Origin of the sequence: Shewanella sp. 6_MG-2023, from assembly GCF_030547195.1 — a bacterium.
In the GTDB taxonomy this organism is placed as follows: Bacteria; Pseudomonadota; Gammaproteobacteria; order Enterobacterales; family Shewanellaceae; genus Shewanella.
In genome coordinates this window covers 1-57,671 of record NZ_JAUOQU010000008.1, presented here as the reverse complement: position 1 = coordinate 57,671, position 57,671 = coordinate 1, and the positions used below count along the sequence as shown (strand labels likewise).

Here is a 57,671-nt window from a genome sequence, read left to right as displayed (position 1 = left end):
GACAAGATCAATTTACCCCGATTAGTCAGTTCAAGTTTATCAAAACGATATTCATTAAAGTCATTTGTAATAGTAGCCGTACAATTATCTAGCTTAATCTCTGTAAATTCATTTTCACCGCCATCACCCAATGTTATTTGAGCATTGTTATTACAAGAATCACTACCAGCCCTGCCATTACTAGTCTCAAATTTGTTAGTGCCGTTCATCGCTAAGCCACGGATATCTCTACCGGTAATAGTACAAGTGCGATCACCGCCAGCAGCAGTATCGCAGCTTCTCCCATTACCATTTACAATGCTAATAGAACAAAACTGTAAATCATCTCCATTAGTACCATTAATTCGACTTTGATTACTTAACGATAACTGTGTGCCTGAAGCACAGTTACCGTTATTATTCCCGCGATGACCTTGGGCAACATCAGCCCAAATAACATTCTGATCAATAACCTCAAATGCATAAGCTGGCATTATCAAAAAACAACACATAACTAACGCTGTGACACTACTTTTTAGAATACTAATCACCACGGGCTTCTACCTCTACTTGTCGATTAACCCGCAGGCAATCTGTTGTAGCCGCATCGCCGCTACAATTACCGGTTTCACAAACTGCATAGCTAAGAATGCTGTATTGGGTCACGCCGTTAGCCACCGTTGGGTTACAGGCCAAAAAGACTCTACAGCCGTGGAAACCAATTGTTGATGGAGCGCTCCATTCATGACGTACTGAATTGCAAACACCAACCCCACCAGCAACCGGAAATAAGCTTGCTAATTCAGCATCTGCGCCGCTATTGGCGGCAAATAAGGCTCTGGCGCCCCACACTTCAAGATTGACGGCATCATCACCATCTTCCAGCATCCGAATTAATGTGCCCGCCAATAAAAACATGACGATTAATACAAAAATAGCAATCACCAAGGCGCTGCCTCGTTGACGTCTTGCTATTAAGCCACTAGCGCTTAGTGCCTTGTTTAAGGGGTTATGGAACATTCGTCACCTTAACTTGATGCTGATATTTGAACGTTTCGCCATTAACACTAAATCTGGGTTCAATATGGACTATGGCATTTCGCATTAGGTTTTGTTCAGTCAGTTTAATAGCAGGCTCTAGTAGCAGATTGTTACTAACATTTTCTGCCATCAATACCGCAGTGCCCATTTGCGATGGTGCGGGCTGACTCGCTATATAGCCATAGTCAGCGTAACGATAAAGTTTTACCTCACTATTGCCTATAGGGCTTTCAAAACAATAACTAATAGGCTGACTGGCAAAGTAGATACGTTTAATTGGCGACTGCTCGGCAAATTGAGCTAGGCCAGTAAATGTTAGCGTAAGCACATTGGCTGAACTTGAACTTGATTGCAGTTCAAAGCGTTTGTTTCTGCTGGCTTGATATACATCGTTAACGCCGCTGCTATTGCTAGCGAGTGGATAAACCAGCGCATATTGCCCTGCGTTAATGCTAATGCCATTATCAATCACTGTGCCGCTGACAAGGGCATCATCAGGGTAAATGGGCAGCTCAAGGTAACTGGTGCTGGAATCAATGGGCAATAATTCAATACATTGATAACTGCCACCTGTTGCAGTGCGTAATCTGACGCTATTTGGCACTGCATTACGAATATCGCGAGTCATACGCTCAACCGCAAAACGGCTTTGGCTAAGCACTTGATCAATTGAGCTTGATTCAACAAAAATACGGGTGCCAAAAATAATAAAACCGCTGACTCCAACCACCAGTATGCCCAAAATCAAAATAACCGTGACCATTTCAATTAAGGTAAAACCGACCTGTTTCGCGCCTATTTTTGATAAAGGTTTTGCCCGTTGCAGTATGCCCATTAGTAATTACTCCTTACCGCTTGGTAAGTGATCACTTCACCAGCAGGTGTAGTGACATCTACAGTAATTAATTTTTCGGCTTGGCCGTTAAGGTATGACACATCAACTTCTAACTCATAGCCCAAATACACCTCGGCGTAGGTCTGGTTTGAGTCAAGCATGAGACTGCTAATATTCAAGCCTTTGTAATCATCCACATCATTGAAATTATTACGGCTTTCACCGTTTGGCCCCAGCGTGGTTGAACAAGCTACCCCAGCAGCAGAATTACACGCTGGTATACCACCATTTGGATCGGTATTTTCATCAAAGCGCTTACCCCAAATCTCATTCATCACCGAATGGGCAAGCTCAGCAGAGCGAACCCGTGAAAGTGTTTCAACGGCGCGATCAGCTTGGGGTAACAGCATTGAGGTCATCAGTACAATGGATATGCTCAACACAAGCATACCCACCACTAGTTCAATCAAAGTAAAACCTGATTTTTTAGTTGTAAAAGCATTAAATGGGGATAATTTATAGGCCATGAATGTAGCCCTCAGATTCCATTGCAATACCTAAGGTTTCATCGGCTACCGCATTAAAACACAGGCCTGAGCAATTAATGTTTGAGCGGCCATAATTATCAAAATCTAAAAAGAAGGTCGTCGCGCTTGTACTGGCCAGCTCGATATAAGCGCCACCCTGAAAAGCTTGTTCCACTTCTGTTCTCAACAGGTTTGCGGTATTACAGCTTGCGGAGGCGGTGTTAATCGTTTGCGAATAGTGGCTAAGCTGATAACCCGTTGGCGACACACTAATACGATAACAACGATCGCTATTATTCATTGCTCTTAACTGCACTTGGCGCAGCTCACTAATAAATTCGTTTCGCAAAGAATACGCGCTATAGCTGGACTGGGGGATGAGCCTTGGGATCACAAACACAGCAATAATCCCTACGATTAGAATCGTAGTCACCAGCTCAACTAAGGTAAAGCCACAATGAACGCGTTTATGTTTAAGCCCCAGTGAAAAGATCATTACCACCTATCAAAAAGTAAATCAGTTATTAGTATGGCAAAATATAGCATAAACGTCTTGATATCCTTTATTAAAATTGCCATTTAGCTGATTGGTAATGTTAGCCAGTAAGCAGCTTACATACTGAAATACTGCCAATAAAAAAGCCTGCAACAGCAGGCTTTAGTTTTGAAGCGATTTCATACTAACAATCACTTGCTGCAGGTATAGCTGAAAATACTGGTAACTGGCCAGCTGAGCTTGGTTGCGTATAAAGTATTAAGCAAGTTACAGGCGCACCGACCTGAGTAATTGAAACCACCGTATCACCATTAAGTGAAACTGCAGCTTGAATATCCCAATCTGAAGATGATATGTCGACAGCTTTTTCAATTTCAGTTTCATCAGCAGCGATGTAACCAAATACTGTCGCGGCAACAATACCATTGCCTAAATCAACACTGCCAACAGCTTCTTTGTCCTGGCCAGCTAATGCCGCCTTTGAATATACAAGGCTATTAGCACCTTGAATCGCCGCTTTAACACCTTGCAGTGTAGAAACACGGGCATCACCTTGCAAATTGATAAATTTAGGCGCAGCGGTAACCGCTAAAATACCTAAAATAATGATGACTACCACTAATTCAATTAGCGTAAAACCTTGTTGTTTTTGCATTTGAAAACCTTCATTAAAATAGAACTACTACAGTCCGTATGAAACAATATTTATTGCTCACGAACTTATTCCTTTATCACAACAATTTTATCACCATTTAATATTAGCTGCGTGTTACGCAAAGCACATAAAGGCTTTTAAAACGGATATTTAGCCACAAAAAAAACCGCACTAAGCGGGCTTTTAGGTTTTCATTGCATTAGCAGTTGTCTGGATCAGTTACAGCTACATAAGTTGGAATCGTCGTTGGAGTTGCTTCTGTATAAGTGAATATACACGTATCGGGCGCACCTCTTTGATAAATAACAGCACTGCCAGCTGCTGGAGCAGTCCCTTCCGTCTCTGTAATAATCCAATCATTAGTTCCAGTATCCACTGCAGCAATATCGTCAAATGACACTTCTAATGCTTTCTCTAGTTCAGCTTTAGTCGCTTTCAGGTATCCATATTGTGTTGCAACAGTTACACCTGTACTGATGATTACGCTACCAGTAGCTTCTTTCTCTTCACCGGCTAACGCAGCTTTTGAATAAACTAAAGTGTTGCCACCTTGAAGTGCCCCCTTCATCCCGGCTAAAGCTGACACACGAGCATCACCTTGCAGGTTGATAAATTTAGGCGCTGCGGTCACCGCTAAAATACCTAAAATAATAATGACTACCACTAACTCAATTAAGGTAAAACCTTGTTGTTTTTGCATAAATACGACCTATAGATACGACAATATAAAATATGGATGCCTACGTTTTTTCCAAACTTACTGCGCTTGAGTCAAGCAAGGTAAGTGGCTAAGCAATGTTCTCGGTTTAATCCTTAATGGCGAGACTTGTTAAATAAACAACCTTTACCTAACAAGGGCGTCAATTATCTCACTTCGTCAAATTTCTGTCCCGCATGTCTCGGTATCAGTTTGTATCAATTATATTTAAAGCAGATAGCCTTGTTGCTTTTGCATAGATAATAACATTGAATAAAACCGAGCAGTTAAACCATAGAATCAACACCTTAGCAATTTATAGCCACAATTTTATCACTCCCCCATGGCCACCATGTGCCACCAAGATTACACAGCTGCAAATTATTTTCTTTTAAACACAAAAAAGCCTGCAGAAGCAGGCTTTTTTGATTTCAGTAACCTTTAGCAATCAGAAGCATCTGGCATTTCTGAAAATTCAGGTATTGCTGTCGCTGTTGCAGCTTTATATGTGAACTTACAATCTGAAGGTGCACCTGCTTGCCAGAAAGTACCAGTAGCTGCATCAAAAATCCAATCAGTTGTGATTGATGGACTCGCAGGATCTGTTCCTGCAGAAACACTTAATTCAACTGCTGTTTGAAAATTTAAAAGAGTGGCCGTTAAGTAACCATAATCTGTCGTGACTACTACATTATCGGCTGGATCTGTCGCAGCAACAAGTACGACGGACTCATCAGTTCCCTTCTCTAAACCTGCAAGTGCAGCTTTTGAGTACACTAGAGTATTTGCTCCTTGAATAGCACCTTTTAAGCCTTGTAGGGCAGAAACACGCGCATCACCCTGCAAATTAATAAATTTAGGCGCTGCGGTTACCGCTAAAATACCAAGAATGATAATAACTACTACTAGCTCAATTAATGTAAAACCTTGTTGCTTACGTTTGATTTGCATAATGTCGACCCTCTTTAAAAAATAAAATTTATGGCATTTACAACATTACTGAATAATCCTTATTCAGTAATTAACTGTTACTTCCTAGTGTGATCAAGGCTTTAGTTACCTTAATCATTAAACTAATCGTTACTAAAACTGAGTACTTGGCCTGTACCTGGATTATAAGTCACACCTTTTGCTCCAGCGGTATTTAAGCTCGGTGTTGGCGCCGGAACACCTGTATTGGTATTCAAGGTTAATGAAGCAATTTGATGATAGACACAAACATCAATACTTTGAACCACTGAGCCATCGATACCGGTAGCCGTTCCGCCAATACCCTTTTCAACTTTTACTGTGTAGCGTAAATCACGCGCGTCTTCAGTATAGATGTCGTTACGAGGGGCACTTTGCAGCACACTATTAAACACTTCCTGACACGTTAGGTCAGTCATTGCTGTAACGTCAGTATTTGTACTACCTGTCGGAAAACCAAAGCGAGTATCTAAAGAAACAACCGTGCCATCTAAAATCACAGATGTATTACGACGACCGTCAACTTCCCACTGGGCGCGAACAAAGCCCACCGCAGTCGCCAAACCACCGGCAACACCTTCGACACTGGCGTTTTGCGCATCTTCAGTGACATTTAAAAAACGTGGAATTGCGGTTGCCGCTAACAAGCCTAGAATGACAATAACAATAACCAGTTCGATTAAAGAAAAGCCTTGTTGCTTCATTTTCATATAAAATACCTCTATTGAGACTGACACCTGTTTTAATTGCAGTCTTATTACCTATTGTTAACCAGCTAAAGTTTATATGTAAACAAATTTTAGCACTTAATGTAGATTAAACACCTATATCGATTAAAATTTAATCTGACCCGGTAAAAATAACCCGCCCCGATGAAACCTGATAACTAATGCTACCACTTTGCGCTGTAGCGAAATGACAAATCTCTAATTCGGTTTGGTAATTTACCTTAACTCCCATATCTAGCAAGTTGCTTGCCATCAATTGTTGCCATAACTCAACACAACCCTGTGCGGAGGCGGATTTTAGCATTGGCCAGCCAAAAGTCGACATCAAAATAATATTATCCTCCCCAGCCAACTTATCATTTTTAAGTTGTTTAGCTGAACCTGACGCTAGGTTTTCCCAACTTAACTTCAAGCGCTGAGGCTTGCCCTGACTAAGCCACTGGCTTTTTACCATCGCCAGCACATACAGCAGCCGATTATGTTCTCGGTGGATACTTTGAGCGCCGATACTCTCGACGCTTGCAAAATGTTTCGCTCCGATAACAACCATAATCACGAGCACTAAGGTGATGCTGATAATACGGATATAGCTCTTAACCAAATTATTTTCTGATTGCTGTTGTTTTTGCATTATGCAATTAACTCAAACATTGTGGCGTTATGCATTGTTAGCCACCTTTGACCACATTGAGCATATCCCACATTGGCAGATAAATACCCAAGGCCAAAATTAATACAATGCCTGCTACAAAGCCAATTAAAATCGGCTCTAATTTGGCGGTTAAATTCTTTAAATCGTAATCCACTTCACCTTCATAAAAATCAGCAGCATCATTAAGTAATTTATCGATTTGACCGGTTTCTTCGCCTACTGCCACCATCTGCAGCACTAATGGTGTAAATAAACCACTGTGGTTTGACACCCTTAGCATTGATTCACCAGATTCAATTCCGCGGCGCATGGCAACAATACGGTCATGCATATAACTATTATCTACGGCATCTGCCACTAAACTGAGCGCTTGAGTCATAGGCACACCCGCTCCCAACATCATCGAGAAACTGCGGCAGTAGCGCGATAAGGTTGAGCGTTCAATGATTGAGCCCACCGCAGGAATATGTAATTTCCATTTGTCCCATTGTCGCTCACCTTTTTCGGTGTGATGCCAATATCGAATGCTGACAATAATGGCCACTAAAACCACTGTCATTACATGCCAATAATTAACAAATAAATTAGAGGTGTTAATTAAAATTTTAGTTGCCCACGGCAGTTCGGCGCCAAAACGGGAAAACATATCTGCAAACTTTGGAATAACCATGATGTTCAACACCACCATAGCGATAGTAATAGCGATCAATACGAATATCGGATAACGCATAGCTGACTTTATTCGGCGGCGAGTCTCTTGCTCTCGTTCGATATAGCCAGATAACTGAATAAAAGCATCTTCCAATTTACCGGTGTTTTCACCCACATGAACCATAGAGATAAAAAGCGAATCAAAAATATCTTGATGCTGATTCATGGCGGCAGATAAAGGGCGACCTGAGGTTAATTGCTCTGAAATATCATTAAGGGCATCTTTCATTCGTTGGGAATGCGTAGTTTCAGCCAAACCTGCAATAGCACGCAAAATTGGAATGCCAGAGCGAGTTAACGAATACATTTGCCGAGTAAAAATTTGTAGCTCTTCTAATGACACTTTTTGAGTAAAAATACCGCCAAGATTAAAAGGCTTGGTCGGTTTTACTTCACGCAGCTCAAGGGGAATAATGCCACGAGACATTAACGCATCTGCGGCGCTATTCTCGTTAGCTGACTCAATTAAGGCAGTAACGGCAGCGCCTTGGGAGTTTCGTCCTCGATACTGGAATGTCGGCATAATTAGACCCCTGAAGCAATATTATGCAGAGCGGGGGGCTCCATTCTCAGCTCACTGACATCTTCAACCAGTTTGGCTACCTCTTCTATGGTTGTCATGCCATTAAATAGATATTCAAATGCTGAGTCTGCCAGCGGCACAAAACTTGGGCTTTGCTTGGCGGCATGGGCAAAGTCTTGCGGGTTACCGGTGCGCATCGCATCCACCATGGCATCATCAAGCTCAAGAATTTCAAAAATACCTATACGACCACGGTAGCCGGAGCCATTACAGCTTTGACAACCTGTACCTACTTTAAAGTTGGCTTGGCTAGGATCTTTTTTGCTTACGGCGTTAATCCAGGCTAATTCGCCTGCTGTAGCTTGGTAATCAGTCGCACAGTTCGCACATACGCGGCGCACTAACCGCTGGGCAATAATCACCCTTAGCGCACTGGCAACTAGGTAACTGGCTGCACCCATATCGAGTAAACGTAGCGCACTGGTAATGGCATCATTGGTATGCAAGGTCGATAACACAAAGTGACCGGTTAATGCGCCTCGAAGGCCAATTTCGACGGTTTCTTGATCACGCATCTCACCCACCATGATGATATCGGGATCTTGACGTAAGGTGGTACGTAGTACATTGGAAAAATCTAAGCCTATCTTATGATTTACCTGTACTTGGTTAATCCGCGGCAATTGGTATTCCACCGGATCTTCAACGGTAATGATCTTAGTATCAGCTTTGTTCAACTCACTTAAAATGCCATACAAGGTGGTGGTTTTACCGCTACCAGTTGGCCCTGTAACTAACAGCATGCCGTGAGGTCGCTTAATCTGTTTACGAATGCGCTGCAAAATATGGTCCGGCATACCGGTTTCATTCAACGTCAGTAAGCCTGCTGATTGATCCAATAAACGCATTACCACCGACTCACCATGATAAATCGGCATGGTAGACATACGTATATCAATTTTGTGGCCTTTTACCTCTATATTAAAACGGCCATCTTGTGGCATACGCTTTTCAGAGATATCAAGTCCAGCCATTAGCTTTAAACGCAGTACTAATGCTGAGGCAATATTGACTTCATCTAAGGTGTTTTCATGTAACTGACCATCGATACGCTGACGAATACGCAGTACTTTTTCACCGGGTTCAATATGAATATCCGAGGCACGCATTTGCACAGCATCTTCAAAAATCGACTGTAATAATTTAACCACTGTGGTTTCATTATCACTGTCACTGTTGGTGATACTGGCCAAGTCGAACATGTCATCTGCGGCATATTCTTCTTCTAATTCACCCGCGATTTTTGCAATTTCATCGGTGCGTCGATAGAGGTTATCGAAGGCATCCAGTAACTGTCGCTCTGGCGTCACCGCAATGGTCAATTTTTTCGGTGCTACAAACACTTCAAGGTGATCGATTGCTTGTAAATCAGCAGGATCGCTCATCGCCAAGGTCACGCTGTCAGCGGTGGCTTCAACGACTAAGGCGCGATACCGGCGCGCCTGTACTTCAGGGATCAAACTGACCACTTCAGCAGGAATAGAAAGACGACTGATATCTAAATAAGGCAGATTAAGCTGCTGGGATAAAAACTTCAGTAATTGATCTTCAGTAATACAGTTAAGATCAATTAAGGTACGACCGAGTTTTTTACCGGAATTACGCTGCTCCGCTAAAGCCTGCATTAACTGATCGTTTGAAATAATGTGTTCTTGAACTAGTAGATCGCCCAAACGCATTTTCAATTTAGGTTTCATTGGCTACCTCCTAGTTGAATTAAACGCTGCTCTATATAAGTCATAGCACCCGTTGATAAACCTCGATATGACATCGCTTTTCGATAAGCATCTGCCGCCTGAGGGTATTGTTGTTGTGAATCTAACGCATAAGCTAAGCCCATCCACCAGCGCGCTTGCGAGGGTTCAATGGAAAGTAATGAGCGATAAGCCGCTTCTGCCAGTGCAAATTGACCTTCTTGTTGTGCAATATCACTTTGTAACATCCACTTGTCTCTGGCCCATTCGCTGTTATCGTCTATCTCACTCAAGGTATTGAGCGCTTTATTGGGACTAAACGCGGCGATTTGCACTTTTGCCTTTAAGATGGCTAATTCAACCTCTTCAGGAAAAAGGCTCACCCCTTGGGCTAAAATTTGCTCGGCTCTGCCTAAGTTATTGACTGAGTAATACAGCGCGGCGAGTTGCTTTCTTGCTTGATGCATAGAAGGCTGCAGTACTAAAGCTTCATAATAATTTTTAATCGCTTGATCAATTTTTTGCTGCTGCTCAGCCACTTCTGCTGCGTCGAATTTTTTCTTCGCTAATTGTTCATTAGTTAAGGTCACTTCTTTAACCGCCATGTGACCTTTTTGATTTACATTGGCCACGGTTGCACTGCTGCTTGAACGGCGATGTTGGGCAAAATGCACTTTTACATCCGCCGTTTTATCAGCCACTTTGACGGCTTCAGGCTCAACCAGCGTTTGGTGTTGTGTTACTGCCTTAGCTTCTGCGCTGAGGCTTGCTGGCTCACTAACGACTATGTCTTGTTGCTCAGCTAACGCTACATTTACTAGCTCTACATTTGCTAGCTTTGATTGCTGGTTAGCATCAGTTTCATTTAGCTTACTTTTATTTAGATCACTTTCTTTTAGCTCAGCGCCTGCAAGCTGATCCGAGGCTTTAATCTCAGCCTCAGTAATATTATTCTCAGTCTCTTGCTGCGCTATGGTTACCTTCGCACTGGCATTGCTAGTATCAGCCTTAGACTGAAGATTATGCTCAGCCAAAGGCTGCAGGTTTTGTAATTGCTTACCTTGTTGATAAAGCATGAAGCCTAATATCAACATGGTAATTATCATCACCAGCGCGATGAATAAGCCTCGGTTCGCCCCCATTGCTGAGCCAGATGTTGATTCTGGTTGCAACTGACTGTGGAATTGCACTTTGGGAGTAACAAAAGCCTCAGTCGTATTGGCAGCGCCATTTTCATCTACTGCGGTTTGCTGGCGCTTATCTAAATCTTTTAAAACTTTATTTATTACGCTCATATTGACTCACTTAAAACAGCTAACCAGTCAACATCGACAATATATAAACATGTCAGTGATGCGCTAATAATTAATATAAAAAATACCCAAGCATTTATGGTATTGCTGGGTGATAGATGTGTGGCATCTTCAGTATCGGCAATGGCTGCGCGGCAATGTGATGTGCTTATTTGCGCTCGCCCTTCTGCATAACACAGCAACATGGCTTTATTAGCAATTACATTAACTAACCGTGGTATGCCTCTTGCCGCTTGGGCGATTAATTTAATGTCTTTATCACTAAACAAACCTTTGCCTTGGTAGCCTGCAACACTTAAGCGATAATTAAGGTACGCTTTAATTTCATCCCATACTAATGGCCTAAGGCTATAACTAAAGGTGATCCGCTGTTTTAGCTGCCGTATTGCTGGGTCTTGTAAGCGCTTATCTAGTTCTGGCTGACCAAACAACACCACTTGAATTAACTTGGCGCTTTCAGTTTCTAAATTGGTAAATAGCCGCAGCGTTTCTAAACTGTTATTAGGTAAGGCTTGAGCTTCATCGAGCACCAGAATCACTTTAAAGCCTTGGCTGTTGAGCTCAAGTAAACGGCTTTGAATTAAGCTGGTAAGTTGCTGCTGATTGAGGTTTTCAGTTAATAAAACCCCGAGCTCCGCCGCTAACGCCCAACGAAGCTCGTCAGGGGTTAAATAAGGGTTCGGTACATATGCGCAGTGATAATTAGTCGGTAAATCGTTCATCAGCTTACGACAAATCAGCGTTTTACCTGTCCCTACCTCACCAGTTACTTTAATAAAGCCTTCACCATTAACGATGGCAGTTTGCAGCACTTGTAACGCCTCCACATGGGGCGTCAAACCAAAGAAAAACTGTGTATTTGGCGTAAGCGTAAACGGTAACTGACTCAGGCCAAAGTGCTGCTGATACATAATGTTTGCTCGTGCTTACATCGCTATTCTTGCTCTGGGTACCAACGATCTAACAGGTCTTTTGAACGTTTTAGCTCATTGGTCCAGGTGTCTGCGCCAACAACCGTAGGCTTAAGCATAATGATAAGCTCGGTTTTTTTGGTTGATTTACTGCGGTTGGTAAATGCTTCCCCTAAGAAAGGAATATCACCCAGTAGCGGCACTCTAGAGACGATTTCAATATTCTCGCTCTTCATTAGGCCACCGATCACCACCACATCACCTGATGACGCTTTTATCACAGTGTCAGATTCACGGATTTCACTTTGTGCTAATGGCAGCTCTAATGATGAGCCACTCACTTTAATTTCTTTGATTTGCTCAGACACATCAATCACTGATGGATGAACATGCAACAAGACATTGCCTTCACCATCAATTTGCGGGGTCACATCTAAGGCTATCCCCGAAAAAAATGGCGTGAGTTCAACTTGCGGCGTGGTCACTGGCGTTGTTCCTGCAACCGTGGTTGATGATACGTCAGTAACAAAGTACTCATCATTACCCACTTTGATCACTGCTTTTTGGTTGTTAGATGCGGTCACCCGAGGGCTTGAAAGTACATCTACATCCCCTTGGGTATCCAGCAGGCTTATCATGGTGCTAAAGTCGGTACCGGTTAAGCTGACAGAGGTCACCCCACCTATCACATTAGTAATTTGATCGCTTAAGCCATTACCCGGTGAAGTGCCAAAACTAATGTCTGTGCTACCTGCATGGCCTAATACGTTATCCCATTGAATACCTTGCTGATAACCATCAGATAAGGTCACTTCTAAAATCTTGGCTTCCAGAATAACCTGACGCTGTAAGTGGGTTTCTGCAATATTTAAAAAGGTGCTGACTTGGCGTAGCTCGTTTGGAAAAGCCCTCACAGTTACTAAGCCAGCTTGAGGGGTAATCACCACTTGGCGTCCACCACCGGTATCGCCAATAATTGATACTAAGGTTTTTTCTAGCTCACCCCAAAAATTTGACTTGGTGGTCGAGCGAATAAAGGTGCCGTTGGTATTATCGTTACCATCGTTATTGCTATTATTACTGCTGTTATTTGAGCTATTGCTATTACTGTTATTTGAACTATTGCTGTTTGAATTAGAGTTTGAGTTGTCATTACTATCTGAGATACGGCCAGAACTGACAGAGGTTAGTGATAAGCCTTCACGTTCCATATAAATATAATTTAACGGATAGGTTTCAGTGCGCATGCCCGCTGGGAAGATCCGTAAAATACGGCCATCTTGGCTAACTTCATAACCATAAATGTCTTCAATCACTTTAATCACTTCAGAAAGCGTCACGCCATTGAGCGATACAGAAATAGAGCCCGTCACATCAGGATGCACCGCCACACTTAAAGGGGTGCCTTGGACTAAACTTGGGAAAAACACTTTTGCATCAACATCGTTAGCAGACACATCAAAGCGGCGCTCAGTCGGTAAAGATGCACTGGTTCTGCCAAGGGAACTTGAACCATTTAATTCACGCTGCACATCTTCAGGCATTTGCGCTGGCGGCGGGACAATATTTTGCGCCGCTTGTGCTTGCTCAAGAGATTGACTCAGCTCACTTTTAGACGTGGTTGGATCGGGTCTGTCTGTGGTTTGACAACCTAGCAAACATAGAGATAGCAGAGGGGTTATATACTTAATTACATTCATTGTTATTGATTTCCTATCGCTCTGTTATCGATTGAAATAGCGTTAATTTTCTGCCATCAGCTAAATTAACGTATTGCTTTCCAATATATTCAATTCGTACCCCTTCGACGCGATCACCAACAAAAAATATTTTGTTGTTAATCACCGCATGGGGTTTATTACTATGCATTATGCTATTAAGTACTAATGAGCCCGGACGATTAACTTGAGTCGATGACACTGCGTAGCCTTTGCCTGGTAGTGTCGGATCTCTCAATGCTTTTGCAAAACTTAAGCTACTGAATAGCAAAAAGCTTAGGCTGATAGCACAGGTGATTATGAGTATCTGCTTATTGTGCAACACTAATAAACTCCTTATTAATACTTAAGGTATAAAGCTCTATTTCTACTGTGGCATTGGGGTGTTGCTCAACATGGTAATCGAGACGCTTCCAATATAATTTGTCTGGCATCGCTTCAATGGACTGAATAAATTTTAAAATAGCAAAATAGCGCCCTTCTAGGGTCAAGCGAATACCATGGCTATATAAGTTCATTTTGTCTTCTTCGCCCACCTCAATAAGTGGCTGCGGGGCGATAGAGGAAAATGACACTAACTTCACATCGTTAATATTACCCAGCAAAGTGGTTAATACTGTCGGCATATAATTGGCTGGCACCATGGAGATCATCTGGCTTTCTAAATTGGCATCCATCTGCTGATTTTGCTGCTCAATCATGGTCAATCTATTGCGATAATCGCTATTAGGATCCATGGCTAATCGCTGCTGATAAAGCGCAATTTGTTGCTCTGAAATATCATTTTCAGATTCAATTTGCGTGACTTGATGTGACAGCTTTAATCTTTCTTTCCAGATAGTTTCAACCGGAATATAAAGCAGCATTGCGACAACAATTATGCTGGCAAGGGCAATCAATACTCTTTCGCGCTGACTAAGCTCATTAAACTGAGTGGCGAGTTTTTGCCATGTTTGCTTCATTGCTTCGCCCCCTGTTCAGCAGTGCTCGCCAACTTAAACGCCAAAGGCTGGTTTTCGCCTCTATCCATTGTCATGGTGGCAAAGGCATAACCTTTAAGGGTTTCAGTGGTTTTTAATCGCTCAACCCATAGCGGAATGCTCTGGGGGTGAGAGCCAAAACCTTCAAATTCAAAATATTGCTGATTAATCACGATACGGTTTAGCCACACAGAACTATCAGATACAGAGGCAAGATCGGTGAGCAGGCCTGCGTAGCCATGACTTATCATGTTATCTCGTTGTTTTATTTCATCTGATAATAATTGCTTTAACTCTAGACGTTGCTGCTCAAGCTCGACTTTAGCAACTAAATCCGCATCCGGTTGACGGGTGGATAATTGCAGCTCTAACGCCGCTTTTTGGTTGTCTAATTGCAACTTTTGCTTTGATAATGCGCCGTGCTGACTGGCAAGAGTCGACTCCAACCAAAAACCAACACCCCAGGCGATAAGGCTGAGCACAACTACGGCGGCAACCGCCAGCATCATGCGCTCAAAAGATAGCCTTAACTTGGCGGGCAATAAGTCTACGCTAAACAGGTTAACCGTGGTTTTGATCACTTAACACCTCCAGCGAGTTGCGCATATGCCATGGCGGCAAAATGACCATTTACTGAGTCGTGTGAGATCACACTGACCGTTTGATTAAAGTTTTGTGCAACCAAAGGCACCAAGGCTTGGGATTCACCACTGATAAGTAAATTAATCGAATGAACTGGCGCTTGGCGTAATTGGCTCTCGAAGTAATCCATTGAGCGTTGGATTTCTAAACTCAAATTATCGGCTAATCCATATTGTAAGTCTTGGGCACTGGCGCTATCTATTTGACTGAAACCGCGCACTCGGCGCTGCATTAATAGCTCGCCTTGCTTAACCACGGTTAATAGCAACTCTTGCCCTGATACATGACTAACAATCATGTGGGCGGACTCATCGTCAAATAAGTGGGTCATGGCAAGTTCTTCAATGCTGATGCCGCTAATGACAAAACCATGATGCTCACAAGCTTGTGCCAATTGTGACAGCTGCGCTTTATTAGCTACCACCACATTAATTTTTCCGGATGTATTTAATGAAGACTCAAAGTAATCTAATTGAATGTTGCCAACAGGCTCTGAAACTAAATCTTTAACCGACCACAATAGCGCCTGAGTTAACTCTTGTGCTTGTACATTGGGTTTGTCGGCAGTGACTAACTGATAAAAGGCTTCGCTCAAAACAATTTGAAGCTTAGCTGCACCAAATTCTTGCTGTAGCATTTCAAAGGCTTTTGAGTAATTATCGCCATTAAAAGCGATTTGATGAATAACACTGTTTTTAGCCGAGTTTGCAAAGGGTTTTGTTTTTGAATCAGTTTGTTGTTCAGCATTGCTGACAATATTAGTCTGAAAAACTGAAATCGTATCCGCGCCAAGGTATAAGCCTAACTCTGTAGTAGGCTGAGGCTTGCACCAAAAAGCTAATGTGTTCAAAAAACCATTTTTCATTCAAAACCCTGTGCTTCAATGACTCGCAAATGTAATGACATAGAAAAGCAACTCTACGCAGCCAAAATCAAACCAATTATACAACATCAAAATAGCGCACTTACCGAGATGTCATAACGACTATAGCCAACTAAGACTAAAAAAGTGTCAAAAAAATAACGAGTGTCATTTTAACCTCTAGTCCCTTAATTTTATAGGGTAATATTTGGCTAATTTTCCATTATACATAAGATAGGTTGTTAAACGAAGATATACAAGTTTCACACTTGTTCATCAAACATGCTATCACTGTTAAATGTGCTAAAATCTGCTGAGTAAATGGCCAAAATCTATCATTGCTCCCAGAACGGCTACCGATAACGACCCACTATGAGTCGTTACTGATACAGTAAGATACAATTATTGTACCAATTTATAGCAAAACGCTTTTAAGCTAGCCCAAACAAGGTCAATACTAATGGTTAAAAAAGTCACCTTGGGCGGCACTAACACCGAGAATTTTTAAAGTTTGCCACTCTTCAAAACTGCTGACACCTTCAGCAAATACCTGCACTTCAGCGCGATATAAGCCACCAATTAAGCTACGAATAAACAATTGGTTTTCTGACTTTAAATGGATTTGGTGAATAATAGAGCGATGCAATTTTACTAAGTCAAAATGACACTCTTGAATATAGTGAGTGCCCACAACTTGCAAGCCCACATGGTCAACACACAACCTGGCTCCTATTTTGCGAAGCATTTCGAGCGTGGCTACCAAGTCTTGTTGATGTTTGACCACAATATTTTCAGCCACTTCAAAAGTAAGCCTTGATGCTAAAGGGCGATGCTCAAGTAATGTGGTTTGTAGCCAGCGCGTAAAAGCGCGACTGGTTAGCGAATCGAGGCTTAAATTAACACTAAAATGCTGTTGGTTATTAGCCATTAGCTCAAACAATACAGTTTCAATTAATTGCCGCTCAATTTGCGGCATCAAGCCACATTTGTTGGCCATAGGTATAAATAACGTCGCCCTAACCTCATTACCTTGATTATCAATAGCCCGGCTAAAGACTTCCTGATGACAAGTTGCGCCATCGCTATCAATCACTTTTTTAGTAACAGTCACAAAGCGGCGGTTAACTAAGGTGCTTTCTAAGAAACTGCGCCAACGCACCGATCCTTTGGCGATCTCTTTATCCACAGCGCCTTTGTCATACATAAACCAGTTATTATTTCGTTGCAATTGCGCTGCTTTCAAGGCCATTTCAACTTCTTCAACGATCTGCTGCTGCTGATCGCCAGCCTTATAAAAGGCCGCCCCCAAATGAATATAGTTATCTTGAGAGTCAGACTGATTTTGTAATTGGCTAATGCCAATTTTAAGCAGTTTGCCGGCTAAACTGTCCGCTTCAGCAAGGGAAAGTTGCGGCGCTACCACGACAAATTGATTAAAACTGTAGCGAGCAAAAATGGACTCTTCAAATCTCACCAGCAACCTTTGTACAGCTTGCACTAAGTCATTAAGCTGCTCATTCACTTCTTCAACACCATGTTGTTGCTGCAATAAATCTAAGTCGTCAAAGTTCATCAGCACCACTACTCCATGAGCAATCATGGTTTCTTGGTGCGTTAACGCCTCCAAACGGTTTTCAAAAAATATGCGGTTACCAATGCGGGTGCTGGGATCCAAAAAGGTATTCGAGCGAATAAACTGATCAAAACGGCCACGCTCTTTTTGGGCATCTTGCAGTTGCACAAGTAACTTTGTCATGGCACGGTTAATCAGTCGTGGTCTGGCCTTAGCCGCATATTGCAATGCTTGTTGATGCTCTCCATCCAAAATCAAATGACTACGCTGAGCAATATGTTCAATGCCGTCTAACTCTTCAGTAAACCAGCGCAATCCAAAACGGACAAACAGTCCAATGGCGCTTAAAGCAATAAACAAGCTGATATATTCATACCACCCCAATTGTTGTACTAGATAAGGCTGAGGCAAATTTAGCTCCATCGCTAAATTAGACGACTTATCAAGCGTATGCTTATATAGAGTGGGATATTGATCTGCCGTAGGGGAGTAATACTCAAATAAAATATCATCACCACGGGTCAACTTAAATGAATTGGCGTTAAAAGCCATCAGCATAGGCGGTAGCCATGCATGTAAATCCCACTGATACTTGGGTTGGCTCTTGGATTGGTTTGCGGATTGGCTCTTAGATTGATAGTGTTCAACTAACATCAACCCTAACTTATCGACTTTTTGCTGCTGAAATTTATAGGTCAGTTGCGTGAAACTGACCATAGCACCCACCAAAAAAATAAAGCCCACAGCCGTGAGCGATAACAGCCAAAAACTGATCAGCTTTTTGGTTAGCATTTTCGTTAATTTCATTTATCAGCATCCTGCTTAAACACAGCACTCAAGGGGAATTAGTTATTGTTATTTTATTGCGAGTACATTTTTATTATTAGAGAAATAGTTTAGAAAAATAATATTAAAATCACATGTTCAGTTTATGCTAAACGCGTTTACTTTATACTAATAGTCTCGCCTTATATTGAACGCGTCATACTATCACTTGTTTAATAAAAAAATGCTGTCGCAGTTTTAAAAAAGTGAGCTTAGGCTTAATAATCTTATTTAGCTATATTATCTGCTGCAATCTTGCAAAAATAATAGTGACATTTACTCAGCATCATTTAATTATAGCAGTCAAACTCGTTTATTATTAACGCCATTTTCAGCCAATAAAAAAGGGGCTAATGCCCCTTCTAACTAAGGTGAATATCTAACCATTAATAGATTAATAGTCAGTGGGTACCTTATCTAATACCGCGACACCTGAATCAATGGCCGCCTGAGATACCGCACTGGCGATATTTTTCAATAAACGAGGATCCATTGGCTTAGGCAGCACGTACTCTGGGCCAAAGCTTAATGAATTAACATGTGGGTAGGCTGCTAATACTTCTGCGGGAACCGGTTCTTTAGCAATTGCCGCTAACGCTTTAACTGCAGCAATTTTCATTTCATCATTAATGACACTGGCTCGAACGTCTAATGCGCCCCTGAAAATGAAAGGAAAACACAATACGTTATTCACTTGGTTTGGGTAATCACTACGGCCGGTACCCATAATCAAATCTTGACGGATTGAGTGAGCCAACTCAGGTTTAATTTCAGGATCTGGGTTTGAACAAGCAAAAATAACCGGTTTTGGTGCCATTAGCGCAATGTCATCAGCAGTTAATAAATCAGCGCCAGAAAGCCCCAAGAATACGTCGGCATCCTTAATCACATCTTGTAAGGTACGCTTGTCTGTGTTGTTAGCAAACAAGGCTTTGTATTCGTTAATGTCTTCACGGCGAGTATGGATCACGCCTTGTCTGTCGAGCATGTAAACATTTTCACGCTGAGCGCCACACTTAACAATCATGGTCATACAAGCAATGGCCGCAGCACCTGCACCTAAACAAACAAATACTGCGTCTTCAATTTTTTTGCCTTGAATTTCAAGTGCGTTCAACATGCCTGCTGCAGTTACGATAGCCGTACCATGTTGATCATCATGAAACACAGGCACATTACAACGGGCAATAAGCTCTCTTTCAATTTCAAAACACTCAGGCGCTTTGATATCTTCTAAATTAATGCCGCCAAAGGTATCTGCAATCGACTCAACCGTATTAATAAAATCTGCCGTAGTTCTGTGCTTCACTTCAATATCAACTGAATCAATATTGGCGAAACGCTTAAACAGTAATGCCTTACCTTCCATTACAGGTTTTGATGCTAATGGGCCTAAGTTACCTAAGCCTAAAATTGCCGTACCGTTAGAAATCACCGCAACGGTATTACCTTTATTAGTATAACGATATGCGTCATCAGGGTTTGCCGCAATTTCTCTTACCGGCTCTGCCACACCAGGACTGTATGCCAGCGACAGATCATGACTGGTTTGCGCTGGTTTAGTGAGGGTTACAGCAGTTTTACCTGCAACTGGGAATTCATGGTAATCGAGAGCTTGTTGGCGAAAATCTGGCATTGTATTTTCCTGAGTGAGGCAAGTGATACGGCGAAGTAAAAGTAATTCTGCGAAAACGAGGCCAGTTAAAAATAACTTGAGATCAAACTAATCCGTCAGCGATCGCTTTCTGCTGGGATTATAAATCAAAAAATAACAAAAGTTACCTTTAATAATTAGAATTTGGTCAAGTTATATTTTTTAATCAAAAAATTAACCATCACATTAAGAATCAAGGACTTAAAAATGTAGAAAAATAACAAGATTTGCTAATAAAAACCGTAAAATGCTACTTAAACTTGTCAAAAGTTTGTCTAAATAACAATATTATTGTCTCAGTTGAGTTTATATAATTTATAACCAAAAACTTTATTCAGCTGAAAATAAATTTGTGTAAAAAGTGACAGCTACAAAAAAAGACGCCGAAGCGTCTTTTTCTTAAAATAATTGCAAGAGCAATTATTTTTTACCAAGTGCACCAAAGCGCTTGTTGAATTTGTCGATACGACCACCAGTGTCTACAACTTTCTGAGTACCAGTGTAGAATGGGTGACATGCGCCACATACGTCCAAGTGCAAGTTTTTACCAGCAGTTGAATTTACTTTAATGATGTTACCACAAGTACAAGTTGCAGTAATTTCAGCGTAGTCTGGGTGGATACCTGTTTTCATTTGGATTACCTTTTAATAGAGGCCACGTCGCTCTCCCAACCCGAAGTTGAGCACCACATGCGTTAATAACAATAGTGTTTTAGGCGCGCAATAGTACAGTATGTGTCCAGACCAAACAAGTGCTATTTATTGGCTACGGTGTTTAGCTTCTATCGACTCAAATTCAAGCTTCGCATCAGCCTTTGTTATATATTGATTCAACTGAACTTTTGTCGGGCATCGCAATGGCACATCTTGTTTGATTAAGTAAATTTTCTGCTGAGAAAACGCCTGAGGATTGGCCTCATAAAGCGCTAACATCGCCCCATAAACATGGGTATTCCACGATGTAGCATAACGTGACGCAATCCCCCATAAGGTCTCAGTGTTATTACGCTCAACCATACAAGCTTGACTGTTATTACTGTTATTACTCACCGTTACAATAATAGGATCCTTTTCGGCTGGTGTTGCAGCTAACGGGACTTTTTTGAGTGCTTTAGCGGCATCGATTTTAATATCACTGCGACCATTTTGCTTTATGTAAGGGGCATCAAATACCGACAATACCGCATACTGCTGCCAGCTATTGCCCTTATATTCACTGACAATCAGCTTAGCATTAGGGTCACTGACATCATCAAGACCTATGGCATAGAGCATAAAGCGACTCACAGGTTGCAGCATTAACTCCTCAACAACCTCATTTGCTCCAACGGTTTGACGTAAGTGAAAACTCAGCCGTGAAAGATCATCGTTAGCGGCCACAATATTAAGCTTTAATTGCGGATGCTGATCTAGCTTAAAATGGCGGCTATTGATACTGATATGACTCAGCGCTGCTTGGGCACTAAACGAAAATAAAAACACAGACAGTGCTAGGGTATGTTTGCTAAATAATCCTTTTAACATCAATTTTCTCTTATCCTATTTATTTACGGTCTAGCTGGAGTAAACTAGAGCTTCACAATTCTGAATGATGATGACTTATGCCTGTGTTTGTTGAGGTTGCATTGCCCGTTCCCATGCGGCAAACCTTTAGTTACCAAATCCCTGAAGCCAACGTAGCACAAATAAAGCTTGGACTGCGGGTAAAAGTGCCTTTTGGTCGACAGCAACTAATTGGGCTTATTACTGCCATTAAAGATGACTGCGACGTGCCAGCAAACAAGATTAAAGCTATCACTGAACTGCTGGATGATAAACCGTTACTGCCTGAAAGTTTGTACAAATTAACACTTTGGGCGGCAAGATATTACTTTGCCAGCCAAGGGCAAATGCTCAGCCAAGCCTTACCGGTTGCCCTGCGTAAAGGGTCAAGTGCTCAACCGCAGACTGTGACTGTATTTGCGTTAAACGAGCAAGGCAAGCAAGTCGATATCAGCGTGCTCAAAAGAGCGCCAGCACAAAAGAAATTATTCGAATTACTGCAGCAGTCGGCCATCAGCCAAGATGAATTTACCACCCAAGAGCTCAGTAAAGTGGCCTTAAAAGCCCTTGAAGATAAAGGCTGGGTTGAGCGCCAACACATCACCAATGCCGCCGACTTAAGCTGGTGTCAACAATTGGTCATGACAGAAACCCCACTTAAACTTAATAAACAGCAAGCAGTGGCAGTATCTATCCTTAATCAGCAGCAAGGGTTTCATTGCAGTTTATTAGAGGGCATTACTGGATCTGGTAAAACCGAAGTCTATTTGTCAGTATTAGAAACTATCCTAAAGCAAGGTAAACAAGCGCTGATTTTGGTGCCTGAAATAGGCTTAACACCGCAAACCATTAACCGCTTTAAGCGCCGATTTGATGTCAATATTGCCGTTATTCACTCCGCATTAACTGACAACCAGCGTTTAGAGGCTTGGCGTCAGGCCCGTAGCGGTGAAGCCGCGATTATTATCGGCACTCGCTCGGCATTATTTACCCCAATGGCATATCCGGGGCTTATCATTCTTGATGAAGAACATGACAGCAGCTTTAAGCAGCAAGAAGGGGTGCGTTATCACGCCCGCGATTTAGCTGTTATGCGCGGCCACTTAGAAGATATTCAAGTGATTTTAGGTTCGGCAACGCCATCGCTAGAATCGCTACAGAATGCCATTTCAGGCCGTTATGCCCACTTAGAACTCGGCGAACGCGCAGGTGCAGCCCAAAAAGTGAAGCAAGGAATTATCGATATTCGCTCCCATCCGCTTAAGGCCGGCATGAGCGCCTCAATGATCAATGAAATGCGTATGCACCTAGATGCGGGCAACCAAGTATTACTATTTCTAAACCGCCGTGGCTTTTCGCCAGCCCTACTTTGTCATGAGTGCGGACATTTGCATGAATGCGATCGCTGCGATGCCTTTTTTACTGTTCATCAAGGTTTAAATGAAATCTGCTGTCACCATTGTGGCAATCAATATGCTATTCCTCATCAATGCCATGAGTGCGGCAGCACCATGTTAATGGGCCATGGCACCGGCACAGAGCAATTGGCACAAGCCTTAGCACAAGAGTTTCCCCAATATCCGGTAGTGAGGATCGATCGTGACACCACCCGCAGAAAAGGCTCATTAGAAAAACAGCTCAACGGCATTTTAAAAGGTGAATATAAAATTTTAGTGGGCACCCAAATGCTAGCTAAAGGGCATCATTTTCCAGATGTGACTTTAGTGGGATTAATGGATGTCGATGGCGCTTTATTCAGCGCTGACTTTCGAGCCCCAGAGCGCTTTGCGCAGCTTTATACCCAGGTTTCAGGCCGCGCCGGCCGTGCTGATAAGCCCGGTAAAGTATTACTACAAACCCATCAAAGTGATAACCCCATATTAAGGGATTTACTGCAGCACGGTTATGGTAAGTTTGCCCGCGGGCAATTACTTGAGCGCCAACAAGCCCTGTTACCACCCGCTTGGCACATGGTGCTGCTTAGAGCCGATGCCCATTTAGCAGAAGATGCCGATAGCTTTCTCAATCAGGTGGCCAGCTTATTACCCCAAGATAAAGAGTTTGAAGTCATTGGCCCAATGCCTGCTCCATTGGATCGTAAAGCGGGCAAATACCGCCGCCAGTTATTATTCCAAGCTAAAAATAGACAACGATTACAACAGGTTTTTGAGCAAGTATTGCCAACCATTGAGGCATTGCCTGAAAGTAAAAAATGCCGTTGGAGCATTGACCGCGACCCGCAAGATTTAATGTAATCAGCTTGGCTTATTCTGCGATAAAATTCGCTTTGCTGAAATTTAAAAAAAATCTCGAATAAAAACACTATCGAGATAGCATTCGAGTATCAAAAGCGGCTAAAATAGTCGGTTACTCCTGTCTTTTACTTTAAGTTAGTGCTGATAAACGCCCATGAAATCACATATTGCATCTTTACTAGAACAAACCGTCGACTCTTTTAAGCAACAAGGCATTGTCCCAGCTGATTTTCAGGCTCGCATTCAAGTTGAGCGCACTAAAGATAAAACTCATGGTGATTTAGCCACTAACTTAGCGATGATGCTAACCAAAGTTGCTAAAAAGAACCCGCGCGATATCGCTCAGCTAATCATCGACAACCTACCGGCATCTAGCCATGTGGCTAAAGTTGAAATTGCAGGCCCTGGTTTCATCAACTTCTTTATTGATGAAAATGCCTTAGCGAATCAACTGCAAGATGCATTAAACAGTGAGCATTTAGGGATCACCTTACCTGAATCACAAACCATTGTAGTTGATTACTCATCACCAAACCTTGCCAAAGAAATGCACGTAGGTCATCTACGTTCAACCATTATTGGTGACAGTGTAGTACGCGCACTAGAATTTTTAGGCCATAAGGTCATTCGTCAAAACCATGTGGGTGACTGGGGCACTCAGTTCGGCATGTTACTGGCATATATGGAAGAGCTTCGCGCAGCTCATGGCGAACAAGCTGATCTTGAGCTATCTGATTTAGAAACTTTCTACCGTGAAGCAAAAGTACGTTTTGATGAATCAAGCGACTTTGCTACCCGCGCCCGTAACTTAGTTGTATCACTGCAATCAGGTGATGAATACTGCAACAAACTGTGGCGTGAATTTAATGATATTTCGTTAGCCCATTGTCATGAGGTATATAAACGCCTTGGGGTGACCTTAACCCGTGAAGATGTTCATGGCGAAAGTGCTTACAACGATGATTTAGCCCAAGTGGTTACAGACTTAGCAGCTAAAGGATTATTAAGCGAAAGTAATGGCGCTAAAGTGGTATTCCAAGAAGAGTTTCGCACCAAAGAAGGCGAGCCTCTACCGGTTATTATTCAAAAAGCAGATGGCGGTTATTTATATGCCACCTCTGATTTAGCGGCAATGCGTTACCGCTCAAATGTATTAAAAGCCGATCGCGCCCTGTACTTTGTCGACTTGCGCCAAGCACTGCATTTCCAACAAGTATTCAAACTGGCTAAAACTGCCGGTTTCGTCCGTGAAGGTTTATCGCTAGAGCACACAGGTTTCGGCACCATGAATGGCCCTGATGGTCGTCCATTTAAAACCCGTAGTGGTGGCGTCGTTAAGTTAGTCGATTTACTCGATGAAGCAAACACTCGCGCCGTTGAATTAGTGCGTAGCAAAAACCCTGATATGGACGAAGAGACACTCCTTGAAGTGGCTCGCGTTGTGGGTATTAGCTCAGTTAAATATGCTGACCTTTCAAAAAACCGCGCCAGCGATTATATCTTTAGCTTTGAGCAAATGCTCAGCTTTGAAGGTAATACCGCTCCGTACCTACTTTATGCTTACACCCGTGTTGCAGGCATCTTTAAACGTGCAGCAGATGTTGACTTAAGTCAGGCTAAAATCGTGCTTGAACACGATAAAGAAAAGCAACTCGGCACTAAGCTTGCTCAGTTTGGCGAAGTATTAACTCGCATGACAGAAAAAGGCTTGCCACATGTTATGTGTGCCTATGTTTATGAGCTAGCCAGTGAATTCTCAAGTTTTTATGAAGCTTGCCCTGTGCTTGCCGCTGAAACTGAAGCGCAAAAACAAAGCCGTTTATTATTGGCGCAGTTAACTTCAAAAACCTTAAAAACCGGTTTGTCGCTGTTAGGCATCGAAACCTTAGAGCGTATGTAAATGAGCCGAGATTACGCTAATAAAAAGCCTAGTCCCAAAAAACGTTCGGCATCTAAAAAGAGAGGCGCAGCTCAGCAAAAGCGCTCTATTCCTTATTTGCCGACCTTGGTGGTCATTTTACTGTTAGGCGGTTTTGGTTATTTCTTGTGGTTTATCAGTGGTAGTTCTGATGATGCTACGCCTGAGTCAGCACCAGCAAGCCAAGTGGTTGAAAAGCCAACGCCAAAACCTGCGAAAAAAGACCCTAATGCCCTGCCGCCAAAGCCAACGGAGCAGTGGACTTATTTGGAAGAGCTAGAAAATAAAAGTATTGATATTGAAGTGCCAGAAGGTGCGATGAAGTCTCAAGGCCCTTACCAAATGCAATGCGCCTCATTTAGAAAGCTTGCTCAGGCTGAAGAAATGAAAGCCGTGATTGCCTTTCAAGGTCTAGAAGCCCAAGTGAGAGCGACCCAAGGCACGACTGGCGTGTGGCATAAAGTGATCTTAGGGCCATTTGAGTCAAAACGTGCCGCAGAGCGTGCCAGACATAAATTGCAGCGTGCTAGCATTAATGGCTGCCAAATTTGGCTATGGGAATACTAAACTTAGCGAAGTGAGAGTTCAGCCTCAGTAGCCAAGAACTTATAAACAACTCAAAAAAGACGCTAACATTGTTAGCGTCTTTTTTATTCCCTTGAATTTCTATTAACCACCCCCATATCTAGTTTATCAACCAGCAGCAGACTATTTTACGCTGCAGTCGTTAAGAGGATTTACCGTGACTACTATCGTTTCCGTTCGCCGCAATAATCAAGTTGTCATCGCAGGTGATGGCCAAGTATCCCTTGGCAATACCGTCATGAAAGGCAATGCACGTAAGGTGCGTCGCTTATACCAAAATAAAGTTATCGCAGGTTTTGCTGGCGGCACAGCCGATGCATTTACTCTTTTTGAGCGTTTTGAAACCAAGCTCGAAATGCATCAAGGCCATTTATTAAAATCAGCCGTTGAACTCGCCAAAGATTGGCGCACCGACAAAATGCTCCGCAACCTTGAAGCCATGCTTATTGTCGCCGACACCAAAGAATCATTAATCATTACCGGTAACGGCGATGTGGTTCAGCCTGAGCATGACCTAATTGCAATTGGTTCTGGTGGCAACTATGCCCACGCTTCTGCGCTAGCCTTATTACAAAATACCGATTTAAGTGCCCGTGACATTGCAGAAAAATCATTAACGATTGCCGGTGATATATGTGTATTCACCAACCAACATAAAACCGTTGAGCAAATCGACTACTAAATTAGCACGTAAGGAATTATCTATGTCTGAAATGACCCCACGCGAGATTGTCCATGAGCTAGACTCGCACATCATTGGTCAAAAAAATGCTAAACGTTCTGTAGCCGTTGCGCTTCGTAACCGTTGGAGACGCATGCAGCTTGAAGCCTCATTTCGCCAAGAAGTGACGCCAAAGAATATTTTAATGATTGGCCCAACCGGTGTCGGTAAAACTGAAATTGCCCGCCGCTTAGCAAAACTAGCTAATGCGCCTTTCATTAAAGTAGAAGCCACTAAATTCACTGAAGTGGGTTATGTCGGTAAAGAAGTTGAGCAAATCATCCGTGATTTAACTGACTCAGCCGTGAAAATGACCCGCGAACAGCAAATGAAAAAAGGCCGTCATCGCGCTGAAGAGCTTGCAGAAGAGCGCATTCTTGATGCCCTATTGCCTAAGCCAAAAGAAGACTGGGATACTGAAAAGAAAGATGATTCAAATACCCGTCAAATCTTCCGTAAGAAATTACGTGAAGGCCAGCTAGACGATAAAGAAATTGATATCGACTTAGCCGCGCCGCAAGTGGGTGTTGAGATCATGTCACCTCCAGGCATGGAAGAGATGACTAATCAGCTTCAAAGTATGTTCCAAAACATGGGGCAAACTAAAGAAAACCGTAAAAAGGTTAAAATTAAAGAAGCCTTCAAGCTGCTTATCGAAGAAGAAGCTGCAAAACTTGTCAATCAAGAAGACATGAAAGAGCAAGCTATCGACTTGGTAGAGCAAAACGGTATCGTATTTTTAGATGAAATCGACAAGATTTGTAAGCGCGGCGAAAGCTCAGGCCCTGACGTATCACGTGAAGGGGTACAACGTGACTTACTGCCATTAATCGAAGGTTGTACTGTGACCACTAAACACGGCATGGTCAAAACCGACCACATCTTGTTTATCGCCTCAGGTGCATTCCAGATGTCTAAGCCATCGGATTTAATCCCTGAGCTTCAAGGTCGTTTACCAATCCGTGTTGAGCTAAGTGCACTCACCGCTGATGACTTTAAACGTATTCTAACTGAGCCACATGCATCATTAACCGAGCAATATGTGGCGTTAATGGGGACTGAAGGCGTTAAAGTTGAATTTAGTGAATGTGGTATTGAACGCATTGCTAAAGCCGCTTGGCAAGTGAACGAGACCACTGAAAACATCGGTGCTCGTCGCCTGCATACTGTGATGGAAAAGCTGATGGAAGAGATTTCATATGACGCTTCAGAAAAATCAGGTAGCACCTTTGTAATTGATGCCGACTATGTCAATGATCACTTAGATGCCCTAGTAGAAGATGAAGACTTAAGCCGCTTCATTTTGTAGTGATTACTTAAGCTTATCTCAACCTAGCTGTGATCTATTACTAATTTAGCCTCACAGATATTAGGAAATTAAAGGTGAATAGTGCCACAATGGACTATCACCTTTTTTATTGTCTATCATTGCCAGCCAAGAGTATCTTAACGTTGCTGACAGTATTTTAAAGAGAGCAATGCCATGAACCAGCAAGCCAATAGCCCCGTTGTAACCAATCTTAAATTAAAGCGTAAATCTAAGTTACTTGAAGTGAGCTTTGAAAGCGGTGAAGTGTTTAATATCAGCTGCGAAATGCTACGTGTTCACTCCCCTTCAGCTGAAGTGCAGCGCCACGGCAATCCAATTTTGGTCACCCACAAGAAAAACGTCAATATCACTGCCATTGAGCCTGTAGGCAATTATGCAGTAAAAATCATTTTTGATGATGGTCATGATACCGGCTTGTTTTCGTGGAAGATTTTATTTGAACTGGGTAATCAACAAGTGGAAATCTGGGAACGGTATTTAGCACGACTTCGTGCCGAAAAAGGTTCACGTGAACCCTTGATTGATATGAATATCAAATACTCTTAGTTTGGTATTTCCAAACTTGGTTTGGGCATTTTTAGTCATCAAAAAGTAATGGCTATCCGCTCAAAATCCCAATTCCAAGACACAAAAATGCCAGCTTAATCGCTGGCATTTTTTATATCGATTGTTACTTTTTAAAGATTACACTGCAGCTTGAAAAATCACGCTGTCAGCTTTCTTAGTGTAAGAATCAATTTGATCAAAGTTCAAGTAACGGTAAGTATCAGCTGCAGTTGCATCTAACTCTTTCGCGTATTCTTGGTACTCAGCAGGAGACGGTAGACGGCCTAACAATGCCGCTACTGCTGCTAACTCAGCTGAAGCTAAGTACACATTTGCACCTGTACCTAAACGGTTAGGGAAGTTACGCGTTGACGTTGAAACAACGGTCGCACCTTCAGCAACACGTGCTTGGTTACCCATACACAGTGAACAACCTGGGATTTCGATACGCGCACCAACACGGCCAAAGATCGCGTAGTAACCTTCTTCAGTTAACTGGTCTTTATCCATCTTAGTTGGCGGTGCAATCCATAAGCGAGTCGGCAAGGTCGTGGCAAACTTCTCTAGCATTTTACCGGTTGCGCGGAAATGACCAATGTTAGTCATACAAGAACCAACAAACACTTCGTCAATTTTTGTTTCTGCAACTGATGATAGTAATACCGCATCATCTGGATCGTTTGGCGCACAAAGAATTGGCTCTTTGATATCGTTCAAATCGATTTCAATAATTTCAGCATATTCAGCATCTGCATCTGCTTCCATTAGCTCTGGGTTTGCTAACCACTCTTGCATCGCTGTAATACGACGCTCGATGGTACGGCGGTCACCATAACCTTCAGAAATCATCCACTTCAACATCACGATGTTAGAGTTTAGGTATTCAATGATTGGCTCTTTATCTAGCTTAATCGTACAACCTGCAGCACTTCGTTCTGCTGATGCATCAGATAATTCGAATGCTTGTTCAACTTTAAGTTGCTCAAGACCTTCAATTTCTAATACGCGGCCAGAGAAAGCGTTAATTTTGCCTTTCTTCTCTACCGTTAACAGACCCATTTCAATGGCTTTAAGCGGGATAGAATGAACTAGGTCACGTAAGGTGATACCTGGTTGCATTTCACCTTTAAAGCGCACCAAAATTGATTCAGGCATATCAAGAGGCATAACACCTGTTGCAGCAGCAAATGCTACTAGGCCAGAACCGGCTGGGAATGAAATACCGATTGGGAAACGGGTATGTGAATCACCACCAGTACCAACGGTATCAGGTAGTAACATACGGTTTAACCAAGAGTGAATAACCCCGTCACCTGGACGCAGTGCAACACCGCCACGATTCATGATGAAATCAGGTAAGGTGTGGTGAGTGTTCACATCAATAGGTTTAGGATAAGCCGCAGTGTGGCAGAAAGACTGCATGGTTAAATCGGCGCTAAAGCCTAAACATGCTAAATCTTTCAGTTCGTCACGGGTCATTGGGCCTGTGGTGTCTTGTGAACCAACTGAAGTCATTTTAGGTTCGCAGTATTGACCTGGGCGAATACCTTTAACACCACATGCTTTACCAACCATTTTTTGTGCCAGCGTAAAGCCTTTATTGGTTGCAACCACATCTTGTGGGCGAACAAACACTTCAGAAGCCGCAAGGCCTAATGTTTCACGGGCACGGTCAGTTAACCCGCGGCCAATGATCAATGGAATACGGCCACCAGCACGTACTTCATCAAGCAGTACCTCGGTTTTTAGCTCGAACGTAGAGATAACTTCATCGCTACCGTTACGCTTAACGACGCCTTCGTATGGATAGATGTCGATAACATCGCCCATGTTCATCTTGTCTACGTTAAGCTCGATTGGTAGCGCGCCTGCATCTTCCATGGTGTTGAAAAAGATAGGGGCAATTTTACCACCTAAGCAGAAACCACCTGCACGCTTGTTTGGCGCATAAGGGATATCATCGCCCATGAACCATAGTACTGAGTTAGTCGCTGATTTACGTGAAGAGCCGGTACCAACAACATCACCCACATAAACAAGCGGGTAACCTTTGCCTTTAAGGGCTTCGATTTCTTTAACTGGACCAACAGTGCCAGCAACATCAGGTACAATACCGTCACGGGCATTTTTCAGCATCGCTAAAGCATGTAATGGGATGTCTGGACGAGACCATGCATCAGGAGCCGGAGACAAGTCATCTGTGTTTGTCTCGCCTGATACTTTAAATACGGTCAAGGTGATCTTTTCAGCTAATTTAGGACGGTTTAAGAACCATTCTGCTTCGGCCCAAGACTCAACAACTTGCTTAGCAAAAGCATTACCTTTTTGCATTTTTTCTACCACGTCGTGGTAGGCATCAAACATCAATAAGGTGTTTGATAACGCAGTAACCGCGATTGGCGCAAGTGCATCATTATCTAATTGAGCGATAAGCGGTTCAATGTTGTAACCGCCCTGCATGGTACCTAATAGCTCGGTAGCACGCTCAGCTGAAAGGATGGGTGACGATACAGTGCCTTGAGCCACTGCATCTAAGAATGCTGCTTTTACGTAGGCAGCTTCATCAACACCTGGGGGAATACGATTCTCTAATAAGTCAAGAATCACGGCCTCTTCACCAGCAGGCGGCGTCTCAACTAACTTCACTAATTCAGCCACTTGTTGTGCATCTAATGGCTTAGGGACAACACCCTCTGCAGCACGTTCTGCGACGTGTTTACGATATGCTTCTAGCACGGCAACATTCCTCTTTGTTATTGCGCCTAACAGCGAAACTGAACGTCATTCAATATAGAGAATGACCATTCCACAGGTTCGGGCTTGAAATCCGACCCGTAGTATACTACAGGTTTGCAAAAGTATGAATTAGATCACACTCTATCGGAGGCGAAATCTATCTGAATTTTGAGTTCGATGGCTAATTTACAGCTCACTTTAAACAAATAAAATTAGACGATAGTTTAAAACATTATAAAAAATGATTTAATTCAATATATTAAGTAATACATACAATTTAAACTTAACCGAGTCTACTTCAGCAAATTGTCGCTATTTTTTTGCAATTATTTTGACTGTTAGGCATAGTTATTTGGCTAATATTAATCACTTGCACCCACCAACATACTTATTCAACCCTATTGCTTAGATATTCAAAACAGTAAACAGGACTATTATGACATTGATAAAAATTAACGCGGTTATTTTTGATATGGATGGGGTCATTATTGATACCGAGCCCGCTTGGCAACGAGTCGAGGTGGCAGTATTAAGTCAATTGGGTGTGCCTATCACTCTTGCTGATGCCGAAAAAACCACCGGCATGAGAATTGATCTTCTGGTCCACTATTGGTATCAAAAATACCCTTGGCCTGAGTATGATAATCAAGCGGTTTCCCAACAAATTATTGATGGGGTTATTCACTTTATTGAAACTGAAGGCAAGCCGATGCAGGGGGTAGTGGCAGCATTACAAGCTTGTCAGCAGCAAGGGCTAAAAATTGGCTTAGCTACCTCATCGTCCAGTGACTTAATTGCTGCAGTAATGAATAAACTGGCTATTAGGGATTATTTTGAGGCCATAGCCTCTGCCGAAAAGCTGCAATATGGCAAACCCCACCCTGAGGTTTATGTAAATTGTGCCACGGCCTTAGGCGTTGAGCCTGCAACGTGCTTAGCTATTGAAGACTCATTTAATGGCCTGATCGCAGCAAGAGCGGCAAGCATGCAAACGGTGGCAATCCCTGCGACTGAATTCGCCGGTCAGTCTCGCTGGCAAGTGGCTCACCACCAGCTAGCACATTTAGGTCAGCTTAAATCATTGATTGAAAATATCTAGTAGTAGTGTCTTGCTAACATCTGCCATAAAAAAAGCTGCCTTATCTAAAGATACGGCAGCTTTTTTTATTCAAACTGAACAATTAAAAGTTTTTACCTAAAAATAAGTAAAACGATTGCTCGCCAGTATCTGTCAAACCAAAGCCAAGTGCGGCAGGACCCCAGCTGGTATCAGTGCCTAAATATAAGCTACCTGCATAGATAAGGTCATCAAAGTCCACTGCATCACGATTAGTCCACACATTACCCGCTTCAAAGCTAGTACCTATGTATAACGGCACATCACTGAGTAACACATCTCGGCCTAAATCATATTGATAAATCAAGGCGCCAAAGGCTTTATGGGCACCTGCCAATGCGCCTTTATGAAAACCGGACAGATTTAAAAAGCCACCGAGCTCTGCAACATGTAAAGTAAAATCACGGTCCACATCAACGGTGGCTAAAGCGACTTTACCTACAATGGCATGGTTACCTAGCTTAAGCGCCCCTTTCCAATCCGCTTCAAACTGCCAAGATAGTTCATCAGAGTCATTAATAACCGCGCCTTTATAATCTTCATTTCTTACCGAGGCCGTAAACGTTAACCGCTGCCCTTCTGTAGGGAAACTAATGCTATTTAAGGTGTCAAAACTAAAGGAAAAATAGCCGCCATAAGAGCCATATTCAAGATCTTGGGCAGAAACGGCTTTATTACTTAAATCACCAATTTCACCCACTGCGCCAATCTCAATTAATCCAGCGTGGGAATAGTTATAACCCACTCCAAATGCCAATTGATTTAGGGTGTTTTTAAGCTCAAAGACTCGGTTGTTATCATCATAATAATCCCAGTTTTTGATCTCAAATTCGTATTTAGAACGAATGTAGAAGTCTTGGTCTCTGTCTAATGGCTGATAAAATTCTGAGCTAACTCGCTTGTCGTAACCTAACTGAACTTCGTTACGCCACTCACCGCCATTATCAGTCAGCTCACCCATGGTATAAGCCAGACTAAGGGTAATGGCTGAATCTAAGGTAAAGTCATCTTCCCAGTTAAAACCGGCGTCAAAATAATTTGGCCCCCAGGATTTGGCATGGGTGGTCACTGTTAATATGCGTCCAGCTTCTGTGTCTTCAAACTCGGCATCAACACGCTGAAACTTATTAAGGGAATAAAGCCGTTTTATGCCCTCGTCTAAGGCTTCTTTGGTGATCACTGTGCCTTTTTTAAGAGCTAACTCTTCATCTAACAGGCTTTCACTCACTCTAGATTGATTATCAAATACAATCTTAATCACTGGGCGGTTAACTTGATTAACTAGTAGTAATTTGGCGCGTTGTTTATTGTCTTGATAGGCCTGATATTCTTCAGCGCTGACACTTAAATGTGTCAACATTGGCAGCGCTGCTTCGCCCGCCACTGTGCCGGCAGCTAATGCGTCAGGCATGATATCAAAGTCAGTGGTGCTCATGTCATCAATCGCAGGACGGATCAGCACATCATCATCGGTTAATAATGTTTTTTGATGCTCTGTGGTGGCTTTGGTCAAAATGGTTGAAAGCTGCTCCAACACCGCAATCGTGCCATTAAGTTGCTCTTTGCTGGCCAATGGTGAGCCAATATCAATGGCAATGACCACATCTGCGCCCATGGCTTTAATGACATCGACAGGCATGTTATTTGAGATGCCACCATCAACCAGTAGCTTGCCGTCTATTTCAGCCGGTTGTAATGCCCCGGGTACCGTTGCAGAGGCTTGCATGGCTTTAACGATACTGCCTTGAGCTAATACCACTGCATGACTAGTAACTAGATCAGTTGCCACAGCGCGATAAGGAATAGCTAGATCATCAAAATCGCCAAATTGCTCTACCACATCAGTTGATGAACGTAATAGTTGCGACATGGTTTGGCCAAGTAATAAGCCACTGGGGACGGCTAAGCCGCCATCTTTATAACCTACGTTAATGGGGATATTAAATTTGTCGCGGTGTTGTTTATCGCGGTAAGTAAGTACTTCTCGAGGAATGGTATCTGAGTAGCCATCAGCCCAAGGGGAGTTAAGCATAATGTGTTCGATTTCTGCGGCGCTATAACCTAAGGCATACATGCCGCCGACGTAGGAGCCGATACTGGTACCAGTAATATAATCAACCGGAATGCGATGCTGCTCTAACACCTTAAGCACCCCAATATGCGCCGCGCCTTTTGCGCCGCCACCACTTAATACTAATCCCACTGACTGGCGTTCTTTAGCCATTAAGTTGTGTGAAAATAAACTGAGTAGTAACAGCAGTGCAATCTTACGGCCCATATAAAGCATCCTATCTTTAATCATGATCTACCGCGTCATTCTAACAGAGAAAACTCACATGAATAAAACCTTTATAACTTACTGTTAACCATGCGAACTTCGCTTTATTACAGCTTTTTCCCAATCCCGATAAACTTATCCAGCTCAGCCTTTGGCATAGGTTTGGCAAAGAAATACCCTTGGATGATATAACAACCTCGGCTAAAAACTTGCTCCATTTGTGCGTGAGACTCTATCCCTTCTGCGACCACCTGTAATTTTAGGTTTCTTGCCAGTTCAATAATACTGCTCACAATGGCTTGATCAGCTTCATTAGTAGCAATATCAATTAAGAAGGAGCGATCGATTTTTAAGGTATTCACCTCAAAGCTTCTTAAATACGCCAGTGATGAATAACCGGTGCCAAAATCATCGATGGCCACCTCAATACCAAGCTGCTTAAGCTGGGTTAAATGCGATCTTGCCACCTGCAGCTCTTTCATCAACACCCCTTCGGTAATTTCCATAGCAAGGCACTTTGCCGGCATACCAGTATCGGCTAAGGTCGCTTTTAAATTCTCAATAAAATCAACTTGTCTAAACTGCACTGCAGACACATTGACTGACAGCTGAAAAGGCTGGTCGTAAAGGGCATGCCATCTTGCACCATCGATACAGGCTTGGCGCAGCACCCAGCGATCTATATCAATAATTAATCCACAAGATTCAGCCACCTTGATAAAGATATCTGGCCGAATAAAGCCCTCGATAGGGTGACGCCAGCGGAGCAGCGCTTCCATCCCTACAAATTTATCACCTTGGAGTATGTCTACCTGAGGTTGGTAATAAAGCTCAAAGTCGTTATTTTCGATGGCGCTACGTAAGTCAGCTTCAATTTTCAAATGATATTGCGCTTCAGCATTGCGCTCAGCAGAGTAATATTGAAAGTTACCTCGGCCTTCTTCTTTGGCGTGATACATGGCTAAATCAGCATTTTTAATTAAGGTTTCAGAATCTTGGCTATCTTCAGGCCACATGCTGATACCAATACTGGTTGAAACAAAAAACTCACGGCCAAATAATTTAAACGGCGTAGCAAACCTTTGTAAAATTTGCTCAGCAATCAAATTTATCTGATCAATAGAATCAGCATTTCGAACCAATATGACAAACTCATCACCACCAAAACGGCAAACCAGATGATCATCACCAACACTATTTTTTAAGCGTTTAGCCGCTTCAACGAGTAAAGCATCCCCCATGCTATGACCATAAGAGTCATTGACGTGCTTAAAGCGATCTAAATCCAAAAACAATAATGCTAACTTTTCATTAGTGTGGCTAGCTTGCTCAATAATCTGTTGTAACTGACGAGTAAACATCGCTCGATTAGCAAGGCCTGTAAGCACGTCATTATTGGCTAAGTGCCGTAAATTAGACTCGTATTGTTTTCGCTGGGTAATATCTGAAAACACCACCACATAGTGCTGTGAGATATCGCGCTTATCAGACATTTTAGAGATATTAGCCCAAACAGGAAAATGTTCATTATTCCCCCGTTTAAAGCTTAACTCGCCATTCCATGAGCGGCTATTTTGCAATAAATCATCGATATTTTTGGAGCCATGATCCACATACAATAATGACTCAAACCCCCTTCCATCAAGTGCTTCATGCTTGCTGGTAAAGATAGTTGCAGCTGCGGTATTTAGTAATTTCACCCGCTTGCGACTATCAAGAATTAACATGCCTTCTGAGGTGTTTTCAAATGCCTTGGCAAACAAATCAATTTCATTTTGAAGCTCACGTTGCTCAGACACCTCAGTATAAATACCGGCAACTTGCTCTAATTGCCCTGTAGTCTGATTGCGGGTAACTGCGCGGCCTCTGATGCGCAGCCAACCAATAGCCTCTTCACCACGGTGATACCTAAATTCTACATCAATGGTTTCTTTATCGCCCTTTAACAAAGCTCGCCATTGCTGCTGGAGGTTATCTTTATCGGCGGCAACAATCGGTATATCAGGCACGAGATAAGATAACTTTCTTCTCTCACCCAACAGACCCGATTTATTATCAAATTGGATTTGGTTAGTGCTAGCTTGCCACTCCCATAAATCTGAATCGCTACCGCGCAGTGATTGACGTAATTTGTCTTCACTTTCCCTTAATGCCTGATTAATACCAATAACACGGTTTATTTGTTTTTTACGAAGCCATAAAGAGGTAAATACCCCAAAAAGAATGGCAAAAAGCACTAAGGCTTTAAACCACTGTGACGCCCACCAAAATTGTTCAACCTTAAAACTAAATTGAAACGGACTGCTTGCCCACACCCCATGCTGTTTATGCAATAGCTCTAGGGTATATTCACCCGCTTTTAAGTCAGCAATATTAATCTGAGTTTGGCCTTGCAGATAAATATACTGGCTATCTAAGCTATTATGCTCATGAAGCAAACGGTACTTTAAGCTGATTGGCGTTTCATTCACGTAGTCGAAAGTGGTTATTTGAAAACTGATTAAGTTAGCCCCAGGGCGCACTAAGTTAAAGGATTCAGGTATCAAGTGATACTCTGTATTGTCCTCATAGTAAATCGCAATGGACTCAAGGGCGATAGCATCATTACTTACTCGAGGTGCAAGCTTATCAATATCAACTAACATCGCCCCATTAGGGCCGCCAATATATAAGCCTGCATTAGGGTCATAATAAGCTGCTGACTCATTAAACTCATTACCAATAAATCCATCGCTAGTAAAAAATACATCAATGGCTTTTGTCTGTTTATTTTGTCTAATGACCGAAGAGCTGCAGCCAACCAAATGATCTTTTTCAGTTTGCTCGATAAAGTAAATCGTCGGGCAATCAACATGCCAATAGTCACTCATGGATGAAATCTCATGGGTTTGGGTGTCAAAAACAATGACCCCATTTTGGCGAGTCCCTAACCACAGGGTTGTATTATCAACTTGGTGGATATTAGTAATCATAATATCCTTGTGGTTAATGCCTAACGCTGCGTTTAATGAAGTGACATTATTATTGCTATCTATATAGCCAAATAGACCTGCGCCACCGATCCACAGACGATCATGATTTTCACGGAAAAAACTTCGAATGTTCACTGAGTGGGATAGAAGAATATGCTCTGTCGGTGACACAGTGACGATATTGTCTAACCCTGGCTGCCAATAATAAACATCATTATCTGCTCCCCACCAAACCCTGCCGCTAAACAGTGGGTCTGCATAGGAGTTAAATAACAATTTACCTTTTAGCGAGTCACTTGATGCAGCAAAATGGCTAAAATCAACTTGCTGATCAGTTTGTTTATTAATGACAAACAGTCCACTGGTTGTTGTTACCACAATATGCTGATTATCAAGCTCATTAACGCCGTAAATTGAATCTCTCGCTTCAAAGCCTGCAGGGATAAGATATTTTGAAGTCTTGGTTAATTTATCAACAATGGTCAAGCCACCATCACCGCCGAGCCAAACTTTATCTTGCTCGGCATAAATACTCCAAATCATGTCATCTTCAATTTGATAAGTTGATGAACGAGTGAAACTTTCCAATAAAAATTCAGGAGCTATTGCCAGTAACGCTAAACCTTCGCCTGCGCCGCCAAGCCAAATTAAACCATCGTCATCAACAGCCATATCGTCGATATAATCAACGTCAGCATCATTTTTTAATTCCTCTTTATATGAAATTGCCTTCGATGATTGCTTATCCCATGAAAATAGCCCACTTCTGGTATAAAGCCACAAATGACCACGACTACCTTCAACCGCGCCACGAATATCAAAAGGAAGCGCAGTGGTAGCAGTCATCCGATAGCTTTGAAGGGTTAGCTCATATAAGCCTTTGTTACTTAAGATCCAAATACGCTGTTCAGCATCTACAAATAGCTTTTTAATCAACATATTATCTATAGGTCGCTTAACTTGTTTTATCAATTCGCCCCAGGCATTTTTTATCACAACTTCATAGGCGGATGAGTAAATATAGCGGCCATCACTTAGCTGATTAACACTATTCCATTGCAATGTCTTATCCAATTCTTGGGCTGTTAGCGCTGAGATTGACAATGAATTCACATCAAACTCAAGCACCTGACCTAAACGGGTAAGCAGAATTAAGTTACCATTATCTAGACGTGTTTCGTCAACAATAGAATCATCACTAGTTATGAGGCCGGCAATAATGTCATCTGAAAAACGATTGAGTTTAATATCGTAGAGGTAAAGCGATGTGCCAGAAGCGACTAGAAGGCGCTGAGAAGTCACCTTAGCGATAAGATGAATGTTTTCTGCAGCTAATGCATTATCACTATCAGGTTGATCAATGCGGCGGGTAACAGTATCGCTAACACGAAATACTCCCTGCTCAGTTGCCAGCCAAACATAGCCATAATCATCAAATGCAATGTCATTGATAGTGTAATTAACCAGGCCATCTTTGATATTAAATAAACGTTGGACAAGATCGTCAGCCACGCTTGGAAAGCTGCAACTAAGGGTAAGAACGACCAAGGTGAGAAACGATTTAATGCCTTTTATCATTATGACTGGGTTACTCTTTTATTGATTTTATTATGCTAAGCGCTTCTATGTGAACCTATATGGCTTTATGCCTGCAACAACAAAAACAATTAAATTTAATACAATATTTGAATATATCACCTAAAAGTAAATTTAGAGCAAAAAAAGCACCTCGAAAGGTGCTTTGATACAAATTGCTACAAATAGCTACATGTTACTTTTTCTTTTTTGCCTTCGGGTTTGGCAAATCAGTAATTGAACCTTCATAAACTTCAGCCGCAAGACCTACAGATTCATGTAACGTTGGGTGAGCATGGATGGTTAAGGCTAAATCTTCAGCATCACAACCCATTTCAATTGCTAGGCCGATTTCGCCAAGTAATTCACCGCCATTAACACCAACGATAGCACCACCGATAACGCGATGAGTTTCTTTATCGAAGATGAGCTTGGTCATACCGTCACTTGCATCAGAAGCAATTGCGCGGCCACTTGCAGCCCATGGGAATGATGCCGTTTCATAGGCTACGCCCTGCTCTTTGGCTTCTTTCTCAGTAAGACCAACCCACGCGACTTCAGGGTCTGTGTATGCAATTGAAGGAATAACTTTAGGGTCAAAGAAGTGCTTAAGACCAGAAATAACTTCAGCAGCAACATGACCTTCATGCACACCTTTGTGCGCAAGCATTGGTTGGCCAACGATATCACCGATAGCGAAGATATTCGCAACGTTAGTACGCATTTGCTTATCAACATTGATAAAGCCACGCTCATCTACATTTACGCCAGCTTTTTCAGCGTCTAGGCCTTTTCCGTTTGGTGTACGACCAATAGCAACTAATACTGCGTCGTAACGAACTGGCTCAGATGGGGCTTTCTTACCTTCCATAGAAACATAAATGCCGTCTTCTTTCGCTTCAACTGCAGTTACTTTGGTTTCTAAGATTAAGTTAAACTTCTTCTTAATCTTTTTAGTATAAATTCGAACGATATCTTTATCAGCAGCAGGAATAACTTGGTCGAACATTTCAACTACGTCAATTTGGCTACCTAAAGACGAGTAAACCGTACCCATTTCTAGGCCGATAATACCGCCGCCCATCACTAATAACTTTTCAGGAACTTCTTTCAGTTCTAAAGCATCAGTTGAATCCCAAATACGTGGGTCTTCATGTGGGATAAATGGCAGTTTAATTGGACGAGAACCCGCTGCAATAATGGCATTGTCAAAGTTAACCACTGTTACAGTGCCATCTTCAGCTGTCACTTCCATTGTATTTGGGCTAGTGAATTTACCTAAACCATTTACCACATCAACTTTACGCATTTTAGACATTCCGCCTAAACCGCCAGTCAGTTGACCTACTACTTTTTCTTTAAAGCCGCGTAACTTGTCTAAATCAATTTTAGGCTCACCAAAAACAACACCGTGATCGGCAACGGCTTTAGCTTCTTCAATGACTTTAGAGACGTGTAAAAGTGCTTTTGATGGGATACAACCCACGTTCAAACATACACCACCAAGGGTGCTAAAACGTTCTACAATCACAGTCTCTAGACCTAAATCTGCAGCGCGGAAAGCTGCTGAATAACCTGCTGGGCCGGCACCTAGTACTACTACCTGAGTTTTGATTTCGTTACTCATGTTTTCCTCTATTTTATCTATCGTTGGCGGAAAAACCGTCCAAACTGCAAAATGTGGTCAAATCTTGTAAGGTGGCCGCATTTTACCCTTTGTTTGATACTGATCACAATCCTAGTGATAAGAATAAAAAGGCCGCTCAATATGAGCAGCCTTTTTGTTTACAAAATTAGCGTACGAATATCGCTAAGAATGCTTGATAATGTCACGCTAAATCTGGCAGCCATTGCCCCATCAATCACACGGTGGTCGTATGATAACGATAGTGGCAACATCAACTTAGGTTCAAAATCAGTGCCATTCCACTTCGGCTTCATTTCTGATTTTGACACCCCAAGAATAGCCACATCAGGATAGTTAACGATTGGGGTAAATGCTGTACCACCAATGCCACCTAAACTAGAGATAGTAAAACAGCTACCTTGCATGTCTGCTGACTTCAGCTTGCCATCACGGGCACGAATTGAAATATCCGTTAACTCACGAGAAAGCTCTACAATGCCTTTCTTATCGACATCACGAACCACTGGCACCATTAATCCGTTTGGCGTATCAACCGCTACACCAATATGGAAATATTTCTTCTGGATTAACGACTCGCCATCAGGGCTTAAACTTGAGTTAAATACAGGGAATTCAGCCAGTGTTTTCGCCACGGCTTTCATCATAAATACTAACGGAGTAATTTTGTAATCCGCTTTCTTCTTAGCTGCAAGTGTATTTTGTTGTTTACGGAATGCTTCTAATTCAGTGATATCAGCTTCATCAAATTGAGTCACATGTGGAATCGTCACCCAGTTACGATGCAAGTTAGGCCCAGAAATTTTCTGGATACGGCTTAATGGCACTTCTTCCACTTCACCAAACTTACTGAAATCAACTTTAGGCGCTGCAATCACATTCAAACCACCCGCGCCACCAGCAACCGCTGTGGCAGCACTCGCTTTAGGTCGGCTAAGTTCATATTTAATGAAGGCTTGAACGTCTTCTTTCAGAATACGTCCTTTACGGCCAGAGCCTTTCACTTGGGTTAAATCAGCGCCAAATTCGCGCGCTAAGCGGCGAACTGCAGGTGATGCATGTACAGCACCGGTTTTAGGTTGGCTACCAGCACTTGGATGATGCGGCACAGGCGGCTTACTTGCTGGCGCAGCGGTAACTGGTGCTGGTGTTGCTGCAGTAACTGCAGGAGCACTAGCTGCCGGAGCGGCTTGCAATGGAGCTGCAGGTGCGGTTGATTGCGTCTCAACCGTAGCAATAATGCTACCTTGAGATACTTTATCGCCAACATTAACCGTTAAACCAACCAGTTTTCCGGCAAATGGCGCTGGTACTTCCATGGTGGCTTTATCGGTTTCTAAGGTAATTAAACCTGTATCCACGTCAAGCATATCGCCAACAGCAACTAGCACTTCAATCACATCTACATCAGAGGCATCACCAATATCTGGTACTGCAACTTCTTTAACTTCAACAACCGATGTTGCAGGAGCAGAGCTTGCTGCAGGCGCTGATACTGCTTCAGCAACAGGCGCACTAGCACTAGTGCCTACTTCAAGCATCAGCACTAAAGAGCCTTGTGAAACCTTGTCGCCAACGTTCACTTTAAGTTCTTTCACCACACCTGCGGTTGGCGCAGGCACTTCCATGGTTGCTTTATCAGTTTCTAAGGTAATAAGCCCTGTGTCAGCTTCAATGGTTTCACCCACACTCACTAACACTTCGATAATATCAACATTATCAGCATCACCAATATCAGGCACATGCACTTCAATAACTTCAGTGCCACCCGCAACGGTTGCTGGCGCTTCTGCTACTGGAGCCGCGGTTTGAGCAGCAGCGGCTTGAACAGGCGCCGCTACCGGTGCAGCCACTTCAGCTGCAGGCGCTGGCGCATCGCCAGCCGCTTCTACAGAAAGTACCGCAATTAGCGAGCCTTCAGAAACGCTATCGCCCACAGCCACTTTCAGCTCAACTAATTTCCCAGCAAAGGGTGCTGGAATATCCATAGTCGCTTTATCCGTTTCAACTGTGATGATTGATGCTTCTTTTTCAAGCACTTCACCAATCTCAGCACAGATCTCAATAACCTGCACAGCATCAGTATCAAGGTTAGGAACCAAAACTTCTTTTAATTCAGCCATTTTGTTTCTCCCTATGCGAACTGTGGATTGATCTTATCAACGTCGATACCGTATTCAGTGATAGCTTTCGTTAGCACTTCTACAGGTAACTCTTTACGGTCAACAAGGGCTTTTAATGACGCGATGACAATGAACTTAGCGTCAACTTCAAAATGGTGACGTAAGTTTTCACGGCTATCACTGCGGCCAAAGCCGTCAGTACCTAGTACTTTATAATCAGTTGGAATGTAAGCACGTAATTGCTCACCATAAATCTTCATGTAATCCGTTGCTACAATAGCTGGCGCATCACTTGATAACACTTCAGAAATATAAGGCACTTTAGGCGTTTCAGTTGGGTGCAGCATGTTGTAACGCTCTGCAGCCTGACCATCACGGGTTAGCTCATTGAAGCTAGTCACGCTGTAAACGTCAGCAGTAATACCGAAGTCTTTCGATAATGCCACAGCCGCTTTACGTACTTGCTCTAAAATCGTGCCGCTACCCATTAACTGTACAGAGCCTTTACCTGAACCTTTAAGAGTTTCAAGCTTATAAATACCTTTAACGATACCTTCTTCGCTGCCTTCTGGCATCGCAAGCTGCTCATAGTTTTCGTTCATGGTAGTCAAGTAGTAGAACACGTCTTCTTGCTCGCCATACATGCGGCGAATACCGTCTTGTACAATCACTGCGATTTCATAACCATAAGTCGGGTCATAAGAAATACAGTTAGGAATCGTGTTAGCTAATACATGGCTATGACCATCTTGATGCTGCAAGCCTTCACCGTTTAGGGTTGTGCGACCTGAAGTACCACCGACCATAAAGCCGCGAGCACGCATATCACCTGCAGCCCATGCCATGTCACCAATACGTTGGAAACCAAACATTGAGTAGTAGATGTAGAACGGGATCATTGGGGTATCGTTAACTGAGTAACTGGTTGCCGCAGCAACCCAAGATGACATTGCACCTAACTCGTTAATCCCTTCTTGCAATACTTGACCGGTTTTATCTTCACGGTAGTAAGCAACTTGATCAGAATCTTGTGGCTCGTATTTTTGCCCTTCATGAGCGTAAATACCCACTTGACGGAATAAACCTTCCATACCAAAGGTACGCGCTTCATCAGGAATGATCGGTACGATTTGCTTGCCGATTTTCTTGTCTTTAAGCAATGCCGTTAAAATACGCACAAATGACATAGTGCTTGAGATTTCACGACCATTTGAGCCTTTAAGTACTGAATCAAAGATCTTTAATGGCGGCACTTCAATATCTTTAGAGAACTTCTCAAGACGCTTCGGCATAGCACCATGAAGGGCAGCACGGCGCTCTTTTAAGTATTTAACTTCTTCAGAATCAGCACCTGGATGATAGTAAGGAATGTCTTCTAACTGATCATCGCTAATCGGGATATTAAAACGATCGCGGAAGTATTTAAGCGATTCAATGCCCATTTTCTTCACGTTATGGGCAATGTTTTTACCTTCGCCCGCATCGCCCATTCCGTAACCTTTAACTGTTTTAGCAAGGATTACTGTAGGACGGCCTTTAGTGTTTTTAGCATGTTGCAGCGCAGCATAAATCTTAACTGGATCATGGCCACCACGGTTTAAACGCCAAATGTCATCATCTGACATGTTAGCCACCATTTCAGCAGTTTCAGGGTATTTGCCAAAGAAATGCTCACGAGTGTACGCGCCACCTTTAGCTTTACAGTTCTGGTACTCACCATCTACGGTTTCTTCCATTAACTGTAATAACTTGCCGCTAGTATCACGTGCAAGTAATGGATCCCAGTAGCGCCCCCAAATCACTTTAACAGCTTCCCATCCTGCGCCGCGGAACTCGCCTTCAAGCTCTTGGATAATCTTACCGTTACCACGTACAGGGCCATCAAGACGCTGTAAGTTACAGTTAACAATAAAACATAAATTATCTAATTCTTCACGAGCTGCAAGCCCGATTGCACCTAATGTTTCAGGCTCATCACACTCACCATCACCTAAGAAACAGTAAACCGTTTGCTCAGAGCAATCTTTAATACCACGGTCAGTCAAATACTTAAGGAAACGTGCTTGATAAATCGCTTGAATAGGACCTAAGCCCATAGATACTGTCGGGAACTGCCAGTAATCAGGCATTAACTTGGGATGCGGGTATGAAGACAAACCTTTACCATCAACTTCTTGACGGAAATTATTCATTTGGTCTTCAGTGATGCGGCCTTCAAGGAAAGAACGAGAATAAATACCAGGTGCAATATGCCCTTGATAATAAACTAAATCGCCGCCGTCTTTTTCATTTGGAGCGCGGAAGAAGTGGTTAAAACACACATCATAAATAGTCGCACTAGAAGCAAAACTTGAAATGTGACCACCTAGCTCTAAATCTTTCTTAGAACCACGTAATACCATTGCAAGTGCATTCCAACGAACGATAGCACGAATGCGGCGTTCCATTTCCTGATTACCAGGCATATGTGGCTCTTGACCAGATGGAATCGTATTCAAATAAGCAGTGGTCGCTTTATATGGTAAATGTGTACCATTGCGGCGCGCTTTATCGATTAATTGTTCAAGTAGATAGTGTGCACGTTCAGGGCCTTCTTGCTCTAATACGGCTTGCAGTGAATCTACCCATTCTTGAGTTTCTAATGGATCTAAGTCTTGTAGAATACCTTCAGACATGTCGCTGTCCTTTCTCTAGATACAGATAATTAATGTGTTTCGGTAAATTTATAATGCGTTTGATTATAAATCGGTATCAAACACCACTTTTTAAGCGGCGCAAGCTACGCTGTAACCGACTGTCTTCTTCCCTCACTGACAACATGACTTCCTCGATATAACTTAAATGTTCGTTCGAGGCTTCACGTGCCGCTTCAGGATCACGACGAATAATGGCAGCAAGCAGTGCTCGCCTATGTTCATTCGCCATGGTAGATGCTTCTTCGCGACGGCTTAAAAGCTCTAAATTTTGTGCCACGTTTTTGTGCAGCACAGGGGTTAAACTGAGTACAAGGTGTAACATCGCCACATTGTGTGACGCTTCGGCTACCGCACGGTAAAAACGCACAATGGCATCAGCCTGCGCTTCTACATCAACAGCCGCTTCAACTTCGTTAATTGAACGTTTAATGCTTTGCATATCGGCATCATTACCACGCAGCGCAGCAAAATAAGCCATCATGCCTTCAGTGGCATGACGAAACTCCAGTAAGTCGTACTGACTTTCTGAGTCGTTATGCATTAATTCAACGATAGGATCGGCAAGACTTTGCCAAAGTTGTTCTTTAACGTAGGTTCCGCCACCTTGGCGGCGCATTAGTAAGCCTTTGGCTTCTAACTTTTGAATCGCTTCACGTAATGAAGGGCGTGACACTTCAAATTGCAAAGCAAGCTCGCGCTCAGGCGGTAATTTTTGCCCAGGCTGTAAACTTCCTTCGAGGATCATGCGCTCTAATTGCTCCATGATCACATCTGAAATTTTAGGCTGAGTTATTTTGCTATAAGCCATTTGGGGCTCGGCTCCGTTGTCAATTGGTCTTACCAATTTATATGATATAGCGCACTTTATCAAATCAAACAATTGATGTCTAGTTAGACGAGCGTTGAATGGGTGTTAATTGAAGGTTTCAAACATCGCTACGCACTTTGAGCAAGAGCATAACGAAAAAAAACGTCTAAGAGGTTTGACCATCTCGGTGTTATCGCGCTAAAGCATTGATTGCCTTATTATCGCCATAACAAACTCATTTTAAGCTTAGATTGTAGCTATAAAAATCCGTTTTACACAGCACAATTTATAAAAACACTGTTTTAACTTATGATCATTATTTCGGCGGCTCAGGCCGCCCATCACCGCAATTAAAACTTATTAGCTAACCAAACCAAATATAGTCAGCACCGATAATACCGTAACCAGTAAAATAAAGTTTCTTTTGCTCAATGCAAGCAGTGCCAATGTGGGCTGTACGCAAACAGGGGCATCACTTTGCTCAGGCATCACTTCAGCGGCTAAAGCAGTATAGGTAACAATATTTTTGGCGCTATTATTAGGGTTAAAAACCTGCTTCCGCCACTGTGAAATACCTGCAGCAAAGTGACCACTTAATACAAACCCAAAGCTAAATACTCGGCTCGGTAACCAATCGAATAAAAATAATAATTGATCAATAAATGGCATATCCAATTGCTGCTGCTGATTGTATTGCTGATAAAAACGCACCGAACAATAAAGCACTGCGCCAACAGGGCCAAAACAAATCAGATATAATGCCACCGCGCCATAATAGCGATAATTAACCCAAGCCACGGTTTTACCAATCTGCTGACCTAAGTCTTTTTCATCAACCGCATCTAAACATTCACTGCAATCGAGCTTTTCTGCATGGTGATAACAGGCTTGAACATCGCCGCGACAAGCCGCCAGCATATATTTTTTAAATGCCGCCCGTAAGCTTTGGTGGCTAAAGCACACAATCGAAACCAGCATCCAGATCAATAAGGTGATCACATCGAAAAAAACACCATCTAGTAACAGCAGCACCAAAAACAGTGTCATTGCTGGCAGTAGCACCACAAAGGCAACCCAGCCAGCAGAATCTAATGCTTTATCTTTCCAAAATAATTGCTGGTATTTAGAAAGTAAATCATCAAATTGCCAATGTGCGGGTAACAGCTTTAAGCGCTCAACCATAATTGCAATTAACAATGAAAATAGTGCCATGGGACCTCTGCAAACAATCTAAAAAATATTGGGTTAAAGTAACACTAACATCATGACTTAGCCGTTAATGCAGTTAAATATCTTTGCCAATCAAAACTATCACCTGGATCGGTTTTGCGTCCAGGAGCAATATCACAATGTCCGACGATATTTGCTTGATTAAGCATAGGATATTGCGCAAACAACACCAAGGTTAATTGCACTAATTCGCGATATTGCGCATCGGTATAAGGGTCGCTATCTGTGCCTTCCATTTCAATGCCAATGGTAAAATCATTACAACCTTCTCGGCCATTAAAACACGAAACCCCAGCATGCCACGCTCGGTCATCACAGCTAACATACTGCACTAACTCACCATCGCGGCGAATTAAAAAGTGTGCCGACACTTCAAGCCCAGCAATATCAGCAAAACTTGGATCTGCATCCACCGCTAAACAGCCCTGAAATAAACCATCAATGTGCGGCAAGCCATAACAACCTGCAGGCAAACTAATATTATGAATAACTAAGCCGCTAACCTCATTATTAGGGCGCGGGTTAAAATGCGGTGATGGGCATAGCCGTGCACCTTGATGCCAGCCTGATTTCAATTGTGTATCCATAATTAATAATAAAATCTCAAGTAATGAATTAACCATGCCAGCGTGGCTGCAGTTTGCATTTCAACGAACCATCAGTAAGTCACCATTATCAGTGCCCAAAAAGCAAGCAACAAATACCTACGATAAAAGATAAAAAAGCACCAAGGTTCGTCGCTGTAAAACCTTAAAATAATATTGCCCTAGCAGCCAACACAGTAACAGTTTGACTGCTATATTTTAAATTAACAACTGTGATAAAGTAATAGGCATATTGTTTCTCATTTTTTAAACATTGAGTTGGCCCAAGCAACTCAATTTAGTTGTAATTTCAAGGACATTCACATGATTGAAAATGACATCCGTCATGCCGTTAAAGCTGCACTTGATGAAGACCTAGGCCATACGCCAGCCCAAACCCCGCAAGATATGCTTAATGCCGATATTACCGCGCAACTTATTCCAGCAGATAAACATGCTGAAGCGGTGTTAATCACCCGTGAAGAAGGCGTTTTTTGCGGAAAAGCATGGGCAGAACAAGTATTTAATCAGCTCGGCGGTGATGTAGCCTTGCATTGGCATGTGGATGATGGCGACTTATTGGTTCCCAACCAGGTGTTATGTGAATTATCAGGCCCAGCAAGAGCCATCTTAACCGGTGAACGCACCGCGATGAACTTCATCCAAACCCTATCTGGTGTTGCCAGTCTCACTAAGCTTTATGTTAACAAGTTAGCTGATACCCACACTAAACTGCTCGATACCCGCAAAACCATTCCCGGTCTGCGCACCGCGCAAAAATATGCCGTCGCTTGTGGTGGCGGTAAAAACCATCGTATTGGTTTGTTTGATGCCTTCTTAATTAAAGAAAACCACATTATGGCTTGCGGCAATATCGAACTTGCAATAAAAACAGCCCGACAAGTAGCCGCTGACAAACCAGTTGAAGTGGAAGTAGAATCAATCGCCGAGCTAACCCAAGCGTTAGAAGCAGGTTCTGACATCATCATGCTCGATAATTTTGATGTCACCATGATGGTAGAAGCAGTAGCGCTTAATTCCAGCTATTTAGATCAAGGTAAAGGCGCAAAGCTGGAAGTATCCGGTAATGTCACCATCGACACCATTGCAGACTTTGCCAGAACCGGTGTTGACTACATCTCAGTTGGCGCACTCACTAAGCACGTTAAAGCCTTGGATTTATCCTTACGCTTTAAAAACTAATGTTAAGCTGAGCTTGATAAATCATTAGCCCAGTTAAATAGCAAGATAAGTCAGTAATCGCTAATAACAATCAAAACCAGCTATTTATAGCTGGTTTTTTTGCTCGCACTAAAAGCTTAGCTAAATAAGGCTGACTAAATAGACAGCGCAATGGCAGCCTTACAACAATTGTAGCCTTACTATAAGCCCTGTAGCTTGAATCAATAGCCACAAAGATTAAACTGGTGCCCACCTTTGACCTTTTAACCATTTGTCCTTTAACCTTTGACAACTATCTCCCTAAGGGCTTAAATAACCTCCCTTAAAAGCTCAAATAACCTTACCACCAGGGCTTAAATACCTACATAAATCAAGCGTTATAACCTTACATTTTCTATGGTGTCATTTTTTTGACAAACAACAACCAAAGTCAAATTGACTAAATAACCGACTAAAAGTGTCAATAATGTGCTGCAAAATCATTACAAACAGCAGCTTAAAACAACCTTTTTATCTTTTTAGTTAAAAAACTCGCCACAAGCTATTCCATTTTCAGCAACTTTATACTAACGTTTAGCTTGGATGAATGAAGTATCAGATTTAACTTTTAATAATCAGCTTTTCAACATGTTACAAATGTAACATTGAGTGAGCGAAAAATGATTTTTAAAAGAACAATGATAAATCAAACATTTTGTTAACAAACTGACCTTGCAGCACTTTGTTGACCCTAGTTACAGATTAGATAGCAATTTGTTAATGACTAGCCTATTCTGCTTTCGAGGTATTTAGTTGGACATATTGGTTTTACTGATCCGTTTTACAAGAACGGCTTGATTGTTCTTGATGAAATCATTCATTTAAAACCCTTTGTAGTTTTTAACAGTTATCACAGTCAATTGGGCCGAGCTAGTTAAACCGTAAGTTAAACCGTAAGTTAAACCGTAAGTTAAACCGTAAGTTAAACCGTAAGTTAAACCGTAAGTTAAACCCTAAGTTCTGCCCAGTAGACTGTAATGTAAACAACACTAGTAAATTAATGCCGACAGGTTGTGGTGACTAGGACACCACTCATAACAATTAAGGGCCTTTAACTGTTATGAGATTCAAGGATGACAACAAACCCGACGCAACACTAAAGCATCATAAGAGAGAGATAAAAAATGAAAAGCATTAACCAAATCAAAAACGCTAAGGGTTTTACTCTTATTGAATTAATGATCGTAGTCGCGATTATCGGTATTTTGGCAGCAATCGCATTGCCTGCGTATCAAGGATATACCGAAAAAGCGCGCTTCTCTGAAGTTAACACCCGTTCAGCTCAAGTAATGAAAGCAATCAGCATTTGTTTCCACGAAGAAAAAACTTTACTTGATTGTCAACCTGGTGCATTTGGCGTACCTGATGATATTGCAGCAGCTAACGCAACGACCAACTTAGCGACATCTGATGCAGCAGTTACAGCAACAGTAGCAGTCATCACCTCTACTGGTACAGTTAAAACAGGTGGCTTCACTAATATATTCACTGGTACTGTAACAGGTAACCGACTAGATTGGGTTCAATCAGGGTCATGTTTAACTCCAAACTACTGTAAACAATAAATAAGTATTAATTTCTTTTTGAGGCAGTGTATGATGCCATACACTGCTTTTTTTATAAGATGAATTATGCCAGCGTCTAATATTCAATTAGGTTTATCCTCTTTATTCATTCGCAAGAAAATGTTGAGCGAAGACCAGATAACATCCGTTATACTAGATTCTCGTAAAACCAAAAAATCGTTAGTCACATCATTAGTTTCAACGAAATTACTATCGGCTCGTGAAATTGCTGAGGTCTGCTACGAAGAGTATGGTTCGCCTTTACTTGATTTAAATGACTTTGAATTAAAAAATATTAATGAAGATTTACTCAATAAAAAACTGATATCGAAGCATCAATGCTTACCACTTTTTAAAAGAGGTAATAGACTTTACATCGCGACATCAGATCCAACAAATATTGCAGCACTTGAAGACTTTCAATTCAGCTTAGGACTTCACGCTGAAGCCATTATTGTAGAAGATGATAAGCTGCTAATCGCTGTTGAAAAAATCCTTGAAGATGATATATCAGCTCTCAGCTTGGATGGTATGGACGAACAAGCTTTAGCTGATATAGAAATTACCGATCCTGATAAGCAGCATCAAGAGAAAGAATCAGAAAGCAGTGATGATGCGCCGATTGTTATTTATATCAATAAAATCCTTACCGATGCCATTCGTAAAGGCGCCTCTGATTTGCATTTCGAGCCCTATGAAAAGCGCTACCGTATTCGTTTTCGTGTTGATGGCATATTACATGAAGTATCTGAACCGCCGGTCAATTTATCCAACCGCATATCTGCCCGTTTAAAAGTCATGTCAAAACTGGATATTGCTGAGCGCCGCGTGCCCCAAGATGGCCGTATTAAAATGAAACTGTCACGCACCAAATCTATTGATTTTCGTGTCAGCACCTTGCCCACCATTTGGGGCGAAAAAATTGTAATGCGTATTTTAGATTCATCTTCTGCGCAACTGGGCATTGAAAAGCTCGGTTATGAAGATGATCAGCGCGAACTCTATGAGCTAATGCTCGCCAAACCTCAGGGAATGATATTAGTCACCGGCCCGACGGGTTCAGGTAAAACTGTATCCCTATATACTGGGCTTAACATACTAAATACTGAAGAGCGTAATATCTCCACCGCCGAAGATCCGGTAGAAATTAACTTAGAAGGTGTTAATCAGGTTCATATTAATTTAAAAGCCGGCTTAACTTTTGCTTCGGCCTTAAGATCATTTTTACGTCAAGATCCTGATGTGGTGATGGTAGGTGAAATCCGTGATTTAGAAACCGCCGAAATAGCCATTAAAGCCGCCCAAACCGGTCACTTGGTATTATCCACCTTGCATACTAACTCGGCAGCAGAAACCTTGACTCGCCTGATTAACATGGGCGTACCCGGTTACAACATTGCCAGCTCTGTAAACCTTATTATTGCTCAGCGCCTTGCTAGACGGCTATGCCCAGAGTGTAAAGCCCCTGAAGAAGTCCCTCAGGCAGAATTAACACGTTTAGGTTTTACCCAGGATATGATTTCTACTGGCTTTACTGCCTATAAACCTGTTGGCTGCGAGCATTGCTCTGGTGGCTACAAAGGCCGCGTAGGTATTTACGAAGTAATGAAGATGACTGACGATATTGCCCGAACCATTATGGAAGGCGGTAACTCACTGCAAATTGCCAAGCAAGCTAAAGAAAATGGTATGCGTGATTTAAGGCTCTCTGGTTTACTCAAGGTCACTAAAGGTATTACCAGCATTGCCGAAGTTAATCGTGTGACTAGCTTTAACTAAACATAAAATAATTAAATTGCTCAATACCTATATTGTCAAATAAAAACCAAAAGGATTTGCTTGATGGCAACTGCAGCCCTAAGAAGAAAGCCAAAGACCAAGAAAGATGTAAAGCACCAGCCTAAGGTATTCACTTTCGAATGGAAGGGGGTAAATCGTGAAGGTCAACGCACTTCGGGTGAATTACGTGGCAGTAGTATTGCTGAAATACGCAGTATTTTAAAGGCCCAAGGTGTCACGCCTAAGGGAGTGAGAAAAAAGTCAGTCTCTTTGTTTAAATCTGAGAAAAAAATTACTGCAATGGATATTGCAATGATTACGCGACAGGTTGCCACCATGCTAGCAGCCGGTGTACCACTAGTCACCACCTTTGAACTGCTTGGCCGTGGCCATGAAAAGGCCAAAGTGCGAGAGCTACTTGGCACAATTGTCACTGATGTTCAATCAGGTATTCCTTTATCTGATGCCTTAAGACCTCACAGACAGTATTTTGATGACCTTTATGTGGATTTAGTCGCAGCGGGTGAACACTCAGGATCGCTAGATGCTGTGTTCGATCGCATTGCAACTTATCGAGAGAAGGCTGAACAGCTTAAATCAAAAATTAAAAAAGCAATGTTCTATCCCGCAGCTGTTGTCGTTGTCGCAATTGCCGTTACTGTATTATTATTGTTGTTCGTTGTACCGCAGTTTGAAGAAATTTTTAATGGATTTGGAGCCGAATTACCCGCATTTACTCAATTAATTATTGGGATTTCCAAATGGTTACAAAGTTCATGGTACATGTTCGTCATTGCTTTATTCATTGGTGTTTATCTTTTCAAGCGTACTCACCGTAATTCACAAGCATTTCGTGACAGAGTTGATGAGTTCATTTTAAAAATACCAGCAATTGGTGATATTCTTCATCGAGCCGCAATGGCCCGATTTGCTCGCACTTTAGCCACTACGTTTTCTGCAGGTGTACCATTAATTGACGGGCTGGAGTCTGCAGCGGGCGCGTCTGGTAATGCTGTTTACAAAAAAGCGTTACTGAAAGTACGTCAGGAAGTCATGGCGGGCATGCAAATGAATGTCGCAATGCGCACCACAGGTTTGTTCCCTGACATGCTAATTCAAATGGTGATGATTGGTGAAGAATCTGGTGGACTTGATGATATGCTAAATAAAGTCGCCAATATATACGAGATGCAGGTAGATGATGCCGTTGATGGTTTATCAAGCCTGATTGAACCAATTATGATGGTAGTCATAGGAACTATTGTTGGTGGTTTGATTGTTGGAATGTATTTACCAATTTTCGAAATGGGAAATGTTGCAGGTTAGCCCTTCTGTAAAATTAAAATAAGAATTAAATGACTGAATTTATATCAACCTTTACCGCTAGCATGAGCCAATATCCTTGGCTCTTTATCTCAATAAGCTTTATTTTTGCAGCTACTATTGGCAGCTTTTTAAATGTAGTCATTCATCGCTTTCCAGTAATGATGAAACGTGAATGGCAAACTGAGTGCAATTATTATCTAGCTGAATATCACCCAGATATAGTCAAAGAAGTGGGTGAGAAAAGACTCAATAAACCCATCGATGATTTTCCAAAGAAATATAATCTAGTTGTTCCTGGTTCCGCTTGCCCTAAATGTAAAGCAGATATTAAGCCTTGGCATAACTTACCAATTTTGGGTTGGATACTACTTAAAGGCAAGTGCGCCAGTTGTAACACGGCAATTAGCCCCCGCTACCCTATCATTGAATTTATTACCGGAGCCCTAATTGCCACCTTAGCTTGGCATTTTGGCCCAACATGGCAATTTTTATTCGCCTCCATATTAACCTTTGTGCTAGTTGCCCTTACTGGTATCGACTTAGATGAAATGTTGCTACCAGATCAACTTACACTACCCATTTTGTGGTTAGGCTTAATCATTAACCTCAATGGCGTATTTACCAGCCCTACCGATGCCATTATTGGCGCTGCGGCAGGTTATTTAAGTTTGTGGTCAGTTTTTTGGTTATTTAAGCTGGCAACAGGCAAAGAAGGCATGGGATATGGTGACTTCAAATTATTAGCCGTATTTGGCGCTTGGCTTGGCTGGCAGTATTTACCCCTTATCATCTTACTATCATCATTAGTCGGTGCTATTGTGGGTATCACCCTAATCATTTTTAAAAAGTTAGCCAAAGGCAATCCAATTCCATTTGGGCCTTATATTGCCATTGCTGGCTGGGTAGCGTTAATCTGGGGACAAGACATCATAAATTGGTACCTCAGTACTTTATAGACCACCAAAAAATCCTGTGTGAGAAAAAATTATGAGTAACTTCATTGTTGGCCTAACTGGTGGTATTGGTTCAGGTAAAACCACCGTGGCAAACTTATTTGCAGATTTAGACATCGAACTCGTTGATGCCGATATCATTGCCCGGCAAGTGGTCGCCAAAGGCTCAGCAGGCTTACAACAAATACAGCAGCATTTTGGCGCCAGTGTATTACTCGACACTGGCGAACTTAATCGCCCTGCGCTGCGTGAAAAGGTATTCAATCAGCCCGAACAGAGATTGTGGCTCAATAATCTGTTACATCCAATGATACGCCAGCAAATGCTTCAAGCAGTAGCAGATGCTAAATCAATATATGTAATTATGGTTGTACCCTTGCTATTTGAGAATGGGTTAGATAGGTTAGTCAATACAACTTTAGTGGTGGATATTCCACCACACCAACAAATAGCAAGAACAGCTAAGCGAGATGGTGTTGATTCAACCCAAGTTGAACAAATAATTAATAGTCAGATAGATAGAGAGCAAAGATTACAAAAAGCTGACGCTATCATTGATAATACCCAGACACCTGAAGCACTTCGTCACACTGTTCAGTTATTACATCAGCAATATTTAGATAAAGCATCTCAAGATAATAATAATGAATGATGACCTGATTTATGAGCAACCATTAAACGAAAAAACTAGAAGCTACTTACGCCTTGAGTATTTAGCTGATCAGCTCGAGCTACACACAAAATCAGATCATCAACATCATTGTTTTTACCCATTATTTTCATTATCAGAACTAACAGATCGCTGTGACTATCGTTCCGACATCTTAAAAGATATCGACAAACAACTTTTCTTGTTAGAAAAGTGGCATGCTTTACCTCATGTTAATAAAATTCAAATCCAACGTATTATTGATCAGCTGATTCAAGCAAAAGCACCGCTACAAACCAACGAAAGAATAGGTTGCCATTTAAAGCAAGACAGATTTATTGCCGCACTAAAACAACGATTTGGTATGCCAGGTGCTTGTTGTAATTTCGACTTACCGCAACTGCATTTCTGGTTATCAAAACCATGGGATGAAAGACAGCAAGATTTAAAAACATGGATAGCCCATTACCTGCCAATTTTAGAACCCATTAAAATACTACTCGATTTAACAAGAAGTACTGCAGAATTTAGAAGCGCTGAAGCAGAACAAGGTTTCTTGCAAGGAAACAGCCCACACCCTCTGACACTTGTTCGAGTAAAAATCAAAAGCAAAGAAGGTTGTTACCCCACAATTAGTGGTCACAAAAATCGCTATGCCATTCATTTTGTCAATTTTGACAACCAAAAACATACTGACAAAAAAGTAAAATTCAAACTGGCTACTTGCAACTAAATTCTTTAATATCACCAAGAATTTTACAGCGAGGAATCTTATGTCTATTTCAGTTAAATGCCCAATCTGCCAGACTCAAGTAGAGTGGAGTCAAGAATCTAAATTCAAACCATTTTGCAGTGAACGTTGCAAATTAATCGACCTCGGCGATTGGGCCAGCGAAAAACATGCTATTCCCGTTAAGCCAGAGTTTGACCATGAAATGTTAGATTCTGAAGGTTTTGACGAAGGCTACTTCTTTAAACACTAATCACCTCCTCCACTCAAGCGAGCATTCTAATGAAAAGAGTCAATGTTGCCGTCGGCATAATCATCAATGACCAACAACAAGTTTTATTAGCTAAGAGGCACGCACACCTGCACCAAGGTGATAAGTGGGAATTCCCAGGTGGTAAGGTCGAAGTAAATGAAACGGTCTCACAAGCATTAATTAGAGAGCTAAAAGAAGAAGTAAACCTAACAGTTAATACAACTGAGCCTTTTATGGTCATTTCACATGATTACCCAGATAAGCAAGTGCTTCTTCAGATCCACCTAGTGAAAGACTTTACAGGCACTGCCAGTGGTGTTGAAGGCCAAAAAATTGAATGGGTTAATAAAACCAATCTAACTAGTTTTGATTTCCCTGAAGCCAATATCCCCATCCTTAAGAGGTTACTCGCGAGGGTGTAACAGATTCTGTGTAACTGCAATTTAGTTAATATGCTTCACAATTCTGTCTTCGAACTCAATAATAAAT

48 protein-coding genes (1 of these 48 running past the window's edge) are annotated in these 57,671 nt (G+C 42.2%); 16 read left to right on the top strand and 32 right to left on the bottom strand.

Annotated features, from left to right (window positions below):
- The 23 genes from Q4533_RS06720 to Q4533_RS06610 all read right to left on the bottom strand — a co-directional run.
- Positions 1-533: the start of a DUF6701 domain-containing protein gene (locus Q4533_RS06720; protein ID WP_303502450.1), read on the bottom strand. It extends 4,105 nt beyond the left edge of the window; 533 of the gene's 4,638 nt are visible here — the first part of the coding sequence; its start codon is at positions 531-533; the stop codon falls past the left edge of the window.
- Entirely contained in the window at positions 523-999 is a 477-nt protein-coding gene (locus Q4533_RS06715; RefSeq protein WP_102520454.1) for an MSHA biogenesis protein MshP, read from the bottom strand. Before Q4533_RS06715 ends, Q4533_RS06720 begins: the two co-directional genes overlap by 11 nt.
- Positions 989-1,855 carry a PilW family protein gene (locus tag Q4533_RS06710; RefSeq protein WP_102531489.1) on the bottom strand — a complete coding sequence of 289 codons (867 nt, stop codon included), beginning with the start codon at positions 1,853-1,855 and terminating at the stop codon, positions 989-991. Before Q4533_RS06710 ends, Q4533_RS06715 begins: the two co-directional genes overlap by 11 nt.
- Entirely contained in the window at positions 1,855-2,382 is a 528-nt protein-coding gene (locus Q4533_RS06705) for a prepilin-type N-terminal cleavage/methylation domain-containing protein (protein WP_102440001.1), read from the bottom strand. The genes Q4533_RS06710 and Q4533_RS06705 overlap by 1 nt, the downstream gene beginning before the upstream one ends.
- Complete coding sequence (locus tag Q4533_RS06700; protein ID WP_303502448.1) at positions 2,372-2,878, bottom strand: Tfp pilus assembly protein FimT/FimU; 507 nt, start codon at positions 2,876-2,878, stop codon at positions 2,372-2,374. The genes Q4533_RS06705 and Q4533_RS06700 overlap by 11 nt, the downstream gene beginning before the upstream one ends.
- A gap of 184 nt (positions 2,879-3,062) precedes the next feature.
- Entirely contained in the window at positions 3,063-3,533 is a 471-nt protein-coding gene (locus Q4533_RS06695; protein WP_303502446.1) for a type II secretion system protein, read from the bottom strand.
- A 199-nt stretch (positions 3,534-3,732) separates the two neighbouring features.
- Entirely contained in the window at positions 3,733-4,233 is a 501-nt protein-coding gene (locus Q4533_RS06690) for a type II secretion system protein (RefSeq protein ID WP_303502444.1), read from the bottom strand.
- A gap of 438 nt (positions 4,234-4,671) precedes the next feature.
- Positions 4,672-5,181: a prepilin-type N-terminal cleavage/methylation domain-containing protein gene (locus tag Q4533_RS06685; RefSeq protein WP_303502443.1), complete on the bottom strand. Its 510-nt coding sequence runs from the start codon at positions 5,179-5,181 to the stop codon at positions 4,672-4,674.
- Positions 5,182-5,303: 122 nt separating this feature from the next.
- Entirely contained in the window at positions 5,304-5,909 is a 606-nt protein-coding gene (locus Q4533_RS06680) for a prepilin-type N-terminal cleavage/methylation domain-containing protein (RefSeq protein WP_102440004.1), read from the bottom strand.
- A 130-nt stretch (positions 5,910-6,039) separates the two neighbouring features.
- Positions 6,040-6,558 (bottom strand): MSHA biogenesis protein MshF, encoded by a 519-nt coding sequence (locus Q4533_RS06675; protein WP_303446117.1) that lies wholly within the window; start codon positions 6,556-6,558, stop codon positions 6,040-6,042.
- A 37-nt stretch (positions 6,559-6,595) separates the two neighbouring features.
- Positions 6,596-7,813: a type II secretion system F family protein gene (locus Q4533_RS06670; RefSeq protein ID WP_303502440.1), complete on the bottom strand. Its 1,218-nt coding sequence runs from the start codon at positions 7,811-7,813 to the stop codon at positions 6,596-6,598.
- 2 nt (positions 7,814-7,815) lie between these two features.
- Positions 7,816-9,570, bottom strand: a complete 1,755-nt coding sequence (locus Q4533_RS06665) for a GspE/PulE family protein (RefSeq protein WP_102440007.1) — start codon at positions 9,568-9,570, stop codon at positions 7,816-7,818.
- Positions 9,567-10,862 carry a lipopolysaccharide assembly protein LapB gene (locus Q4533_RS06660; RefSeq protein WP_102475450.1) on the bottom strand — a complete coding sequence of 432 codons (1,296 nt, stop codon included), beginning with the start codon at positions 10,860-10,862 and terminating at the stop codon, positions 9,567-9,569. Before Q4533_RS06660 ends, Q4533_RS06665 begins: the two co-directional genes overlap by 4 nt.
- Positions 10,859-11,791 (bottom strand): ExeA family protein, encoded by a 933-nt coding sequence (locus Q4533_RS06655; RefSeq protein WP_303502438.1) that lies wholly within the window; start codon positions 11,789-11,791, stop codon positions 10,859-10,861. Before Q4533_RS06655 ends, Q4533_RS06660 begins: the two co-directional genes overlap by 4 nt.
- Positions 11,792-11,814: 23 nt before the next feature.
- On the bottom strand, positions 11,815-13,491 hold the full coding sequence (gene mshL, locus Q4533_RS06650) for a pilus (MSHA type) biogenesis protein MshL (RefSeq protein ID WP_102440010.1): 1,677 nt from the start codon (positions 13,489-13,491) through the stop codon (positions 11,815-11,817).
- Positions 13,492-13,504: 13 nt separating this feature from the next.
- Positions 13,505-13,816, bottom strand: coding sequence for an MSHA biogenesis protein MshK (locus Q4533_RS06645; protein WP_102440049.1), 312 nt, complete (start codon positions 13,814-13,816; stop codon positions 13,505-13,507).
- Between the two features lie 4 nt (positions 13,817-13,820).
- Positions 13,821-14,471: an MSHA biogenesis protein MshJ gene (locus tag Q4533_RS06640; RefSeq protein WP_102440011.1), complete on the bottom strand. Its 651-nt coding sequence runs from the start codon at positions 14,469-14,471 to the stop codon at positions 13,821-13,823.
- Positions 14,468-15,070 (bottom strand): fimbrial assembly protein, encoded by a 603-nt coding sequence (locus Q4533_RS06635; protein WP_102475449.1) that lies wholly within the window; start codon positions 15,068-15,070, stop codon positions 14,468-14,470. The genes Q4533_RS06640 and Q4533_RS06635 overlap by 4 nt, the downstream gene beginning before the upstream one ends.
- Positions 15,067-15,996 (bottom strand): MSHA biogenesis protein MshI, encoded by a 930-nt coding sequence (locus Q4533_RS06630; protein WP_303502437.1) that lies wholly within the window; start codon positions 15,994-15,996, stop codon positions 15,067-15,069. The genes Q4533_RS06635 and Q4533_RS06630 overlap by 4 nt, the downstream gene beginning before the upstream one ends.
- 454 nt (positions 15,997-16,450) lie before the next feature.
- A complete protein-coding gene (gene csrD / locus Q4533_RS06625; protein ID WP_102440014.1) occupies positions 16,451-18,373 on the bottom strand; it encodes an RNase E specificity factor CsrD in 1,923 nt (640 codons plus the stop codon).
- Between the two features lie 412 nt (positions 18,374-18,785).
- Entirely contained in the window at positions 18,786-20,027 is a 1,242-nt protein-coding gene (locus tag Q4533_RS06620) for a malic enzyme-like NAD(P)-binding protein (protein ID WP_102440015.1), read from the bottom strand.
- Between the two features lie 438 nt (positions 20,028-20,465).
- Positions 20,466-20,678: a 50S ribosomal protein L31 gene (rpmE, locus tag Q4533_RS06615; RefSeq protein WP_076538513.1), complete on the bottom strand. Its 213-nt coding sequence runs from the start codon at positions 20,676-20,678 to the stop codon at positions 20,466-20,468.
- Between the two features lie 126 nt (positions 20,679-20,804).
- A complete protein-coding gene (locus Q4533_RS06610) occupies positions 20,805-21,569 on the bottom strand; it encodes a FimV/HubP family polar landmark protein (RefSeq protein ID WP_303502434.1) in 765 nt (254 codons plus the stop codon).
- A 77-nt stretch (positions 21,570-21,646) separates the two neighbouring features.
- On the opposite strand from Q4533_RS06610, the gene priA reads away from it, so the two are divergent.
- From priA to Q4533_RS06580, 6 genes are all read left to right on the top strand, one after another.
- Complete coding sequence (gene priA, locus Q4533_RS06605) at positions 21,647-23,842, top strand: primosomal protein N' (protein ID WP_303502432.1); 2,196 nt, start codon at positions 21,647-21,649, stop codon at positions 23,840-23,842.
- A 154-nt stretch (positions 23,843-23,996) separates the two neighbouring features.
- The gene (gene argS, locus Q4533_RS06600; RefSeq protein ID WP_102440018.1) at positions 23,997-25,742 is read left to right on the top strand and encodes an arginine--tRNA ligase; all 1,746 of its coding nucleotides are present in this window, start codon (positions 23,997-23,999) and stop codon (positions 25,740-25,742) included.
- The gene (locus Q4533_RS06595) at positions 25,743-26,327 is read left to right on the top strand and encodes an SPOR domain-containing protein (protein ID WP_102440019.1); all 585 of its coding nucleotides are present in this window, start codon (positions 25,743-25,745) and stop codon (positions 26,325-26,327) included.
- Positions 26,328-26,502: 175 nt separating this feature from the next.
- Positions 26,503-27,027 carry an ATP-dependent protease subunit HslV gene (gene hslV / locus Q4533_RS06590; protein WP_076538501.1) on the top strand — a complete coding sequence of 175 codons (525 nt, stop codon included), beginning with the start codon at positions 26,503-26,505 and terminating at the stop codon, positions 27,025-27,027.
- A 22-nt stretch (positions 27,028-27,049) separates the two neighbouring features.
- Positions 27,050-28,375, top strand: coding sequence for an ATP-dependent protease ATPase subunit HslU (gene hslU / locus Q4533_RS06585; protein ID WP_102440020.1), 1,326 nt, complete (start codon positions 27,050-27,052; stop codon positions 28,373-28,375).
- Positions 28,376-28,549: 174 nt separating this feature from the next.
- Positions 28,550-28,942: a gamma-butyrobetaine hydroxylase-like domain-containing protein gene (locus Q4533_RS06580; RefSeq protein ID WP_076538497.1), complete on the top strand. Its 393-nt coding sequence runs from the start codon at positions 28,550-28,552 to the stop codon at positions 28,940-28,942.
- Between the two features lie 138 nt (positions 28,943-29,080).
- Here Q4533_RS06580 and acnB read toward each other — a convergent pair whose 3' ends face one another.
- Positions 29,081-31,678, bottom strand: coding sequence for a bifunctional aconitate hydratase 2/2-methylisocitrate dehydratase (acnB, locus tag Q4533_RS06575; RefSeq protein ID WP_102475445.1), 2,598 nt, complete (start codon positions 31,676-31,678; stop codon positions 29,081-29,083).
- A gap of 436 nt (positions 31,679-32,114) precedes the next feature.
- Here acnB and hxpB point away from each other — a divergent pair, with 436 nt between their 5' ends.
- Entirely contained in the window at positions 32,115-32,777 is a 663-nt protein-coding gene (hxpB, locus tag Q4533_RS06570; protein ID WP_102440026.1) for a hexitol phosphatase HxpB, read from the top strand.
- An 82-nt stretch (positions 32,778-32,859) separates the two neighbouring features.
- Here hxpB and Q4533_RS06565 read toward each other — a convergent pair whose 3' ends face one another.
- From Q4533_RS06565 to ampD, 8 genes are all read right to left on the bottom strand, one after another.
- On the bottom strand, positions 32,860-35,073 hold the full coding sequence (locus Q4533_RS06565; protein WP_102440027.1) for a patatin-like phospholipase family protein: 2,214 nt from the start codon (positions 35,071-35,073) through the stop codon (positions 32,860-32,862).
- 107 nt (positions 35,074-35,180) lie between these two features.
- Positions 35,181-39,623 carry an EAL domain-containing protein gene (locus tag Q4533_RS06560; RefSeq protein ID WP_303502430.1) on the bottom strand — a complete coding sequence of 1,481 codons (4,443 nt, stop codon included), beginning with the start codon at positions 39,621-39,623 and terminating at the stop codon, positions 35,181-35,183.
- Between the two features lie 193 nt (positions 39,624-39,816).
- On the bottom strand, positions 39,817-41,247 hold the full coding sequence (lpdA, locus tag Q4533_RS06555; protein WP_102475443.1) for a dihydrolipoyl dehydrogenase: 1,431 nt from the start codon (positions 41,245-41,247) through the stop codon (positions 39,817-39,819).
- Between the two features lie 158 nt (positions 41,248-41,405).
- Positions 41,406-43,388 (bottom strand): dihydrolipoyllysine-residue acetyltransferase, encoded by a 1,983-nt coding sequence (gene aceF, locus Q4533_RS06550; RefSeq protein WP_303411918.1) that lies wholly within the window; start codon positions 43,386-43,388, stop codon positions 41,406-41,408.
- Positions 43,389-43,399: 11 nt separating this feature from the next.
- Positions 43,400-46,063 carry a pyruvate dehydrogenase (acetyl-transferring), homodimeric type gene (gene aceE / locus Q4533_RS06545; protein ID WP_102440031.1) on the bottom strand — a complete coding sequence of 888 codons (2,664 nt, stop codon included), beginning with the start codon at positions 46,061-46,063 and terminating at the stop codon, positions 43,400-43,402.
- 76 nt (positions 46,064-46,139) lie between these two features.
- The gene (pdhR, locus tag Q4533_RS06540) at positions 46,140-46,892 is read right to left on the bottom strand and encodes a pyruvate dehydrogenase complex transcriptional repressor PdhR (protein WP_076538482.1); all 753 of its coding nucleotides are present in this window, start codon (positions 46,890-46,892) and stop codon (positions 46,140-46,142) included.
- A gap of 360 nt (positions 46,893-47,252) precedes the next feature.
- Positions 47,253-48,104: a beta-lactamase regulator AmpE gene (ampE, locus tag Q4533_RS06535; RefSeq protein ID WP_303460575.1), complete on the bottom strand. Its 852-nt coding sequence runs from the start codon at positions 48,102-48,104 to the stop codon at positions 47,253-47,255.
- A 50-nt stretch (positions 48,105-48,154) separates the two neighbouring features.
- On the bottom strand, positions 48,155-48,709 hold the full coding sequence (gene ampD, locus Q4533_RS06530; protein ID WP_102440050.1) for a 1,6-anhydro-N-acetylmuramyl-L-alanine amidase AmpD: 555 nt from the start codon (positions 48,707-48,709) through the stop codon (positions 48,155-48,157).
- Positions 48,710-49,030: 321 nt separating this feature from the next.
- Here ampD and nadC point away from each other — a divergent pair, with 321 nt between their 5' ends.
- From nadC to mutT, 9 genes are all read left to right on the top strand, one after another.
- Positions 49,031-49,909 carry a carboxylating nicotinate-nucleotide diphosphorylase gene (nadC, locus tag Q4533_RS06525; RefSeq protein WP_102440033.1) on the top strand — a complete coding sequence of 293 codons (879 nt, stop codon included), beginning with the start codon at positions 49,031-49,033 and terminating at the stop codon, positions 49,907-49,909.
- A gap of 1,142 nt (positions 49,910-51,051) precedes the next feature.
- Positions 51,052-51,492 (top strand): prepilin-type N-terminal cleavage/methylation domain-containing protein, encoded by a 441-nt coding sequence (locus Q4533_RS06520; protein ID WP_303502428.1) that lies wholly within the window; start codon positions 51,052-51,054, stop codon positions 51,490-51,492.
- Between the two features lie 66 nt (positions 51,493-51,558).
- Positions 51,559-53,271 carry a type IV-A pilus assembly ATPase PilB gene (gene pilB, locus Q4533_RS06515; RefSeq protein WP_303502427.1) on the top strand — a complete coding sequence of 571 codons (1,713 nt, stop codon included), beginning with the start codon at positions 51,559-51,561 and terminating at the stop codon, positions 53,269-53,271.
- A 63-nt stretch (positions 53,272-53,334) separates the two neighbouring features.
- Positions 53,335-54,597: a type II secretion system F family protein gene (locus tag Q4533_RS06510; RefSeq protein WP_303502425.1), complete on the top strand. Its 1,263-nt coding sequence runs from the start codon at positions 53,335-53,337 to the stop codon at positions 54,595-54,597.
- Between the two features lie 29 nt (positions 54,598-54,626).
- A complete protein-coding gene (locus tag Q4533_RS06505) occupies positions 54,627-55,553 on the top strand; it encodes an A24 family peptidase (RefSeq protein ID WP_303502423.1) in 927 nt (308 codons plus the stop codon).
- Positions 55,554-55,584: 31 nt separating this feature from the next.
- Positions 55,585-56,202, top strand: coding sequence for a dephospho-CoA kinase (gene coaE, locus Q4533_RS06500; RefSeq protein WP_102440039.1), 618 nt, complete (start codon positions 55,585-55,587; stop codon positions 56,200-56,202).
- Complete coding sequence (gene zapD / locus Q4533_RS06495) at positions 56,195-56,932, top strand: cell division protein ZapD (protein WP_303502421.1); 738 nt, start codon at positions 56,195-56,197, stop codon at positions 56,930-56,932. The genes coaE and zapD overlap by 8 nt, the downstream gene beginning before the upstream one ends.
- Before the next feature lie 40 nt (positions 56,933-56,972).
- Positions 56,973-57,182, top strand: a complete 210-nt coding sequence (gene yacG, locus Q4533_RS06490) for a DNA gyrase inhibitor YacG (RefSeq protein ID WP_303502419.1) — start codon at positions 56,973-56,975, stop codon at positions 57,180-57,182.
- A gap of 29 nt (positions 57,183-57,211) precedes the next feature.
- Positions 57,212-57,604, top strand: coding sequence for an 8-oxo-dGTP diphosphatase MutT (mutT, locus tag Q4533_RS06485; protein ID WP_303502417.1), 393 nt, complete (start codon positions 57,212-57,214; stop codon positions 57,602-57,604).
- Positions 57,605-57,671 lie beyond the last annotated feature (67 nt).

Excerpts from the sequence above, each read along its gene's own strand:
- ampD (WP_102440050.1), bottom strand. The coding sequence starts at position 48,709 with ATGGATACACAATTGAAATCAGGCTGGCATCAAGGTGCACGGCTATGC.
- rpmE (WP_076538513.1), bottom strand. The coding sequence starts at position 20,678 with ATGAAAACAGGTATCCACCCAGACTACGCTGAAATTACTGCAACTTGT.
- nadC (WP_102440033.1), top strand. The coding sequence starts at position 49,031 with ATGATTGAAAATGACATCCGTCATGCCGTTAAAGCTGCACTTGATGAA.
- Q4533_RS06685 (WP_303502443.1), bottom strand. The coding sequence starts at position 5,181 with ATGCAAATCAAACGTAAGCAACAAGGTTTTACATTAATTGAGCTAGTA.
- Q4533_RS06705 (WP_102440001.1), bottom strand. The coding sequence starts at position 2,382 with ATGGCCTATAAATTATCCCCATTTAATGCTTTTACAACTAAAAAATCA.
- coaE (WP_102440039.1), top strand. The coding sequence starts at position 55,585 with ATGAGTAACTTCATTGTTGGCCTAACTGGTGGTATTGGTTCAGGTAAA.
- Q4533_RS06565 (WP_102440027.1), bottom strand. The coding sequence starts at position 35,073 with ATGGGCCGTAAGATTGCACTGCTGTTACTACTCAGTTTATTTTCACAC.
- pilB (WP_303502427.1), top strand. The coding sequence starts at position 51,559 with ATGCCAGCGTCTAATATTCAATTAGGTTTATCCTCTTTATTCATTCGC.
- zapD (WP_303502421.1), top strand. The coding sequence starts at position 56,195 with ATGAATGATGACCTGATTTATGAGCAACCATTAAACGAAAAAACTAGA.
- priA (WP_303502432.1), top strand. The coding sequence starts at position 21,647 with ATGCCTGTGTTTGTTGAGGTTGCATTGCCCGTTCCCATGCGGCAAACC.
- Q4533_RS06595 (WP_102440019.1), top strand. The coding sequence starts at position 25,743 with ATGAGCCGAGATTACGCTAATAAAAAGCCTAGTCCCAAAAAACGTTCG.
- Q4533_RS06675 (WP_303446117.1), bottom strand. The coding sequence starts at position 6,558 with ATGCAAAAACAACAGCAATCAGAAAATAATTTGGTTAAGAGCTATATC.
- Q4533_RS06520 (WP_303502428.1), top strand. The coding sequence starts at position 51,052 with ATGAAAAGCATTAACCAAATCAAAAACGCTAAGGGTTTTACTCTTATT.
- Q4533_RS06630 (WP_303502437.1), bottom strand. The coding sequence starts at position 15,996 with ATGAAAAATGGTTTTTTGAACACATTAGCTTTTTGGTGCAAGCCTCAG.
- Q4533_RS06715 (WP_102520454.1), bottom strand. The coding sequence starts at position 999 with ATGTTCCATAACCCCTTAAACAAGGCACTAAGCGCTAGTGGCTTAATA.
- Q4533_RS06610 (WP_303502434.1), bottom strand. The coding sequence starts at position 21,569 with ATGTTAAAAGGATTATTTAGCAAACATACCCTAGCACTGTCTGTGTTT.
- Q4533_RS06700 (WP_303502448.1), bottom strand. The coding sequence starts at position 2,878 with ATGATCTTTTCACTGGGGCTTAAACATAAACGCGTTCATTGTGGCTTT.
- lpdA (WP_102475443.1), bottom strand. The coding sequence starts at position 41,247 with ATGAGTAACGAAATCAAAACTCAGGTAGTAGTACTAGGTGCCGGCCCA.
- Q4533_RS06510 (WP_303502425.1), top strand. The coding sequence starts at position 53,335 with ATGGCAACTGCAGCCCTAAGAAGAAAGCCAAAGACCAAGAAAGATGTA.
- mshL (WP_102440010.1), bottom strand. The coding sequence starts at position 13,491 with ATGAATGTAATTAAGTATATAACCCCTCTGCTATCTCTATGTTTGCTA.
- Q4533_RS06655 (WP_303502438.1), bottom strand. The coding sequence starts at position 11,791 with ATGTATCAGCAGCACTTTGGCCTGAGTCAGTTACCGTTTACGCTTACG.
- Q4533_RS06665 (WP_102440007.1), bottom strand. The coding sequence starts at position 9,570 with ATGAAACCTAAATTGAAAATGCGTTTGGGCGATCTACTAGTTCAAGAA.
- Q4533_RS06560 (WP_303502430.1), bottom strand. The coding sequence starts at position 39,623 with ATGATAAAAGGCATTAAATCGTTTCTCACCTTGGTCGTTCTTACCCTT.
- csrD (WP_102440014.1), bottom strand. The coding sequence starts at position 18,373 with ATGAAATTAACGAAAATGCTAACCAAAAAGCTGATCAGTTTTTGGCTG.
- Q4533_RS06680 (WP_102440004.1), bottom strand. The coding sequence starts at position 5,909 with ATGAAAATGAAGCAACAAGGCTTTTCTTTAATCGAACTGGTTATTGTT.
- Q4533_RS06620 (WP_102440015.1), bottom strand. The coding sequence starts at position 20,027 with ATGCCAGATTTTCGCCAACAAGCTCTCGATTACCATGAATTCCCAGTT.
- Q4533_RS06695 (WP_303502446.1), bottom strand. The coding sequence starts at position 3,533 with ATGCAAAAACAACAAGGTTTTACGCTAATTGAATTAGTGGTAGTCATC.
- Q4533_RS06690 (WP_303502444.1), bottom strand. The coding sequence starts at position 4,233 with ATGCAAAAACAACAAGGTTTTACCTTAATTGAGTTAGTGGTAGTCATT.
- Q4533_RS06710 (WP_102531489.1), bottom strand. The coding sequence starts at position 1,855 with ATGGGCATACTGCAACGGGCAAAACCTTTATCAAAAATAGGCGCGAAA.
- hxpB (WP_102440026.1), top strand. The coding sequence starts at position 32,115 with ATGACATTGATAAAAATTAACGCGGTTATTTTTGATATGGATGGGGTC.
- ampE (WP_303460575.1), bottom strand. The coding sequence starts at position 48,104 with ATGGCACTATTTTCATTGTTAATTGCAATTATGGTTGAGCGCTTAAAG.
- Q4533_RS06660 (WP_102475450.1), bottom strand. The coding sequence starts at position 10,862 with ATGAGCGTAATAAATAAAGTTTTAAAAGATTTAGATAAGCGCCAGCAA.
- aceE (WP_102440031.1), bottom strand. The coding sequence starts at position 46,063 with ATGTCTGAAGGTATTCTACAAGACTTAGATCCATTAGAAACTCAAGAA.
- Q4533_RS06580 (WP_076538497.1), top strand. The coding sequence starts at position 28,550 with ATGAACCAGCAAGCCAATAGCCCCGTTGTAACCAATCTTAAATTAAAG.
- mutT (WP_303502417.1), top strand. The coding sequence starts at position 57,212 with ATGAAAAGAGTCAATGTTGCCGTCGGCATAATCATCAATGACCAACAA.
- pdhR (WP_076538482.1), bottom strand. The coding sequence starts at position 46,892 with ATGGCTTATAGCAAAATAACTCAGCCTAAAATTTCAGATGTGATCATG.
- argS (WP_102440018.1), top strand. The coding sequence starts at position 23,997 with ATGAAATCACATATTGCATCTTTACTAGAACAAACCGTCGACTCTTTT.
- Q4533_RS06670 (WP_303502440.1), bottom strand. The coding sequence starts at position 7,813 with ATGCCGACATTCCAGTATCGAGGACGAAACTCCCAAGGCGCTGCCGTT.
- hslU (WP_102440020.1), top strand. The coding sequence starts at position 27,050 with ATGTCTGAAATGACCCCACGCGAGATTGTCCATGAGCTAGACTCGCAC.
- yacG (WP_303502419.1), top strand. The coding sequence starts at position 56,973 with ATGTCTATTTCAGTTAAATGCCCAATCTGCCAGACTCAAGTAGAGTGG.
- Q4533_RS06505 (WP_303502423.1), top strand. The coding sequence starts at position 54,627 with ATGACTGAATTTATATCAACCTTTACCGCTAGCATGAGCCAATATCCT.
- aceF (WP_303411918.1), bottom strand. The coding sequence starts at position 43,388 with ATGGCTGAATTAAAAGAAGTTTTGGTTCCTAACCTTGATACTGATGCT.
- Q4533_RS06640 (WP_102440011.1), bottom strand. The coding sequence starts at position 14,471 with ATGAAGCAAACATGGCAAAAACTCGCCACTCAGTTTAATGAGCTTAGT.